We start from the raw sequence: 57671 nt of genomic DNA on the forward strand, positions 1-57671 counted from the left end.
AAGACCTGACGGGGGAATATATGTCCGACAAATCGCCGAAAACCAGTGAGCTTGATCAGGCTGCCTGTTTCTATCACCAGTATCCCAAAGCCGGTAAACTGGAGATTTCAGCCACAAAGCCCCTTGGTAACCAGCGCGATCTGGCTTTGGCTTATTCCCCTGGCGTCGCAGCTCCCTGTCTGGCCATTGCCGAAGATAACCTGCAGGCTCTTGATTATACGGCTCGCGGCAATCTTGTTGCAGTGATTTCAAACGGAACGGCAGTTCTGGGACTTGGTTCCATCGGCCCGCTCGCATCCAAGCCGGTGATGGAAGGTAAGGCGGTTCTGTTCAAGAAGTTCGCGGGTGTCGACGTGTTCGACATCGAAGTCGATGAGACAGAGATCGACCGGTTCGTTGATGTTGTCGCAGCGCTCGAGCCGACATTTGGCGGGATCAATCTTGAAGATATCAAGGCACCTGAATGCTTTGAGATTGAGCGCAAGCTGCGTGAGAGGATGAATATCCCGGTTTTCCATGATGACCAGCACGGTACGGCCATCATCGTCGGGGCTGCTGTGATGAACGGCCTTGAACTTGCGGGCAAGGCAATCGGAGATGTGAAAATTGCGGCGTCCGGTGCTGGCGCGGCGTCAATTGCCTGTCTCAACCTGCTGGTCTCTCTCGGCGCGAAGCGGGAAAATATCTGGGTCACTGATATTGATGGTGTGGTGCATACAGGCCGCACAGAAAACATGGATCAGTGGAAGGGCGTGTTTGCCAAGGATACGGACAAACGCACCCTGGAAGAGGTTATCGAGGGCGCTGATATCTTCCTGGGCCTGTCGGCAGGCGGTGTGCTGAAGCCGCATATGGTCGAGAAGATGGCAGACAAGCCCATCATCATGGCGTTAGCCAACCCTAATCCGGAAATCATGCCGGAAGACGCCAAAGCAGTTCGGCCTGATGCCATGATCTGTACAGGCCGCTCAGATTTCCCCAATCAGGTCAACAATGTCCTGTGCTTCCCCTACATCTTCAGAGGTGCACTGGATGTGGGCGCAACGACCATCAATGAAGAGATGAAGCGTGCCGCCGTGATGGCTATTGCCGAACTGGCGCGGGAAGAGCCGTCAGATGTGGCGGCCAAGGCCTATGGTGGTGCCAGTGACACGTTTGGGGCCAACTATCTGATTCCGTCGCCATTTGATCAGAGGCTCATCCTGCGTATTGCGCCTGCTGTTGCCAAAGTGGCTATGGAAACCGGTGTCGCGGCGCGTCCGATCGAGGACTTCAATGCCTATCTGGACCGGCTGAACCGGTTTGTTTTCAAGTCCGGCCTGATCATGAAGCCCATTGTGGCGCAGGCGAAATCCGATCCCAAGCGGGTTATTTATGCGGATGGTGAGGATGAACGGGTTCTGCGGGCAGCTCAGGTTGCCATTGAGGACAGGATTGCTCAGCCCATTCTGATCGGGCGTCCATCTGTCATTGAGCGCCGCGTTCAGAAATATGGTCTCAAGATCCGGCCGGGAGAGGATTTTGAGTTCATCAATCCTGAGGAAGATTCCCGTTATCGGGACTATGTGGACCTCTATTTCGATTGTGTTGGCCGGAATGGCGTCTCGCCTGATGCCGCACGGACCGTGGTCCGAACCAACTCAACGGTTATTGGTGCCCTGGCTGTCAAGCGAGGGGAGGCGGATGCCCTGATCTGCGGTCTGGAAGGCCGCTTCCTCAAGCATCTTGAGCACGTCAAATCGATCATTGGCATGGCAGAAGGGGTACATGATCTCTCAACACTCAGCCTGTTGATCAACAAGAGCGGGGCTTATTTCCTCACCGATTCCTATGTAACGGACAATCCATCAGCACAGGAGCTTGCTGAAACAACTCTGATGGCTGTGGACCATATTCGTCGGTTTGGCCTTGATACGCGTGCGGCCCTGTTGTCGCATTCGAATTTTGGTACCAGAGATTCAAAGTCTGCCCGGAAGATGAAAGAGGCGTTGAACTTGATCTGGGAGCTCGCACCTGATCTGGAAATCGACGGTGAAATGCACGGTGATTCCGCCTTGTCAGAGGCCCTGCGTAACCGGGTCATGCCCACATGCAGACTGAAGGGCGAAGCCAATCTGCTGATTTTCCCCAATCTGGATGCGGCCAACATTGCCCTGAACCTGTTGAAGGTGATGACGGATGCCCTGCATGTGGGACCGATCCTTCTGGGGTCTGCCAGCCCCGCGCATATTCTGACGCCGTCGGTCACCTCCCGAGGCGTGGTCAATATGACGGCTCTGGCCAGTGTCGAGGCGCAGGTGCATGAACGCAGCCTCGCAGAGGGATAGAGGTTGGATATTGGCAGGGGGCTTGATGCCCCCTTACTGAAAGGCCGTCTCTGAGAAACTGCGGAGTTTCCTTGAGTGAAGGCGTTCGCCTGGCATTTCACTCATTTTCCTGAGTGCGAGCAGGCCGATATCCAGATGCTGGTTGACCTGCTGGCGGTAGAAGTCGCTGGCCATCCCCGGCAGTTTCAGCTCTCCATGAAGAGGCTTGTCTGAGACGCAGAGCAGGGTGCCATAAGGCACACGGAAGCGGAACCCGTTTGCGGCAATGGTTGCTGATTCCATATCCAGAGCAACCGCGCGTGATTGGGAAAAGCGGCGTACCGGTTCCCGCTCGTCGCGCAGTTCCCAGTTCCGGTTGTCGATTGTGGCCACCGTGCCGGTCCGCATGATGCTCTTGAGCTCATACCCGGAATACCCGGTTACTTCGGCAACGGCCTGTTCCAGCGCGACCTGAACTTCGGCAAGAGGCGGAATGGGAACCCAGTTCGGCAAGTCAGCGTCGAGCACGTGATCTTCCCGCACATAGCCATGGGCCAGAACGTAATCTCCAAGCTGCTGGGTCTTTCTGAGGCCCGCGCAATGGCCCAGCATCAGCCAGGCATGAGGGCGCAGCACGGCCACGTGATCCGTAATCGTCTTGGCGTTTGACGGGCCAACCCCGATATTGATCAGGGTGATCCCCATATGCTTGTCCACCTTCAGGTGATAGGCGGGCATTTGTGGGAGGCGATCAAGAGGCGTGCCTTCACTTGGTTCCTTGTCACCGGCATGGGTGATGCGGTTTCCGGGCTCCACAAAAGCCTTGTAGCCCTGGCCACCATCGGCCATCAGTTTACGCGCCCGCTCGCAGAATGCGTCCACATAGAACTGATAATTGGTGAACAGCACGAACTTCTGAAAATGCTCCGCCTGTGTTGCCGTGTAATGCTGCAGCCGATGCAGAGAATAGTCCACGCGTGGCGCAGTAAACGGAGCAAGAGGCAGAGGGGCGCCGTCCGTGGCCTCATACTCGCCATTGACGATCGCGTCATCCATGTTGCCGATATCGGGGGCGTCGAAGACATCGCGCAAAGGTCTGTCGAGAAAATCCGACAGGGCACCATCCACATTCATGCCATTGGGGAAGGCAAAGTGTAGTGGCAAGGGCTGGTCGGATGTGCCGATGCCTACGGGCGTGTTGTAGTTTCGGATGAGAAGGCCAATCTGTTCAATCAGATAGGAACGGAACAGATCCGGGCGGGTGACTGTTGTGGAATAGTCTCCGGGGCCGGAGACATGGCCATAGGACAAGCGGCTGTCGATCGCAGCATGACTGGTGGTTGTCAGACGCAGTTCGGGATAATGCGCCCTGATCCGCTCTTGGGGAACAGTCCCTGCAAGCAGGTCCTTAAATCGCGCCTGAAGGAAACCGGCATTGTGGTCGAAGATATGAATGAGGTGGTCTACGGCTTTGACCGGGTCAGTAAATTGAGCAAAGGCAATCGGAGAAGGGGTCGATATGGATTGTGTGTTCAAGAGCTGGTCCTGTTGTCGTGTTGAAACGGAATAATGGATTATAACACAGTTCGGTTGACGGTTTTCTGAAGCCTCTTCACATACAAAAAAGGCGCGCCGTCTGGCGCGCCTTTCTGATGGTCTATCGGTTCGTGCTTTATGAGCAGCCGCTTGTTGAACCACAGGTGTCGCACTTCAGGCAGGTGCCGTTTCGCACCATGGTGAAGTTGCCGCACTCGGCGCAGTTCTCACCTTCATATCCCTTCATGCGGGCAAGGGTGATCTGCTCGGCCCTGTTCTGCTGGGCTACGGCCTCGGTTTTTTCCTCAACCTCGGTCACAGTCACTGTAACAGTCTGGGTCTGCTGCTCGGTTTCCACCTCCCGCTTGAAGGCGGTTACCGTATTGCCCACTGTTGCTGTGGTCTGCTCGGTGGTTGTGGTTCCGACCGGTTCCTGCGCGTCTACAACCCGGAACCGCTCGGTCCGGCCGCGTACGAGGCCCGTGGAAACGATATGAGTTGGCTGTTTGCCCTCATCCTTTCCGGCACCGACAGCGGTTGACCCTATATTTTCGGGGTCCACATGGGCGAGGTCGTGGCGGCTGAGATAGGAGACGGCCAGCTCGCGGAACACATAATCCAGGATGGAGGTGGCGTTCTTGATGGCCTCATTGCCCGTCACAAGACCCGCTGGCTCAAAGCGTGTGAACGTGAATGCATCCACATATTCCTCAAGCGGAACCCCGTACTGAAGACCAAGCGAGATCGCAATCGCGAAGTTGTTCATCAGAGACCGGAACGCAGCCCCTTCCTTGTGCATGTCGATGAAGATCTCACCAAGACGGCCATCGTGATATTCACCCGTCCGGAGATACACCTTGTGACCGCCAACAACAGCCTTCTGCGTATAGCCCTTGCGCCGGTGCGGCATCTTCTCACGATCCCCGAGCGGACGCTCAACGACCTTCTCGACAATCTTCTCAACAATCCGCTCAGCCGCAACGGCAGCACGTGCCTGTGCCGGCTTGTCAGCCTGAAGCTGATCCAGAACCTCGTCCTGCTCATCCTCATCATCAGACAAAAGCTGGGCATTCAGAGGCTGGGACAGTTTCGAGCCATCCCGGTACAGGGCATTGGCCTTCAGACCAAGCTTCCACGACAGCATGTAGGACGCCTTGCAATCCTCAATCGTCGCATCATTCGGCATGTTGATCGTCTTCGAGATCGCACCGGAGATGAACGGCTGGGCCGCAGCCATCATCTGGATGTGGCTCGCGACAGACAGGAACCGCTTGCCCAGACGACCGCACGGATTGGCGCAGTCAAACACCGGCAGATGCTCATCCTTCAGATGCGGCGCACCCTCAAGGGTCATTGCGCCACACACATGGATGTTGGCCACTTCGATCTCGTCTTTCGAGAAGCCGAGCGCCTTCAGCATGTCGAAGTCGGGATCATTCAGCTGCTCGCTGTCAAAGCCCAGCACATCGGTGCAGAAGGCGTCACCAAGAGAGAAGCGGTTGAAGGCGAACTTGATGTCGAACGCGCTGGTCAGCCCGTCTTCCACCGCCTTCAGAGCCTCATCGGTGAAGCCTTTGGCCTTCAGCGCCTCATGGCTGAGGGCATTGCAGCTCTTCAGCGTGCCGCGGCCCACCGCATAAGAGACGATGTCCTCGATCTCCTCAGCCGTGTAGCCAAGGGTTCTGAGGGCTTCCGGCACCGCCCGGTTGATAATCTTGAAGTAGCCGCCACCGGCCAGCTTCTTAAACTTCACCAGCGCAAAGTCCGGCTCGATCCCCGTGGTATCACAGTCCATCACCAGACCGATTGTGCCGGTGGGGGCAATAACCGTGGCCTGGGCGTTGCGATAGCCGTGCTCCTCGCCAAGCTCCAGCGCCTTGTCCCAGGCAGCCCGGGCATGCTCCACCAGCGCCTGATCCGGGCAGTTGGCCGCATCCAGAACCACCGGATTGGTATTCAGAGCCTCATAGCCCCCGGTCTCCCCGTGAGCGGCCCGGCGGTGGTTGCGGATCACTCGCAGCATGCTGTCCGCATTGCGCTCGTAATCCGGGAACGGACCAAGCTCACCCGCCATCTCAGCTGATGTCGCATAGGACACACCCGTCATAACAGCCGTCAAAGCACCACACAACGCACGACCAGCATCTGAATCATAGCTGATGCCTGACGTCATCAGGAGACCGCCAATATTGGCGTAACCGAGGCCAAGTGTGCGGTACTGATAGGAGCGCTCGGCAATGGCGCGAGACGGGAACTGGGCCATCATCACAGAGATTTCGAGAACGATGGTCCAGAGGCGAACGGAATGTTCGTAAGCCTCAATGTCGAAGCTGCCGTCTTTCTTGCGGAACTGAAGCAGGTTCAGAGAGGCAAGGTTACAGGCCGTATCGTCCAGGAACATGTATTCCGAGCATGGGTTGGACGCCCGGATCTCACCTGCTGTCTGGCAGGTATGCCAGTCATTGATGGTGGTGTGATACTGGATGCCCGGATCGGCACAGGCCCAGGCCGCATGGCCAACGGAGTCCCACAATTCCTTCGCGTTCAGCGTCTTGGCCACCTTGCCGGTGGTCCGCTGAACCAGATCCCAGTTGCCGCCATTCTCGACAGCCCGGAGGAAGTCATCGGTAACGCGGATGGAGTTGTTTGAGTTCTGGCCGGAAACCGTCAGATAAGCTTCAGAATCCCAGTCCGTATTATAGGCGTCGAACTGGATATCCTTATAGCCCTGACGTGCGAACTGGATGACCCGGCTGATATAGTTTTCCGGAACATGCAGGCGCCGTGCAGCCTTGATTTCCCGCTTCAGGGCAGGGTTTTTCTGCGGGTCAAAGCAATCGTCGCCAGACCCTGTGCAGTTGACACAGGCTTTCATGATGGCCTGCAGGTGCTTCTGACAGACCTTGGAACCGGTGACCAGGGCGGCAACCTTCTGCTCTTCCTTGACCTTCCAGTTGATGTAGTCCTCGATATCCGGATGGTCCACATCGACGACCACCATCTTGGCAGCGCGACGGGTGGTGCCGCCGGACTTGATCGCGCCCGCTGCACGGTCGCCGATCTTGAGGAAGGACATCAGACCGGATGAACGTCCGCCGCCGGACAGGCTTTCACCTTCAGAGCGCAGGCGGGAGAAGTTGGCACCGGTGCCCGAGCCATATTTGAACAGACGCGCTTCACGCACCCAGAGGTCCATGATGCCGCCGTCATTGACCAGATCGTCATCAACGGTCTGGATGAAGCAGGCATGCGGCTGCGGGTGCTCATAGGAGCTTGTAGAGCGGGTCAGCTCACCGGAGAACGGATCGACGTAATAGTGACCCTGGCCCGGTCCATCAATGCCATAAGCCCAGTGCAGGCCGGTGTTGAACCACTGCGGTGAGTTCGGAGCAACCCGCTGTGTCGCAAGCATATAGCAATGCTCATCAAAGAAAGCGCGGGCGTCAGCTTCGCTGTCGAAATAGCCGCCTTTCCAGCCCCAGTAGGTCCAGGTTCCGGCCAGACGGTCAAAAACCTGGCGGGCATCCATTTCAGAGCTGTAACGCTCGTCTTCAGGCAGGTCCGCCAAAGCCTCTTCGTCGGCAACAGAACGCCACAGCCAGGACGGAACACTGTTCTCCTCAACCTTCTTCAGGCGCGCCGGAACACCGGCTTTGCGGAAATATTTCTGGGCAAGAATGTCACTTGCGACCTGTGACCAGGCTTTTGGAACCTGAATATCTGCAAGCCGGAAAACAACGGATCCATCCGGATTCCGGATCTCGCTGGTCGCTGTGCGGAATTCAAGTTCCGCGTAAGGTGACTGTCCGTCTTGCGTGAAGCGCCGCTCTATGCGCATGGCCTCGGAATCCTCTTCTCACCATCCGACATGCCCCCCTGTATGAGCAGTGGCCGGAAATTGCCTCAATTCTACCCCTGTCCGGTCATCCAGACATGCTGAACGACCAGTTAGCCCTTTGGGGCCACTATGATCTGCTGTGTTTGCCGCCGCTTGTGATGCTGAATGCTAAATCCAAACATTTAGTATACGTCGCAAATCATAGCACTACATATAGTGTTCTGTCTATCGATTGCCACCACAAAACGCCGTAAAAAGAGCGCAGAAAACCAACCCCGCAAGCGGTGTCTTTTTGCGGTTTCTGTCACTCATAATACTTGGTTTGAAAGGGCGCGGGGGTCACCCGCAATGCCGAACTCAGAACACCCCAAAATTAGTCTGAATCGTTTTCTCCGGTCAAGGGCTAGTAGGTTTAATCGATGAGATGGCTAAATCTAGTATGTGGTCTGTGGATTTCGGGGAGAAGCAAAAGACCGTAGAAAAACCAAGGGCTTGCCGGATAGGCGCCTGTTTATGTCAAATTTTAGAAAATTTGCATGCTTGCTTTTCAATCGATCTTAAAACGGGGCTGATACAAGGAAAATGCAAGGTTCAGGACGGGCTTAGCGGCGTAAGGCGTCAAAGATAAAAAAAAGATCGGGTTTGTGGACAATGATTAAGCATGCAGCATACGGACATGCACCATCAGAACTTGATGTTGTGATGATCGATTCATCAAAACAGATGCAGACGCTGATGCGATCGATGCTGTCATCCGCAGGAGTCCGCCGAATTCGGGTCTTTGACAACGCCGATGTCGCGCTGGAAGCGATGCTGAGCGAGCCGCCCACAGTGATTCTCTCGGATTGGTATATGAAGCCCACATCCGGCTATCAGTTGTTGAAAGCGATTCGCCTGAAGCAGATGGAGCCACTGTGTTTCGTACCCGCCATTGTAATCTCCGACAGGGTCACACGACCGATGATCGAAAAGGCGCTTCGGGCCGGCGCACATCACTGTCTGGTAAAGCCGCTCTCGTCATCCACCCTGCACAGGTGCCTGACCTGGCTGGCCAATGATGATCGCGAGTTCATGCTCGAGGGGTCATCCTATGTGATCGGTGGTGTGCAGGACCTCCTGGCTCAGCAGAGACTGCGGCAGGAAGGTCTCGTGAATGCTCGGAAATATTATCAGACACTGACCCAGTCAGGCAGCGCTGTACAGAATACCGTTGATGAGATCCTCCATAGGAAAGAAGAGGAAGAGCGTCCTGTTGTGAATGCCGCGACCATCTATAAGCCGCGCTTTGCGGCGGTCAGCCGTCAGAGACGTTCAGGGTCTTAAATCCGGGCTTCAGATGCTCCGCTTCGGACGTGCAGCCTATCGTTCAATTCACCGACAGGACGTCTCCTAATCCATAGGGCGCTATGGACTTTCCGGCCATGGGGCTGCATAGTCGCGGCAGATTGGCGGTCGGTGATCTGACCTTATTCCTGTATGAGCGAACAACGTCCATGAAACAGCTGCTACTTCAGATTTTCACATGGTGGAATGGCCAGACCATGGGAACGCGCTTCTTCACCTGGCGCAAGGGCGAGTTTGTCGGCAAGGACGAGTTTGGTAATACCTATTACCGTGAGCGTAGCGGCAATCGCCGTTGGGTCATATATAATGGTGAAGCAGATGCCAGTGCCATTCCGGCAGGGTGGCATGGCTGGATGCATCACCGCACGGATATCTCTCCGGCGGATGAAACCTATACAGCGCGTGACTGGGAAACCGGGCATCAGCCCAATCCGACGGGAACAGCCAATGCCTATCGTCCGAAAGGCTCTATTCTGACCTCCGGCGGTGCAGCGTCCACGCCTGACTATGATGCCTGGTCTCCGGAAAACTGATCGGTTCCAGAGGAACACACTCTCATGACACAGCAGGTTTGGTCATCGGAAAGCTATGACCGGAATGCCCGGTTTGTATCCGAGCTTGGCGATGGTGTTGCGGAATGGCTTGCGCCCGTAGCCGGTGAGCGCATTCTGGATATCGGCTGTGGTGATGGCGCTCTGACCGAGGAACTGTCGAAAAGCGGTGCGACCCTTGTAGGCTTCGAACAGGCACCGGATTTTGCAGCATCAGCGCGAGCTCGCGGGCTGACGGTTCACGAAGGGGATGCACACAAGCTGCCATTTTCAGCCGAGTTTGATGCCGTTTTCTCCAACGCAGCCTTGCACTGGATGCTTGATCCGCAAGCTGTGGCAGATGGGATTGCAAAGGCCCTTAAGCCCGGTGGACGTTTCGTCGCCGAATTTGGCGGTCATGGCAATGTGGCGGCAATCGTCACTGCCATGCGGGCTGTATGCCGTTACAGGCAGGGCGATGAGGCGCTGGCCTGTCCCTGGTATTTCCCGAGCCCTGACGCTTACGCGCGTGTTCTTGAAAGGGCAGGGTTTGCCGTCAGACGCATTACGCTCATTCCAAGACCAACGCCGTTGCCCACGGGTATGGCGGCCTGGCTGAGCGTCTTTCGTCAACCGTTCTTTGATCAGTTCGGCGAAGGGCGGGAGGATGCTTTGGCTGACGTGCTGTCCCTGCTGGAACCGAACCTCAAAGATGACGATGGACGCTGGACGGCAGATTATGTCCGGCTTCGGGTTGAGGCGCACAAGAAATAGCGTTATGAGCGACAGCAGGGTTCATATGGGAATCGTTTCAGGTGGCGGATCATAGTATTGCCGTGAATCAATCCTCATAAAGGGTCAGAATCAGCCGGGCTCACGCAAGAATTTGGACATGACAGTGTTGAAGAACCGCATTAACAGCCGATTGCGCATCCTGAATGTCATGATCATGATGATTGTGATAGCCGTGGGTATGGGGTTTCTGAACCCGGTACGGGGGATCAGTCCGGCCCATGCGGAGCCGATTGAAAATCCGGTAGCCGTCTTCAAGGGCCTCGACAAAATCACCGGACGGCTGATTACCTTTGATGTCTATATTGATGAAACCGTACAGTTCGGTGCCTTGCAGATCACGCCGCGTGTCTGCTACTCGCGTCCACCGACAGAACCGTCAAAGATTTCATCTTTCATTGAGGTGGACGAGCTGACGCTCAACAATAAGATCCGCCGGATCTTTTCCGGCTGGATGTTCGCATCAAGCCCAGGTCTCAACGCTGTAGAGCATCCGGTTTATGATGTCTGGCTGGCCAATTGCAAGATGCAGTCAGACGTCGCACCGCCCAGCGAGTGAAAATCGGCAGGTTTGAGAAGAGCCGTTTCCAGCAGAACCTGATATTGGTCCTTCGGGATGGATATTGCGCCGAATTTCTCAAGATGGTCGGTGGTAAACTGGGTGTCGAGCAGCTGGTATCCACCTTTGTTCAGCCGTGCAACCAGATGGACAAGCGCCACTTTTGAGGCATCCGGGACGCGTGAGAACATGCTTTCTCCGAAGAATGCCGCACCCAGGCTGACGCCATAGAGACCTCCCACCAGCCGGTCATCCTGCCAGCACTCGACTGAGTGACAATGCCCCATGTCGAACAGGTCACCATAGAGTGACAGAATGCGCTGATTGATCCAGGTTTCCTGACGCCCGGGTGCAGGCTCCGCGCAAGCCTCCATGACTGCACGGAAAGCCGTATTGATGCGCACCTCAAACCGGCCCTGGCGGATGGTCTTCTTCAGGCTTTTGGGAATGTGAAAGCTGTCCAGAGGGATCAGACCGCGATTGTCCGGTTCAACCCAGAACAGGCCGGGATCATCGACACTTTCGGCCATTGGAAAGACACCGCATGCATAGGCTTTCAGCAAGACATGCGGTGTGACTTCAAAGACCACATCATCGTCACGTGCGCTCAAGATACCCTCTTGCCGGATCCGGGCTTCGAGACGGTTGACCGGTCGGAGTTAAAAGAAACCCCGACCGGTAAGGTTCATCAGTCCAGCTCAAGATATTTTTCGAGCCAGTGAATGTCATAGGCACCATTGGCGATATCCTGATGGTCAATCAGGTCACGGAACAATGGCAGGGTCGAGTTGACACCATCCACCACGAATTCATCCAGACAGCGACGCAGGCGCATCATACAGTCCACACGGCTTCTGCCATGAACGATCAGCTTGCCGATGAGGCTGTCATAATAGGGTGGGATCTTGTAGCCCTGATAAACACCTGAATCGACGCGAACGCCAAGACCGCCCGGTGTATGATAGTGGGTGATCGTGCCCGGTGATGGCATGAAGGTTCTGGGATCTTCCGCATTGATCCGGCATTCGATCGCATGGCCTTCAAACTGGATGTCTTCCTGCTTGACGGACAGCTCTCCACCGGCAGCAATCCGAAGCTGCTCATGCACCAGGTCAATCCCGGTGATAGCCTCTGTAACCGGGTGCTCCACCTGAAGACGGGTGTTCATTTCGATGAAATAGAACTCGCCATTCTCGTACAGGAATTCGATGGTTCCAGCGCCCGAGTAGCCCAGCTTGGCCATGGCATCGGCACAGACTTTGCCGATCTTCTCGCGTGCTTCCACATTCAGAGCAGGTGAGGGAGCCTCCTCCCAGACCTTCTGATGGCGACGCTGAAGGGAACAGTCACGCTCTCCAAGATGGATCGCATTGCCCTTGCCATCACCGAAAACCTGAACCTCGATATGACGCGGCTTGCCAAGATACTTTTCCATATACATGGCATCGTCGCCGAAAGCCGCCTTGGCTTCAGACTTGGCAGTTGACAGTGCTGTTGCCAGTACATCGGCATTTTCGGCCACTTTCATACCGCGACCGCCGCCGCCGGCAGCGGCCTTGATCAGGACAGGATAGCCGATCTCTTCGGCCACTTTGCGGGCCTCTTCAAGAGAACGTACGGCGCCATCTGAGCCGGGAACAACCGGAATGCCGAGGGATTCAGCTGTCTGCTTGGCCTGGATCTTGTCACCCATTACACGGATATGCTCGGATTTGGGCCCGATAAATCCGATATTGTGAGCTTCAAGAATTTCGGCAAAGCGCGCATTCTCGGACAGAAAACCGTAGCCCGGGTGAACCGCATCCGCATTGGTGATCTCGCAGGCAGCAAGGATCTGCGGAATATTCAGATAGCTTTCGCCAGCCGGGGGCGGGCCGATACAGACACTCTCATCTGCCAGGCGCACATGCATGGCATGCGCATCTGCTGTTGAATGCACAGCAACGGTCTCGATACCGAGTTCCTTACAGGCGCGAAGAATGCGCAGGGCAATCTCACCCCGGTTCGCAATCAGAACCTTGGAAAACATGCTGCCCTCTTTCTATTCGATGATGACCAAAGGCTCGTCGAACTCTACCGGATGACCGTTCTCAACCAGGATTTCGACCACTTTACCGGCACGTGGTGAAGGGATCTGGTTCATGGTCTTCATGGCTTCGACGATCAGCAGCGTCTGACCCTGTGCCACGGTATCACCAACCTCGATGAATGACTTCGCGCCCGGCTCCGGTGAACGGTAAGCCGTGCCAACCATAGGAGAGCGGACCGCATTGGTGAGGTCAGGGCCTGATCCGGAAGCTGCAGGAGCTGCGGCGGCTACAGGTGCTGCCTGAGGAGCAGCTGCAACGGGTGCTGCGACAGGCTGCGGGGTTGCGGCCACATGGCTGATTACCTGAGGTGCTGAGCGTGCAACACGAATTTTCAGATCATCCTGCTCAACTTCGATCTCGCTCAGATCCGTGTCGTTCAGGATGTTTGCAAGCGCCCGAACCAGTTCATGGTCGATATTTGTTTTCTTTGACATGTTGTTTTCTGTCATCTCAAATCAGTTGTCCGTTTTGGCCAGAATGGAGGCCAGCGCGTCCAGACCCAACTCATACCCGTGAGCTCCAAAACCACAGATCACCCCTGCCGCGACAGGAGAGATATAGGACTGGTGCCTGAAGGATTCTCGGGCGTGAATGTTTGAAAGATGAACTTCAATCACAGGGCAGGCCAGAGCCCGCACTGCATCATGAAGTGCAACGGATGTGTGTGTGTAGGCAGCAGGATTGATCACGACGCCTGAAGCATTGAGGCGCGCTTCCTGAATCCAGTCGACCAGTTCGCCTTCATGATTTGTCTGGCGAAAATCGATAGTCAGGCCCAGCGTTTCTGCCTTGGCGTTACATTTTTCCTGAATGGAAGACAAAGTCTCAGCGCCGTAAACGCCGGGCTCCCGTTCACCAAGAAGGTTGAGGTTGGGGCCATTCAGTACATAGACGTGTCGTGTCATGTCCTACCATCTGTTAGGGAAGCGGTACAATCAACCCATCCGGCACAAGGCCGAAATAAGCCAACCGTCGCATCAGGCGCTGACAGGGAATCACAATCCACCAGCGCAAGCCGCACCCGCTTAGGGTTCCTTATAGGCATTTAGGATGATAAGGGCAAAGAAAACATCGTTTTCCGACGTCAGAACTGTCGGAAAACGATGTGAAGCGTTAACAGGCGGACGTGCCTGGCTTTACGGGTCTCGGTTGATGGATACCGGAAGCCTACTGGCACTGAGTCGAACCGCACTCCCGATAGGATGCGATACGCTCTTTCAGATAATCATAGCCACGGGCACCGACGACCACTTCATCACCAACAACATAAGACGGGGTGCCGTTGATGCCGAGCGTGTTGGCAATGTTGTAGACTTCCTGAAGGGTAGCCCGAACATCATCATTATCCAGACTTGACTGAAGTGTCGGGATATCCAGGCCCATTTCGGCTGCAACAGCAACAGCACTGGAAAGGTTGGCCTGAACCTCGCTCTCGAGCATCTTGTTGTGGAATTCGAGATATTTCTCAGGTGCCATGCTGTTCACGGCAATGGCGACCCGGGCCGCTTCTAGCGAACCTTCACCCAGAACCGGGAATTCTTTCAGAACCACACGGAGGTTCTTGTCCTCATCCATCAGCCGATGCAGGTCACCGAGAGCCCGGCGACAGTAGTGGCAATTATAGTCGAAGAACTCCACCAGCGTTACATCACCCTGCGGATTGCCCAGAACAACCTGATACTGAGAATTGAAGATGGCGTCCTTGTTGGCGGCCAGGGCATCACGGCGCTGATTGGCCTCCTGCAGTTCACGCTCCCGCTCTAGAGCAATGAGAGCGTCGCGGATGATGCCCGGGTTTTCAAGAATGTAGTCCCGAACGATTTTTTCCACTTCCGATTTGTCCGTATCAGACAGTGAAGCTGCGGACGCAGGCAGGACGAGAGTGGAAAGCACAAGGCCAGCCGCAAAAAACAGGCGAGAGAAGAAAGCCATAAGAGAGAATCCCGATCAGAATTTTGGCGGAGTATAGGAGATGATATCGTCTGCGCGAAGCCATGCCGGGCTGCCACGCTTCAAATTTCGTTGAGCACGTTTGGCATGGACCTTGGCCTGACGCAGAGCACCTGACACAAAACGGGATTGTGCGGTCGCGAGTTCTGCCTGGGCGATCTTGCCTTGCCGGGCATAAGCCTGGGCCAGAAAGCGGTAGCCGAGCGCGGAATTTGGCTCCCGGGTCAGACCCGCATTCAGGTTGCGGATAGCCTCGGGAAGAAGGTTGTTGCGATCCGATGCCACCATGGCCTGACCGAGATAGAGCTGCAGAAGACCGCTTTGGGGTGCCAGAGACACGGCCTTGCGCAACGGTTTGACAGCCTGCCGTGGATTGCCACTCTCAAGATAAGCCTGACCTTTCAGTTCCCAGAAGAAAGGATTACGCGGCTCTGTCTTGATCAGTCCGTCAATCAGAGAAATAGCGCGCTTGGGTTTGCCGAACCTGTGGGCAATAATCGCGCGTGCATATCGCGCAGCCAGTGATTTGTCTGACCGTGGATAACTCCGGTCAACCCGCTTCGGATGCTGTGTGAAGGCAAGAAGCTTGGCGCGCATCAATTCGTGACGGTGGAGAAAGTCGTTGGAATCTTTCTTGTCCACATAACGGGACCGTACCACAAGGCGCTCCAGTTGGCGGATGCGATCATTGGGCAGTGGATGGCTCAGCAGATAGGGGTCCGTGAACCGCGTGCGGAAAATGGCCTGATCTGCAAAGCGGCGGAAGACAGTCAGCATGCCGCGGCTGGACTGACGGGTTCTCTCCATATAAGTGAATCCGGCCCGGTCGGCGGCCAGTTCTTCTCCGCGTGCATATTCAAGGAAGCTTCGCTGGGCGATTGACTGACTGCCACTCAGAACAGCAGCGCCGGCCTGAGTGCCACTATTTCGATTTGATGCGGCCCCCGCTGCGAGTGCACCTGCACCGAGCAAGGCGCCGATAACGGCCAGTGTCTGGGCCTGTGCCAGGGCTTCCCTGCGGCGGGCCAGATGTCCGCCAGCCAGATGCCCGGTTTCATGAGCAAGAACGCCAATAATTTCGTTCGGTGTCTTGGACTGCAGAAGAGCACCGGTATTCACAAAGATACGCCGACCATCTGCGACAAAGGCATTGAAGCTGTTATCACCAACCAGAACAATCTCGATATTCCGCGCACCGATCCCGGCAGCATTCAGAATAGGGGCGACGTAATCCCGGACGAGCTGCTCGGTTTCCGCGTCGCGCACCACGCGTATCCGTCTGCCCTGGGCATCTGCTGCCTGGGGCATGGAGGTGGCCAGAATGACAGCCGAAAGCCCCATGGCAAAGCCGGAGCGGGCTGCCTTCATCAGTCGCTGCGACAGAAATGCTCTTGACCGCTCTTTAAAAGCGGTCAATCTGCGGGACTTCATGGAGCCTGATGCGTGCACGACAGCCATCCTTTCATTGAATGCTGACAAGGTAGGTGCGGGATTGGGGCCGGTCAATGTCAGATGCCGATATCTTCGCGCGAAAATGGTAACAATGTGGCGGCGGTCCTGCGCTGCTGAGGTAATAGCCGAAAGGATCCTAACTTATGCCGATCAAGCCTTCCCTGCGCAGTGCCGTTGAACCGTTTCTGGCCATGGATGTGCTGCAGCGTGCAGGACAGCTGGAACGGGCAGGGCGGTCCATCCTGCATATGGAAGTGGGCCAGCCGGGAGCGCCTGTGCCGCAGCCTGTGCGGGACGCTGCCGCAGCTGCGTTAAGAGATGGCCGTATCGGCTATACGGAAGCGCTGGGCATTCGTCCGTTGAGGGAGCGCATCAGTCGGTATTATCAGGACCGGTTCGGGGTATCTGTATCTCCGGATCGCATTGCCATTACCACAGGCTCGTCAGGCGGGTTCAATCTGGCTTTTCTGGCCGCCCTTAATCCGGGAGACAGGGTTGTGATGCCGACACCGGCCTATCCGGCCTACCGAAATGTACTGAATGCGCTTGGTCTGGTGCCGGTGGAAGTGCCGGTTACAGAAGACACCCGCTGGGCGCTGACGCCCGATCAGCTTCTGGCTCTGCACGACGAGGAACCGGTGCATGCTGTCCTGATAGCGAGCCCGGCCAATCCGAGTGGAACCGTAATGCAATCCGCTGATTTTCAGTTCCTGATCGATGCCTGTTCAGAGAATAATATTCTTTTCATTTCAGATGAAATATATCATGGACTGGTATTTGAAGGGGCTGAGGAAACCGCTCTTGGTCATTCTGATGATGCCCTGATCATCAACAGCTTCTCGAAATATTACTGTATGACCGGCTGGCGCATTGGCTGGATGGTTCTGCCAGAGGTGCTGGTGCGCCCGGTGGAACGGATTGCCCAGAGCCTTTATATCTCCGCGCCGGAACTCTCTCAGAGGGCGGCAATCGCCGCCTTCGATGCCACGGATGAGCTGGAACAGATCAAAGACGGATATCGGCGCAACAGGGCAAGGCTTCTCGATGCCTTCCCGAAGATCGGTATTCCGGATTTTCTTCCCGTTGATGGGGCTTTCTATCTCTATGCGAATGTGGGACATCTGACAGACGATTCCGCCCGATTGTCAGCCGCCTTGCTCGAAGACATCGGCCTTGCGGTGACGCCTGGTGCCGATTTTGACCAGGAGCGCGGTGCCCGCTATCTTCGCTTTTCATTTGCAGGAACAGAAGCAGCTGTCGAGGAAGCCATAGAGCGTCTGGGCGGATGGCTGTCAGCCAAGCGGAATGCGTAAACCGTCTCTGCCGACAAACAGTGGACCATCCCAGTGTGGCTTAATGGCGTCTAACCAGTCCGCTTCTCCATAGTCAGCATCATCTGCGGGTATCAGATGATGCAGTGCCAGGGCTCTTACTCCGGCTTCTGTTGCGATGCGTCCTGCATCTTCCACAGGCGTGTGAGAGCGGAGCAGGTGACGCATCAGGCGACCGTCCGTGTTGCCAACCCGCTTGACCAGCGCATCCAGTGCCGGGGACAGCATGGCCTCGTGGATGAGGAGATCGCAACCGCGCGCGAATGGAGCCAGTGGCGGGAAATAAGCGGTATCACCGGAGAAAACCACATGACGAGCAGCCCATTTGAAGGAAAGAGCAAATGTATCAATCAACGGCGGATGTTCGTTGCGCAGGGCTGAAACTGTCAGCCCATGCTCTTGAAGCACCTGTCCATCATCCAGAACATGAATGTTGACAAGAGTAGCGAGGTCCGGACGGCCTTCATCCTCGATCCGCAAGTCAATGTCCGCCTTCATGGATTGGAGAAACCCGAGCCAGTAGTCTTCAAGTCCTTCAGGGCCATAGATATCAACGGGTGTTTTTAACCCCGCCGTCCATGCCGTATGCAGCAGCGGTCCAAGATCAAGATAATGATCGGAATGAAGATGGGTGATGAAAATCAGCCCCAGATCCTCAAGCTCCACCCCTTGATCAATAAGTCCGCGGGTCACGCCAAGTCCACAATCCACCACCACGGGGCGTCCCTCTGCCATCAGCAGGTTTGCGGTCGGACTGGATGATCCGGGTCGAATAGCCGGTCCACCCTTGGTGCCAAGCAGTGCGACAAAGTTCTGAGCTATGGAGGAGGAATAAGGCATGGAATAAATCCCGCTGCAATCAACGTTGTTTCAGGAGTGTGGAACCTGTGGCAGGCAATGCCGGGTAATCAATATTATTTACTTGATTATCCCGTCGCAGACCAAAAACAGTCTCTGTCGGGGCAGGTATTTACTAGGAGACGCCTTCCAACCAGGTGAAGAACGGCATGCTATGAGAAACGACTATCTTCGATAGCTGATCTCAGATTGCGGTATACACATTTCATTTACCATATACGTCTTACTATTACACCACAATACAATAAATATAAGTTTGGATTATGGTTATGCTAATTCGTACTAAGCTCCTCGGAATAAATGTCGCGATCGCCTGCATTGTGTTGTTGCTTGCAGGGCAGATCATGTTCAAGGAATGGGGTAAGGTGTCGGAGCTGCAGAAGGCCTCGCAGGCTGTGCAGACTGTCGGCGCGCTGTCGAAAGCGACCATTGAGCTGTCTCTGGAGCGATCGCTTTCACAGGTGGCGCTTAACCTGGATGGCCCTGTGTCTGATCAGATCAGTGGCATGTTGCAGACGCAGCGGACACTATCGAAGAGTCTCTTTGCTGAAGCGCGACAGACATTACTCCAATCATCATTAATCACCAATCGGCAGGATCTGGCCCAGCGGCTGGACAAATATCTCGGGCAGATTGATACGTTGAGGCAAGAAGTTGACAAGGCTTTAGCCGGGCCAATTAGTCAACGACGTGCGGATCGTATTGTCGCAATGCCAGTGGAGATCAAGAAAATTGTCTCCAAATTTAATGCTCTTGCTTTTGATGTCCGCGCACTGATGAGTGAAGCATCGCCAGATATCGTCGCAACAGATAGTGTGGTGCAGCGAGCCTGGGCCATTCGAGAGTATGGTGGGCGTGAGCGTACATTATTTGCAATCGCAACTGCACGTCGAGATGCGCTGACACGTGACAATCTCATGTACATGAACGTCAATCATGGCCGTGCGGAGCAGGCTTTTGAAGGGATCACTTTCATCAAGGACAGTCCCCTAATTGCAGCAGATGTCCGGAAGGGAATAACTGTCCTCGAAAGGGAATATTTTGATGTTTACAACAAGTTGAGGGAAGAGTTGTTCCTCGCTTCGCAAACAGGTGATTACTCGATATCCTTTGCCCAGCTGTTTGAGCGGTCTGAATTTGCGCTCCAGAAGGCGATTTCCCTTTTCAATATCGGGCTGGAGGCCAATGCGCGATCCATTGATGCATCACTTCAGGCAGAGTGGACTGCTCTTGCAATAGAAGGCGCGGTAATGCTGGTTGCAATCGGGGTGATCGCGGGAGCGATCTTTGTCTCGATGGGCGGTGTTATCCGGCCTCTCAAAAAGCTGACCCATTCCATGGAAGAGCTGGCCGACGGAAATACTGAAATCGTCATAGAGGGTACAGACCGGCGCGATGAAGTAGGAGCAATGGCAACGGCGCTTGGTGTCTTCCTGAAAAATGCCGTGGAACGCCAGCAACTTGAAGAGAGGCAGGCTTCTGAACAGGAACACAAAGAAGCACGCCAGCGGACTATCGAGGCGGCCATTCAGGAATTTGAAAACTCAGCAAGCCTTGCAATCAAACAGGTCTACGGTGCTGCAGAAGAGATGCGTCATTCAGCAGATTCCCTGACGAATGATGCGCAAACCGGGTTGCGCGAAGCAGAAACGGGCGTCAATGCAGCTTCCAATACATCAGCCAACGTCCAGAATGTCGCGACAGCGACTGAGGAGCTGTCTGCCTCTATCCAGGAAATCCAGACTCAGGCGAAGAATGCCGCCGACCTTTCCGAAGCGTCTGCGAATGAAGCTGAGAGTAGCAGCGATAAAATCCGGAGACTTTCCGAGGCTGCCCAAAAGATTGGTGATGTGGTCAACCTGATTGAAGATATTGCGGAGCAAACTAATCTTCTTGCTCTGAACGCCACGATTGAAGCCGCTCGCGCTGGTGAGGCCGGGAAAGGGTTTGCGGTTGTTGCATCTGAGGTAAAAGAACTGGCGTCGCAGACGGGCAAGGCAACGGAGCAGATCGGTCAGCAAATTGAGGCTGTCCAGACCGGAACTGGTGAAGCCGTCAATGCGATCAATGAAATCCTGTCATCGATCAACGAAGTCCACAGTACGGCAGCAGCAATTGCCAGTGCCGTCGAGCAACAGGGCAATGCCACCCAGGAGATTGCCGAGAGCGCCCAACGCGCTGCAGGTAGTTCGTCTGAGATGTCAGAGACGATGGCAACGGTCAACAGAACAGCAACCGGTACAAATCAGTCCTCGGAACAGGTCTTGAATTCCGCAAATGAACTGTCGGAACAGGCCAGCGTTCTGGGACAGAGCATTGATCAGTTTCTAAAGAATATCAGAGCGGCGTGATCTTCAAGATTAACCGCTCCTGCAATCTGCAAGGGGATGGCAGAATACTGGACTAAGTCTGCTTTAGATGTCATCCCCTGATTTATAAACCAGTAAGGCATACGGAACCCGCAGTGGGTTCTTTTTACTGTTCAGAGTGTGTTTTTATTCATATTGGTGGCGCGTAATTTATAATAGCTCCTTCATGCATAGCTGGATCCGGATTCTATGGCAGAGGATTTTGATCACTATTATCAGAAGGCGCTCGCTCCACTGGTCAAAAGCGCTGAGGATAAGGTTCTCCGCTTGAGAAAATCACGTGGTCTTCTGGCCCTGGTTTTAGCTGCACTTTGGACGGCTACCGCCAGTGCCGGGATACTGGCGCTGAGAGAGACGCAGCCGCTGGGCGTGCTGATCGGGCTCGGGGTTTTTGCCGGATTTGGCGCACTGATTATCTTTGGCGCAACACGCAAGAGCGCCAGTACGGACTATGAGCGTGAGTTTGCCGCTCAGATTGCCGGGCAGATGATCAAGCGAGCCTGTGGCGGTGTGTTCATTCAGGATCCTGCTCAGACTTTTATCGACTATCGAAGCGCTTCGGATCTGGGGTGCGTCCCATTGCCAGGGGCCGGCCTGCTGCACTACGGCATGCGCTGCGCGTTTGAGGGGAGCGCCGTTCGTCTGGCCAGTGCAAAGTTTTCCAGTCGTGGAAAGCATAGCCCGGATGACAGGATGTCCGGGCCGGACCACCACGAGGTTTATTTCGAAGGCCTGCTGGTTGAGGTGGATTTACCCCGAACCGCGCCTGAAATTATCATCCGAAGACAGGGTGACAGAATTGATCAGGCGTTGCGGCCGTCTTTGCCCGATGGGTTTGAGACCATTCCAAGCGGTAATCCGGGTTTTGATAGTCTCTACGAAGCTGCTACTCGCGACCGACAGGGGGCTACTGCATGGGTAACCAAAGAGTTTGCAAGGAAATTCATGGAACTGCACGCGCAGTTCAATATGGAACCGGGTGGTCTGTCAGCTGCCTTTCATGGAGGCGTGTTTTTCCTGTCGATCTATAGACGGGAACGCAACGGCGAGATCTCAACTGAGAATCTGCTTTCCCTGCTGAACCCGGCACCCGGTCGCAGGTTTTCTTATCAGGATCGTGCGACAGAAGCCTGGAGAGAGGTGCGGATTCCGCTTACTGTTGCCCAGGTTTTCAATCTGTAAAAATAAGGCCACACCCATCTGCGGCAGTTTTGCAATACAGGATAATCAAAGACCATGTCTGAAGACGATATCTTTCTGCTGGTTTTGCTGGCTGCTCCGGTCATCGCTGTGCTGGCAACACGTCGGGCAGGGCCGCTCTGGTATCGCCAGACGACCGTGGGGATTGCTGCTTTCTGGATTGCGACGGTTATTCTGATCCTGAGCATGGATGATCGGTGCAGTGGCTCGCTGATTTTCGGCTATCGTAGCTGCGGTCTGCTTGACGATGAGACAGCCCAGTTTATTTCTCTGAGTTCTGTTGGTCTGGCAGGCCTTCTGGGAACCTTATGGGTCCTGATGACCCTGGCCGTTGCAGGCCGGGCACTTTGGCGCGTTCTGACGCGCAGAGCTTGAAACATCAAGCACGACCATCATCGGTTCCTTACATGTCTTGTTCCATCACTATGCCATGCTGAGCTTGATCGGGACGACAGGGAGAGGGTGTTGTGGGGGGTAGAGAGTTGCCACACCCTCATTGTCATCCCGGCCCCCGAGCCGGGATCCAGCCGGAAAGAGATAGCTTACTCTGAACCTGTCGCCTCTGGTTCCCGGATCTGCGCTTTGCTTGTCCGGGATGACAGACTGTGGGTGGGATGGAGGCAAACAGAAGAAGGGCAGAGTGTTTGCTCTGCCCTTCGCTGTTGGTTGATGCACCAGAGATGCATTCTGTTTTTGCTGAGATGCGCTGTTTGTCGTCAACCCGCGCAATTCTCCTTAGAAAAACGACCGTCGCTGCCACCAGCCAGAACGTTTGGGGCCAGCTGGAGCCTCAGGCTCCTGGGGGGGGGCTTCCGGTTCCGGTGTTGCTGCCTTTGGCTCAGCCTCAGCCTCTGCCTTTGGCGCTCCATTGACTGGGGCGTCAGCGTCCTGCTCGGCTTCAGATACAGGATCAGCAGCAACTGGCGCAGCATCGGAAACAGCTTCCGCTTCCGCCTCAGTCTGCTCTGCCGCAGCGTCTACCGGAGCTTCTTCAGAAGATTTTTCGCCCTCTGCAGCATGCTCATCCGGGTTCCCAACGGTGCTTTCCGGTTCGTCTGAACTGGCTGCTGTGTCCGGCTCTGAGGAGCGAAATGTGGCATCGGAACTGTCTGCGCCCTCCGCTGCTCCATCAGCATCCGCTGAGGTGGTCTCGGCTGGGGCTGTTTCTTCAGAAGCAACTGTGTCGGTGCTTGTGTCTGCACCGGCATCCGTATTGGTACCGGAGTCAGATCCGTTCTCAGTCTCGCCATCTGCATCAGAGGCTGCAACTGAATCCTCGGAATCCTTCTTGCGATTGCGCCGTCCACCGCGTCGACCACGCCGCCGGGGTTTCTTGCCGCGATTGCCGTCTTCATCCTCATCATCGGATTTGGCGGACTGATCCTCAGTCGAAGCAGAGGCATCGCTGGATTCAGCGGATTCCTCGCCATCAGTTTCAGCATTCAGGGACTGCTCGGATTGATCACCGGACGAAGACTTCCTGCGCCGACGACGTCTGCGGCGCTTCTTGCCACCACCTTCGGACGCCTGTTTCTGTTCGTCGTCCTGGCTGTCATCCTGAGCAATGTCATCAATGAAGGTATCAGGCTGAACAACAGTTGCAGCTGGTGGCACGGGTTCTTCAAGCGGTGTGCCTTTTTCAAGGGCGCAATGATTGTTCCCGACACTGTCATCAGCAACGATATCAACAGTGAGGCCAAAGCGATCCTCAATCTCCATCAGATGACGACGCTTCTGATTGAGAATGTAAAGCGCAACAGCGGTTGGAGTTCTCACCACCATGTTGGCGGTGACACCACGGAGAAGAGTATCTTCGATTGTCCGCAGAACATGCAGAGCCACGGAAGAAGATGCACGGATATGGCCGTTGCCCTCACAATGCGGGCAGACTTCCGTGCTGCTTTCCAGAACGCCGGTGCGAATACGCTGGCGGGACATTTCCAGAAGGCCGAAATGAGAGATCCGGCCAACCTGAATGCGGGCCCGGTCTGATTTCAGGCATTCTTTGAGTTTGCGCTCAACCGCACGGTTATTGCGCTTCTCTTCCATATCGATGAAATCGATCACCACAAGACCGGCAAGATCGCGGAGGCGGAGCTGACGCGCAACTTCCTCAGCCGCTTCAAGATTGGTCTTCAGCGCCGTGTCTTCGATAGAATGTTCTTTTGTGGCCTTGCCGGAGTTCACGTCGATGGCAACCAGAGCTTCCGTCTGGTTGATGACCAGATAACCACCGGAGGGCAGGGTGACCTGTGGCGAGAACATCGCATCAAGCTGCGGCTCAACCCGGTATCGGGTGAAAATCGGCTGCTCATCCCGGTATGGCTGGACATTCTTGGCATGGCTCGGCATCAGCATGCGCATGAAGGACTTGGCTTCCTTGTAGCCTTCATCCCCGGCCACCAGAACTTCCGAGATATCCTTGTTATAGAGATCCCGGATGGAGCGCTTGATGAGGCTGCCTTCCTCATAGACAAGAAGAGGCGCCGTTGACTTGAGCGTCAGGTCGCGCACGGTCTCCCAGAGCCGCATCAGATACTCGAAATCGCGTTTGATTTCGGCTTTGGTACGCGCGGCACCGGCCGTCCGCAGAATAACGCCCATGCCTTCGACCACATCCAGCTCGGAGGCGATCTTCTTCAGGCGCTTGCGATCTGTCGGGTTGGTGATCTTGCGGGAAATGCCGCCGCCTCGGGCTGTGTTTGGCATCAGAACGGAATAGCGGCCGGCAAGAGACAGATAGGTTGTCAGCGCCGCACCCTTGTTGCCGCGCTCTTCCTTGACCACCTGCACCAGAAGGATCTGGCGGCGGCGGATGACTTCCTGAATCTTGTACTGCTTCGGCTTGCGGGACCGACGCTCCGGCACTTCTTCAAGTGCGTCCTCGGCACCGACCATCTCGACGTCATCGCCATCTGCATCGTCATCATCGTCAGATGACGCTTTTGCAGGCGTTGCATCCTGTTCGGCGGTGTCGTCCGTATCGTCGTTCTCGTCATCGCCGGACTCGTCATCGCCGGACTCGTCATCATCCATCAGCGCCTGACGGTCCGCCATGGGGATCTGGTAATAGTCCGGATGAATCTCGCTGAAGGCCAGGAAACCATGACGGTTTCCACCGTAATCGACGAAAGCAGCTTGTAGCGATGGTTCTACCCGGGTCACTTTCGCCAGGTAGATGTTGCCCCTCAGTTGCTTCTTGTTTTCCGCCTCAAAGTCGAATTCTTCAACTCTGTTGCCCCGTACGACGACGACCCGGGTCTCTTCCGGGTGGGCGGCGTCGATAAGCATCTTATTCGCCATAGAAAAAAGTCTCCGGGACGGTCGCAGCCCTCTGTTGCGGGGCGTCCCTCAGGAGCCCGGCGCGCGGCTGATAAACCGTCCGTGTTTGTCTGACTTACGTCATGATTTGATAAAAAACTCGTCGCGAGCGGCAGCATCGGCCCGGGCAGACTTGCTGCGGGCCGTTTCGGATGTCGTGTCAGACTATCCTGCTTGAAATCCACTCGACGAAACCTCTCTATTCGCTTTCGCGCGTGATCGGATCGGTGCTTTGAAGCTGTCCTGATCCGCCAATCACGGAAATCATCCTTGACCATGACCGCCAGTCTCTTTTGAAACCAAGACCTCAGCTGACCATGTTCAAACCTGTCTTAAGCCTTGCGCGTTACTCGAAGGTTTCCGGGACGCCTTTCTTGAAGGCATTGCCGCATTTACGCCGGACCGGTCGAATCGTCACAAATGCTCTTTTACAAGCTCTCTACTAATATGTGTCCAATTGCTGAAAAACAAGCAGATAAACCGGCTCAGGACACAAGACCGGAACAAAATGGCGTTTATGCCTTGATTTGACCGAAACGGACTGGCCATAAAGGACAGGAATGGTTCAAGCGGCAACCCGCACACGAGGCCTGATGTGCAATTGAGATCTTCTGTCTTCCAGTCATTGAAGGGATTGGTCTGCGTCTTTTTGATGGTCATGTCTGTAAGTGTGGCGGAGGCGCAGACTGCTGCGACCGGCGCGCGTATTGCCGGAGATGACAAACGGACGCGGTTTGTGGTCGACCTCACATCAGAAGTTCCAGCTCAGATAAAAACCCTGGCCAACCCGTATAGAGTGGTGGTTGATCTGCCACAGCTACGGTTCGCCATTCCAGTGGAAGAGAGCCGGGAGGGGCGCGGGTTGATCGGGTCGTTCCGGTTCGGCGCTTTTGTCCTCGGCAGTTCCCGTATCGTGCTGGACGTAAAAGCGCCGGTTCTTGTTGAGAAGTCCTTTGTCCTGCCACCAACCGAGAACCAGCCGGCACGGCTTGTACTCGATCTGGTGAAAACGGACCGGGAGACGTTCCTGAAATCTGTCAATGACCTACGGACTGTCTCTGTCGATGGTGAACCGGCACCTCTGACAAAAGCTGATCGTCTGGACACAGCGGATATCAAGCCGCGTACGGGCAAATACCTGATCGTTCTTGATCCGGGGCATGGCGGCATTGATACAGGTGCGGCCTCTTCAACAGGAGCCGTTGAGAAGACCGTGGTGCTCAGCTTCGCCAAGCTCCTGAAGGAAAAGCTGTCAGAATCGAAATATTTTGACGTGATGATGACCCGCGAATCCGATGTCTTTGTCTCTCTCAGCCAGCGGGTCAAATTCGCCCGGGATCATAAGGCCGATCTCTTTCTCTCGATCCACGCAGACAGTGTTTCGCAGAGTTACGTGAGGGGCGCATCCGTCTACAGACTGTCGGAACGGGCATCAGACGCCACGGCCCAGGAACTCGCCGATCAGGAGGCTCTGTCCGAGATTCTTGCGGGGATTGAGCTTGATGAAAGCACAGATGAAGTTGCGGACATTCTGATTGACCTTGCCCGCCGAGAAACACGGAATTTCTCTATCGCCTTCGCCCAGACACTGGTTGGAGAGCTGAAGACAACAGCGCGGCTAAACAAGAATCCGATTCGCTCAGCCGGATTCCGTGTCCTGCGCGCTCATGACATTCCGTCCGTTCTGCTGGAACTCGGCTATATGTCGAACAACAAAGACGCCAAACTGCTGGTCAGTAAAGGGTGGAAGGATCGCACCGCGGACGCTGTTCAGAATGCGATTACGTCCTTCTTTGGACCACGTTTGCTGAATGCAAACTGAGCAGATAGTCCATATGCTGCAAAGTATACAACAACGTGACAGCAAAAATGGCAGAATCGCCTTACAATTGCCGCCTTGTCGGTGAACGTGACCAATGAGTGGCTTGCAAGCTGCCCCTCTGCGTGACATAGAGCGCGACAAGCTGATCCTGCTAAGATTGCAGCAGGTTGACTAAACAGACTGACGGATGACCGCCGGGCGAGATCGGAGCCTGATTGAATAATGGGTGTTCTTAGACTTCTGGGTTTCTTTTTCACACTGGGTACGGTTCTGGCCATTGTTGGTGCCGGTGCCGTGGGAATTTTCCTCTACCAGTACACCAAGGATCTGCCCGACTACGAAGTGCTGCGCAATTATGAGCCGCCAGTCACCACCCGCGTGCACGCTGATGACGGGCAGCTGATCGCTGAATATGCCCACGAGCGTCGGCTTTATCTTCCGGCCCAGGCTATTCCCGAGCGCGTCAAACAGGCTTTCCTGTCAGCAGAAGACAAGAATTTCTATGAGCACCCGGGCATTGATGTCTTTGGTATCATGCGTGCGGTCGTGACCAACTTCCAGAATTTGGGAACAGGCCGCAGACTGGTCGGTGCGTCCACAATTACCCAGCAGGTGGCGAAGAACTTTCTTCTGACCAATGAACGCAGCTACGAGCGCAAGATCAAGGAAGCCATCCTGTCCATGCGCATTGAGCAGGCGTTTAACAAGGAACAGATTCTCGAACTCTATCTGAACGAGATTTTCCTTGGGGCCGGATCCTACGGGGTTGCGGGTGCCGCACTCAATTATTTCGACAAGTCCGTGCATGAACTGACCGTGGCTGAAGCGGCCTATCTGGGTGCTCTGCCCAAAGCTCCGTCAAACTATCATCCGTTCCGTCAGACAGAACGAGCCATAGAGCGGCGGAACTGGGTTATCGACCGGATGCTTGAAAACGGTCATATCTCCGTTGAAGAGGCAGATGCAGCCAAGGCAACTCAGCTGGGTGTAACATTGCGTGCGCGCGGTGCGCGGCTGTTTGCTTCTGAATATTTCGCCGAGGAAGTGCGCCGGACTCTGATCGACATGTATAGCGAGGATCGCCTCTACAAGGGCGGTCTGTCGGTCAGGACAACACTTGATCCCAATCTTCAGGTGATGGCGCGCCGTGCCCTGATTGACGGCCTGATTGCTTTTGACCGTCGCCGCGGCTGGCGCGGACCGGTTAAAACCGTTGCTGTGGAGACTGACTGGGCACAGGCGCTCAAGGATATCAAACGGCACTCTGATGTTCCGGAATGGAAAACGGCCATTGTCCTGAAAGTGGATGATGCCCAGGCAACCGTCGGTATCAGGCCGGAGACACTTGCATCTGGTGAGCTGTCTGATCAGAGGCCGCTTGGTGTTATCGGTCTTGCTGATCTGAAATGGGCCAAATGGGCCACGGGAGACCGCAAGGGCCGCGCTATCCGCCGCCCGGGAGATGTTCTCTCTGTGGGTGATATCATCTACGTTTCGGTGAAAGGTGGCGAAGCAGGTGCATCTGCGTTCGAGCTGCAGCAGATCCCGAAAATCTCCGGCGCTCTGGTTGCCATGGATCCTTATACCGGTCGCGTCAAGGCGATGGTGGGCGGCTTCTCTTTCGATCAGAGCCAGTTCAATCGCGCAACGCAGGCTTACAGACAGCCAGGATCGTCCTTCAAACCGTTTGTCTATGCGGCGGCACTCGACAATGGTTATTCGCCGTCAAGTGTTGTGATGGATGCCCCAATCGAGATCGAACAGGGTGGTCGTAACGATGTCTGGCGACCGCAGAACTATGGTGGCAAGTTCTATGGACCATCAACGCTGCGCCTCGGTATCGAACGGTCCCGTAACGTGATGACTGTGCGATTGGCCAAGGATATGGGCATGCCGCTTGTGGCGGAATATGCAAGGCGCTTCGGTATCTACGACAATATGCAGCCGGTTCTGTCCATGTCGCTGGGTGCTGGCGAGACCACTGTTCTGCGGATGACGACCGCTTACTCCATCCTGGCCAATGGTGGTCGTAAGGTGAAGGCGACCCTGATTGACCGTATTCAGGATCGTTACGGTCGTACCATCTATCGGCATGATGAACGCACATGTGATGCCTGCAGCACAGAAGGCTGGGCTGACCAGGCTGAGCCGGAGATTGTCGACGAGCGTGAGCAGATCCTTGATCCGATGACCGCCTATCAGATCACTTCCATGATGGAAGGTGTGGTGCTGCGTGGAACCGCTCCGGTCGTCAAGGAAGTTGGAAAGCCGATTGCAGGCAAGACAGGAACGACCAACGATGAGAAAGACGCCTGGTTCGTCGGCTTCTCTCCCGACATGGCTGTTGGTGTCTTTATTGGCTATGACCAGCCGCGCGCAATGGGACGTGGTTCAACGGGTGGGCAGCTTGCGGCTCCTATTTTCACCAAGTTCATGCAGGATGCGCTCAAGGAACAGCCTGCTGTACCATTTGCTGTGCCGGAAGGCCTGTCACTGATCCCGATCAACCGCCGTACGGGGCTTAAAGCGTCTCCGGGCGAAGGCGGTGTGATTATGGAAGCGTTCAAGCCTGGAACAACCCCGCCGGACTCCTATTCCGTCATAGGGTTCACTGACGAGATGGGCCGTCCGCTTGTGGTCGATCCGGAATCAGACAGAGCGCTCGGGTCCGGAACTGGCGGTTTGTACTAAAGCGTGTTGCGCCAAAGTGGGAACCGGTTTGGCGAAAACAACTCGCTTCAGCAAAATATGGAGCGTGTTGTGTGAAGTCCGCTCAACGCAACTTGCTCCAGGGTCAAGACTCCATACTCACAGCTGGCGAAACACTCCTTTACAGAGATGAAGCAGGGGGATAGGTTGCCCAACCTACCTTGGGAGAATCTGATATTCATCAGGTTCCAATATCAAGAAACAGAACGAGGATGCAGGCGCAATGCGTGCTGAAACACAGTCCTATATCGACGAAATCAAGCAGGCCCTATCCCTGCTGAGGAGGCATCTTTGACTGGGATCAGTCACTGAAGCGCCTTGATGAACTGAATGCCCGTGCAGAAGACCCGGACCTGTGGAACAATCCCACAGAGGCTCAGAAGATGATGCGCGAACGCCAGCGGCTCGAAAGTCAGATCAGCACGATCAAATCAATCGAACAGGATCTGGCTGACAATATCGATCTCATTGAGCTTGGCGAAATGGAAGATGACAAGGAAGTCATCGAGGACGCCGAGAAGGCTCTGACCCAACTCAAGGAAGATCTGGCCCGCAGGCAGATTGATACGCTTCTCTCTGGCGAAGCGGATGAGAACGATACCTATCTTGAGATTCATGCCGGTGCTGGTGGAACAGAGAGCCAGGACTGGGCATCCATGATGCTGCGCATGTACACGCGCTGGGCGGAAAAACGTGGCTTCAAGGTTGAAGTCATGGAAGTCAGTGATGGCGAAGAAGCGGGTATCAAGTCGGCAACCTTGCTGATCAAGGGTGAGAATGCCTATGGCTGGAGCAAGACCGAATCCGGTGTGCACCGGCTGGTCCGGATCTCGCCGTTTGACAGCCAGGCGCGCCGCCATACATCGTTTTCCTCTGTCTGGGTTTACCCGGTGATTGATGATTCAATCGATATTGAAATCAATGAATCAGATTGCCGGATTGATACCTACCGGGCATCTGGTGCCGGTGGTCAGCACGTCAATACGACAGATTCTGCTGTCCGTATTACCCATCAGCCTACCGGTATTGTAGTGCAGTGTCAGAACGAGCGCTCACAGCATAAGAACCGCGCCTCTGCGTGGTCGATGCTGAAAGCCCGTCTTTATGAACTCGAGCTGCAGAAGCGGGAAGATCAGGCCAATGCAGAAGCGGCTGCCAAAACCGATATCGGTTGGGGGCATCAGATCCGCTCATATGTTCTGCAGCCTTATCAGCTCGTGAAAGACCTTCGAACCGGGGTTGAGAGCACCAGCCCGGGTGACGTTCTGGATGGCGCACTAGATCCGTATATGGAAGCGGCTCTGGCCCACCGGGTCTTCGGTGGCGATGAAGTGACAGACGATATGGAATAGGAAAAGGCCGGGATTTCCCGGCCTTTTTCATCTGAATCAGGGTTTCTTTAAAGCTTCAGCTTGCGACCAACTTCAATGAAGGTTGAAGGGTTTCGGGCCTTGCCCTGCAATCTGGTTTCATAGTGAAGATGAGGCCCGGTTGACCGCCCGCTTGAGCCGACCTTGCCAATGACATCCCCGGCTTCAACTGATTGTCCCAATTTCACCTTGATCAGACTCATATGAGCATAACGGGTAGACAGTCCGTGACCGTGGCTGACCTCAACCACCAGGCCATAACCACCCATTCGCTCCGCTTTTGTAACCACGCCGCTACCTGTTGTGCGGATAGGGGTCCCATAGGACGATCTGTAGTCGATGCCTGAATGCATGGCTGGACGCTTCAGGAAAGGATCAATACGGGGGCCAAAACGGCTGGTAACCTGTCCATTCTTGAGTGGCGCACGAAACGGCATCCGCGCAACTTCCCGGCGGGATATATCCAGCTTGTTCAATGTGTCCTGCAGGATGGCCAGCCGATCCTGGAACGGCAGGTCATTCATACGAAGAGGCTCATAGGGCCCACCCACATTACCGGTACCGGTCGAAATCTTGGGTAACGAAGACATCAGGGATGAAACCCCGGCGGCGGCAACCGTCCGCTGCAGGGTTTTCATCTCACTGGTCGCGCCGCGCATTAGAGCATCAATTGTTGAGTTCTGGCGGCTTTCCATTGTCTCGAGCGATTGGTAAAGAGTGCCGATTGATGCCAGCTCTCTGTTCCGTCTCAGGTCAACCCCGGCGAGGGGAGACGGCTGGTCATCCAGAAACAGAGAGGAGGACCGGCGCAGGCCAATGGTCTCATCAGAGGATGGAAGCTCCGGACGCGTTTCCGGAAGCGGTGGGAAAACAAGTGTCACATCCTGCTGGCTGGCCTTGTTGACCAATGCATCAACTTCAGACTGGCGGCTCATCAGCTTGTTCTGGCGGTCTTGGAGACCCTCGATGCGCGTTTCCAGTGTCCTTCTCTGGACCATTTGACGGCTGGTGATCTGGTCGATCTCACGTCTCAGATCAGCAATGCGGTCTTCATAAGCCTGGCGCAGCTGGTTCTTTTCAAGAACAGAACCAGACAGGATCTGATCCCGGTAAACCAGGTAGCCTGTTGCGGAAATGTAGCCAAAGGAAAACAGCAAAACTGCGCTGACAAGTGTCGAGGCCAGCCACGGTCTGACCGTGTAACTGCGCACATGATCACCTTTCGCAATGATAATTCGATGAGGCTCTTTCCGCCGCCCGAATTCACGACGCTGTTGCTTGTGCTGATTAACCATCACGCCTAACACTTAATCTACTGAACACGGTGCAAATCCAGAGAATCTGCATCATTATTAGGCGGTGATTAGGGTTAATAATTCTTAAAAATCGCTCTTTTGATCAGGCACGGTTTGTCAGGATAACCAAGGGTTTATAGAATCCGGGCGTCAAACCTGCCTCTGAGCGGGCCCGATCATTGAAAGGTGGTTTCAGGCCACCTCGAAAATGCTTTTTGACAAGGTCATGAAACAGAGGTTCAGGGCGTAGGCGGGCGCGATCACACATGAAACGGAACCATTTCGCTCCAAAAGCGACGTGCTTCTTCTCATCCTCATAGATGACAGAAAGGCAATTGGCGGTCTCATGGTCACCGGCCTGCTGCATCTTCTCAAGAAGGGGTGGGGTGATATCCAGGCCCCGGGCTTCAAGAACAAGCGGGATAATGGCCAGGCGGGCTATGAGTGATCCTTCGGTACTCTGCGCTGCTTCCCAGAGACCATCATGAGCAGGCATGGCCCCATAGTGAGAGCCCAGCTCATTCAGGCGGTTCTCAATCATCAGGAAATGCCGGGCTTCCTCCCAACCCACCTGTACAAAGTCATCATAAAAGGACCGGGGCATCGGTGTGCCGTTAAAACGCCCGATCATGTCCCAGGTGAGATCAACAGCGTTGAGTTCAATATGGGCAAGCGAGTGGATAAGCGCCAGTTTCCCCGATGCACCCGTCGATCGTTTCGGCATATCGCGAGGCGGAAGGAGGACCGGTTGATCCGGTCGTCCGGGGCGGGAAGGCATGCCCATGGAGATAGAACGGCCCCCGAGAGACAGTTTTCCATTGAACCAGGCCTCCGCCGTGCGGATTGCCAGGGCGCATTTGCGACCGGTATCAGCTTCCCTGACAATTGCGGCAGATGCCTCATAGAGGTTGGAAAAGGCAGGGTTCGTTGCGGAGGACGTATTTTCAGACTGCATGCGACGGGTCACAATTCAGGACAGCTCTTCTGCGGCGCTTAAAACAGCCTCTACATGACCGGGGACTTTTACTTTTCGCCAGATTCGAGCCAGTTTGCCCGTACTGTCGATGAGAAAGGTAGACCGCTCTATGCCCATATAGGTGCGACCGTACATCTTTTTCTCCACCCAGACGCCATATGCCATCGCTACGGCTTTGTCTTCATCAGAGGCAAGACTGATCCCTAAGTCATACTTGTCTCTGAACTTGTCATGTTTCTTGACGGTATCGGGAGAAATGCCGACGATCTTGACGCCCAGCTTGTCGAAAGCAGCCTTATGCTCGGTGAAGGCAATTGCTTCCTTTGTGCAGCCCGGCGTGTCATCTTTCGGGTAAAAATACACCACAATCGGTTTGCCGAAATGGTCGTTCAGAGATAGGATTTCTCCGCGATCTGCAGGTAATTCGAACAATGGGGCTTCACTACCTTCAGTCAAAATATCAGACATTGATCAATTCAGCCTTTTTTCGCCTTATTTTGAGAGTTGAACCATATGCAGCACAGGTGTGCAATCGTCTTGAACAGACCTTGCTGTTTGCTACGAGGCTGTGTTCAAAACGGATGAGTCCCATCCTATTCTACTGCATCAAATGCTGTGCTGAGGCATACTGCAGAAGAGTATTTGGGCGAATCGAAACCCGCATGCCCGGTCACAGTCCGGAACCATTGGAGCGACAGTGGAACAATCAGGTCAAGCACCAAGGAAAGCCTGGTTGAAAGCCCTCAAGATTACGGGTCTTTGCCTGCTGGTCCTGTCGTTAATCGGCGGTGGCATTGTTATCAGTGCCAGAGTTTCTCCGATTGAGATTGATGATATTCAGGACAATCTGGCCGGATTGGCAAAGGGCTATCTGCCGGATGGTTATTCTATAGAAATAGATAAAGCTGACTTCCTCTGGAACGGAAGGCTGACAGGTGATTTGTCTATACGAGGACTGATCATTCGAAGTGAGACAGGTGACTGGCTGAAAGTTCCGAGTTTTGCGACATCGCTCAGTATGCCGGACATTCTGACACGCAAGATCCGGATCGACAGTGCTGTTGTTGAAGCCGGACATTTGTCCCTGGATCTGGCGCAGTTTGACAAAGACAACCAGCCGAACACAGAAACGATCAGCAAACCGCTCCCTGTTCGTCCGGATCATCTCGTTACGATGCTCTTTGATGCTCTGGAAGGTGCGGAAAGAGACGGCCGTGAATTGGGGATAGAGGCGCTGGAACTTGAGCGTTGGACCTTTGATCTGTCGAACAGCAAAAGCGGTTGGAAAAACCGGTTTTCCGAAGTGGATTCCAGCCTGCTCCTGTCAGAAGCAGAGACGCGTTTCTCTGTCATGGCAAATGGCTTTGTAGGGCGCTGGCGTATCGCGGCCCAGATGTCTGATGGTGGAGGCGAGGGAGCAGGTTTTCGGAACCTGCGCGCGTCAGTGAGTGATCTGACAGCTATTGATATTCTGGGGAACCATGAGAAATTTGCGGTTTCTGTTTCGCCGGAAATGGCGGCTCCGGTCTATCTGCGTCTGAATACCAGGCGTAAGAGAGATGAACCGGTCAGGCACTTTGCGGTCCGCACCAGCGCTGCAACCAGTCATGTCATCGTCAAAGACAATGAAATTACCTTCCGTGACGGGTTGGCGGGTCAGTTTGAATGGGACGAAAAACGCAGAGCCCTGATTATCCAACATGCTGATATTCGAGCCGGGCGCAATCTGGCCCGATTTCGTGGATCAATTGTCTGGCCTGAAGAGATGCACGAACCTGTCAGGTTTGCATTGGGCGCGCGGCAGGCTTCTGTGGGGCCGCAGGATGTAAAGCTGCCGCCATTGTGGATTCCGGATGTTGCTATTGAGGGGCAGGTTGATCCGGTGAACGGTCAGGTTGATTTCAATTCAGTTCGGGTCAAGACAGTCAATGCGCAGATTGATGCAGCAGGATCGGTCACCTTTTCAGGAGATTTACCAGCTATTTCGCTTGCAACGACTATTCGAGATGCAGATATCAGTGCCGTCAAACAGATGTGGCCAGCCTTTATTGCTCCGAACACGCGGCGCTGGATTATACAGCGTATGGAGCGCGGAAAGGTAACCGAAGCCCGTTTGCAGGCTGTGATCCCGCTGGAAAACCTCAAGAATGCCAAGAAGGGCAAGGTTATCATTCCAGATGAAGCGCTGGATGGGCGCTTTGATATTATCAACGCGAGCCTTACACCATTGACCGGCATGCCTGTTATCCGGGAGGTTGATGGCACGATTGATGTGACCGGCAAGACAGCAAGCATCGTGGTCCGTAGTGGGATAAGTGGCGAAGGACGGCATACCCTGAATGTCAATGGCGCGACCTTCACAATTCCTGATCTGGATGCCCAGCCGATCATGGGCAGTCTCGGTCTTGAGGCCACAGGAAGCGCGCAGGCTCTTGCTCAGATCCTTGACTCAGAGGCCCTCAAAATCCTGCGTCGACACGATATTGACCCCGAAGGGATTGATGGTGCTGTAACCGGGTTTTTTGAGGCCGAATTGCCTCTTGCCAAGGACGCTGCTCTTGAAGATGTCCGTTATTCGCTGCGTTTGAAGCTTGATCAGTTCTCAAGTGAATCGAAAATCAACGGTCATGCGGTCAGGAATGGTGCTCTCAATGTGGAGGTCGACAATTCAGAACTGTCCGTGCAAGGGCAGGCGAGTGTTGATGGCCTGGCGGCGAATGTTGATGTGGTTCAGGAATTTGGAGAACTGGCCTCGAACGTTGCCAAGTCGCAGCTCGAAGTGCGACTCACAGATGCAGAACGCCGTAAGGCTGGTCTTTATTTCGGTGATCGTGTTCAGGGTCCGATCACGATGAAGGTAGTGAACGACTCTTCAAGGTCTGGCGATGTCCAGCAGATAGATGTTGATCTCTCTTCATCTGTTCTGAGCATTCCCGAGCTTGGTTGGTCAAAAGGGGCAGGTGTACCAGCCAGAGCCAGCTTCGAACTGGTGAAGCGGTCAAAAATATCTGAGATAAACAAACTGGTTCTACAGGGGGATGGATTTCGCATTGCTGGCCATGCGGAACTGGACAAACAAAACCGCTTGAGAAAACTCACTTTGAAGAACGTGCGGCTTAGAAAGGGAGATAAATTCGATATCGATCTGACCGCAACAGCAGGTGGGCAATACAAAGTTTCGATCCGAGGTGATCAGCTCGATATACGGGGGCTTTTGAGAAAGAGTTCCCAATCCGAAGATGCTGACCGGCAAAGCAGCAAGACGGATGAGTTCGAATTCATAGATCTTGCCATTGATCTGAACCGGGTCATTGGTCAGAAAGGCCGGGTGGCACGCGATGTAAAGGGCAAATCCCGTCTCCGTCCATTTGGTCTGTCATCCATCGAGATGTCAGCTCTCATTGGCGATAGTACCCCGTTGAATATCAGCACTTCCAAGAACGGTCCCGAGCGTCAGCTTGACATCACAACGCGGGATGCAGGCGCTTTGCTGCGTTATATGGGTATCTATGACGATCTGTCCGGTGGTGTTCTGAGCTTTAATTCCGTGCGAAACTCTCAATCAGCACAAGAACAGGGTGGCTTTGAGATCAGAGACTTTCTTCTCAGAGACAGCGTTGCGGCTTCCAAACTGGCTGAAACGACAAAGTCATTACAGAATGCGGATCAGCGTCGCGTCGTACAGGCTGCTCGCGAGCTTGAAAATAGCGGTGCAATTGAATTCAAGCGGATGACAGCCACCTTTACCAAGGATGGTGACAGGGTCGCGGTCCGTAAAGGACGGGTTTCGGGACCGGTCGTGGGTGCGACACTTTCCGGGCAGATCAATCTGGCTGAACGAAACCTCAATCTGACCGGCACCTATGTGCCGATCTTCGGGCTGAACAATCTCTTTCAGCAGGTCCCGATCGTCGGGCGCCTTCTGGGAAACAGAAAGGGCGAAGGCTTGGTTGGTGTCACGTATCGCCTGGCGGGACCGTTCGATGAACCGCAGCTGGCGATTAATCCGGTCTCGGCCGTAGCGCCTGGCATCTTCCGATCCATCTTTGAGTTCAGCAACAACTCTGAGATCACGAGCCCCCGGACTGTCAAGCCAAACTCGACTGTCCGTAACCGATAGGTCCGTTTCTTACAAGGCTTAGCAAAGAATAGCCCTCGTCTGAATGGTCAGGCGAGGGCATTGCTTTATCGGTATATTTCTACAGCGCGTCGCAATGGACGATCGCTGCACAGTGCATTCAGACCGGCTTCAGAAGAACATGTTTCTTCTTGCCGAAAGACAGCTTGACCACGCCTTCTTCCGTCAGACTGCCATTATCAACCATTGTCCGTTCATCAGAAACAGACTGATCGTTGATACGGATAGCGCCGCCCTTGATGTGACGACGGGCCTCTCCGTTGGATGACGCCAGACCAGCCGAGACCAGAGCCGCCAGAAGACCCATGCCGGTAGACAGATCACCTGCAGCAATCTCCACAGTTGGAAGGTTGTCAGACAATGCGCCTTCCTCAAAGGTCTTGCGTGCTGTCTCTTCCGCTTCCTGTGCAGCCGCATCGCCATGGAGAAGACGGGTGACTTCTGAAGCCAGGACTTTCTTGGCCTCATTGATATCCGAGCCTTGCAGAGCCTCCAGCTTGGCGATCTCATCAAGAGGAAGCAGCGTGAAGAGACGCAGGAACCGCCCGACATCAGCATCTTCTGTGTTACGCCAGAACTGCCAGTAATTGTATGGGGACAGCATGTCCGGGTTCAGCCAGATGGCTCCGGAGGCAGTCTTGCCCATTTTTGCACCTGACGATGTGGTCAGAAGTGGCGAGGTGACCGCGAAAAGCTCTTCTTCCAGAATGCGACGCCCCAGATCGACACCAGAGACAATATTGCCCCACTGGTCAGACCCGCCCATCTGCAGCCGCGCACCAAAGCGCCGGTTCAGCTCGACGAAATCATAGGACTGAAGGATCATGTAATTGAACTCGAGGAAGGACAGGTGCTGTTCCCGTTCCAGGCGCAGGCGGACTGAATCCCGCTGCATCATCTGGTTGACAGAGAAATGCCGTCCGACATCGCGCAGGAAGTCGATATATTTGAGTGACATCAGCCAGTCGGCATTATCCACCATAACCGCATCCGTCGGGCCATCACCGAAGGTGAGAAACTGGTCAAAGACCTTGCGGATGCCGGCCTTGTTTTCCTCAATGTCTTCTGCAGTCAGAATTTTGCGGCTTTCATCTTTGCCGGTCGGATCACCCACGCGCGTGGTGCCGCCACCCATCAGAACAATGGGTTTGTGACCGGTCTTTTGCAGCCAGTGCAGAATCATGATCTGAATAAGGGAACCGACATGCAGGCTCGTTGCCGTGCAGTCGAAGCCGATATAGGCGGGCACAGTTTCCGAATAGAGCAGCTTGTCCAGTTGTTCGAAGTCAGAACACTGGTGAATGTATCCGCGTTCCTGAAGAACACGCAGAAAATCGGATTTTGGTTCGGTCATTGTCCGAATTGCTCCATAATCAGTCAACATATACGCCCTATCATGAAAGGCAGGGCGGTGATGTAGCAGAGATTGCGCAGAAATTCACGGGGGCTGTGCAAAAATGGCAAAATCTTTTTTGGCAATTGGTCTGATGAGTGGCACGAGCATGGATGGTATCGATGTCGCCCTCATTGAAACAGACGGATTGCGGCATGTGAAACCGCTCTGTGGCACCACCATGGCTTACACAGACAGTGAGCGTCAGGTCCTGAAGCAGGCTCTTGTGGACGGTGCGCATCTGTCCCGTGCCGATGAACGCCCCGGCAGTCTGGCAGAAGCAGAAATGCTGAGTACAGATTTGCATGTTCGGGCGATTGAAATGTTGTTGACCCAGGAGCATCTCGACCGCTCGGCTGTCGATGTGGTCGGTTATCATGGCCAGACCGTCTGGCATGACCCGGCACGAGCGCTGACGGTACAGCTGGGCCTGGGGCAGACAATGGCTGACCAGCTTGCCATGACCGTGGTTGATGATTTCCGCAGCAATGACATGGCGCATGGGGGGCAGGGAGCCCCACTTGCGCCGGTTTATCATCGGGCATTGGCCCGGGCGTCGTCTGTCCCGTTTCCTGTCGGGTTTCTCAATATAGGCGGTGTGTCCAACCTGACCCTGGTTGAAGAGAACGGCAGGGTCAGTGCTTTTGATACGGGGCCGGGCAATGCCCTGATCGATGACTTCATCTTCCGTCGCCTCGGAAAGGACTATGATGAAGATGGAGCGCTAGCCGCTCAGGGGCGGCGGTTTGATAATCTGGTCGAAGACTGGCTGACTGATCCCTATTTCACGGAAACCGGCCCCAAGTCTCTTGACCGGAATGCCTTTGCAACGCCCGGACTGGATAATCTTCAGACTGTCGATGGCGTGGCAACACTGACTGCTTTCACGGTCGGAAGCATTGCCCAGGCCCTGGAGCGGTGTAATCCAGAACCTCTTTCCGTTATCGTTTCCGGTGGTGGTGCTCATAATCACACCATGACCCGCTGGCTGGAAGGTCAGAGTGGCATTTCAGTCAGGCGTGCGTCGGATTTCGGATTTAACGACGATCTGATGGAGGCCGAGGCCTTTGCTTATATGGCCGTCAGACGCCTGCTGATGCTGCCAATCAGTTTTCCCGGCACGACTGGTGCGCCTTTTGACCTGATCGGCGGTATGATCCGGCAGCCGGGCGGCCGGTCGTAATCCTCCGGATAGATAAGAAAAAAAGGGGCCATCTGGCCCCTTTGAACTCATTCTATGAAGAATGCGCTTATTCCGGCGTATTGGCCTCGCCACGCATACGGCGATCCAGATAATCGGCGCAGGAATCGATGAGCACTTCCTGATGCTCTTCAAAGAAGTGGTTGCCGCCTTCCAGAATCTGCTGCTCGATCACGATGCCTTTCTGGGTCTTCAGCTTGTCCACCAGACTCTGGACATCCTTTGACGGAACCACACGGTCCGCATCGCCATGAATGATCAGGCCGGAGGACGGGCAGGGGGCCAGGAATGAGAAATCATGCAGGTTAGCTGGCGGCGCGATAGAAATGAAGCCTTCCACTTCCGGACGGCGCATCAGAAGCTGCATGCCAATCCAGGCACCAAAGGAGAAGCCGGCGATCCAGCATCCCCGGGAATCAGGGTTCATCAATTGCAGCCAGTCGAGTGCCGCTGCCGCGTCTGACAGTTCGCCAACACCATGGTCGAACGATCCCTGACTGCGACCGATTCCACGGAAGTTGAAACGCAGAACGGAGAAGCCGCGATCTGCGAACATGTAATGCAGGTTATAGACGATCTGGTTGTTCATCGTGCCGCCGAATTGCGGGTGAGGATGAAGAACAATCGCAATGGGTGCAGAGCGCTGCTTGGCGGGGTGATAACGGCCCTCAAGACGCCCGGACGGACCGTTGAAAATAACCTCTGGCATGAAGTCTCCACATACCTGTTTGACTGTTGAAGGGGCTTGGAAAAGCGTCCATGAATAAAAACCTGAAAAAAAAGTTCAGGAATAGGGGTGGACGCCTTGACTCGCTCTGGGGGGACACCTACAACAGTTTAGAATAGTTCGAAACTGGTATCTTGACGGATATCAAGATGCCGATTGCGGGTCCTTTTATTGTGGAGGACGGCGCAGATTGCAAGAGAACTTGTTGCAAATGGTTATCGGACTTGCGGTTTTTGGCGTTTATGGACTGTCTGGGAGCATGATTGAGTGACACGCGCTGCTGTTTATCTCGATTATAATGCAACGGCCCCGCTGCGGCCGGAGGCACGAGACGCCATGCTTGCGGCGTTTTCAGCTCCGGCAAATGCCTCATCCGTTCATCAGACCGGACGTCGTGCGCGCGGCCTGATTGAGCGAGCCCGGCAGTCTCTTGCCCGGCTTGTGGGCTGTGAAGCCAAGGATGTCACGTTTACAAGCGGCGGTTCTGAGGCCAATGCAACAGTTCTGACGCCTCATTGGCAGATTGGCCGGGATGACGTGCTGGTCGAGCACCTTCTGCTTGGGGCGACAGAGCATCCGTCTGTGCTGTCCGGTGGTCGATTTGCACAAGACAGGATCGGGATTATCCCTGTCGACAGCAATGGCTGTATCCGTGAGGATGCCTTGGCCGATGCTCTTGAAAAGGTGTCAGGCCCCACCATCTTGTCGATAATGGCAGCCAATAATGAAACGGGTGCTGTTCAGGATCTGTCTGCGGTCAGGCGGATTATCCGTCAGTCGGGCAAGGACGTGATCTTTCATGTTGATGCGGTTCAGGCGCTAGGGAAATGCGACCTCGACGATCTGACCTTGTCGGCGGATGTGATCAGTGTCTCGGCCCATAAGGCTGGAGGGCCGGTTGGTGTTGGCGCAATTGTCCGTCTGCGATCCGACATCCTGTTCGCGCCTCTTGTGAAAGGTGGTGGTCAGGAGCTTGGGCGTCGGGCGGGTACTGAAAATACAGCCGCGATTGCAGGATTTGGCGCAGCTTGTGAAAGCCTCTGCGACAATCCGTCGGAGCGGAGTGAACTGGCGCGATTGCGGGATTCGTGTGAAGAGGGCATGAAGTCGACCACCCCGGATCTTGTGATTTTTTCCGGTCTTGCAGATCGTCTTCCCAATACGATCTGTTGTGCGTTGCCGGGCGTAAAAGCAGAGACAGCGATGATTGCGCTGGATCTGGAAGGAATTTGTATTTCATCCGGTTCTGCCTGTTCATCAGGCAAGGTCGGACAATCCCATGTGCTTGCTGCTATGGGAGTCGAGGCTGAACTGGCGCAGGGCGCGCTTCGCATCAGTCTCGGATGGCAGACAAGTGAAGAGGATATCGAACGCTTTCTTGCGGCCTGGCGTTCGGTATCGACACGACTTCTGAAGAAGTCGGAAAAGGCAGCATAACCCACGGTCCTTGAAACCGATGCGGATGGAGTGAACATATGCCTGCGGTCCAGGAAACGATCGATCAGGTCCGTCAGATCGACGTTGATCAATACAAGTACGGATTTGTTACGGATATTGAGTCGGAAAAAGCCCCTAAAGGCCTGAACGAAGATATCGTCCGATTCATTTCTCAGAAAAAAGATGAGCCGGAGTGGCTTCTGGAATGGCGCCTTGATGCTTTCAAGCGCTGGCAGACCATGACAGAGCCGAAATGGGCCAAGGTCGAGTATCCGCCCATCGATTTCCAGGACATCTACTACTATTCGGCCCCGAAGCAGATGGACGGACCGAAAAGCCTGGATGAAGTGGATCCGGAGCTCCTGGAAACCTATGAGAAGCTGGGTATCCCTCTGCGTGAGCAGGAAATCCTGGCGGGTGTCGCGCCTGAAAACCGGGTGGCTGTTGATGCAGTGTTCGATTCCGTCTCTGTCGTCACGACCTTCAAGGAAGAGCTGGCAAAAGCCGGTGTGATCTTCTGCCCGCTGTCTGAGGCTGTGAAAGAGCATCCTGAGCTGGTGAAGAAATATCTTGGCTCGGTCGTGCCGGTGACAGACAATTTCTATGCTACGCTGAATTCGGCTGTGTTCTCTGAAGGCTCCTTTGTCTACATTCCCGAAGGCGTCCGCTGCCCGATGGAACTGAGCACCTATTTCCGGATCAATGAGCAGAATACCGGTCAGTTTGAGCGGACCCTGATCATTGCCGACAAGGGCTCTTACGTCTCCTATCTGGAAGGCTGTACAGCACCGCAGCGTGATGAAAACCAGCTTCATGCGGCTGTTGTTGAACTGGTGGCCCTGGATGACGCTGAAATCAAATATTCCACCGTTCAGAACTGGTTCCCGGGCGACAAGGACGGCAAGGGCGGTATCTATAACTTTGTCACCAAGCGTGGTGATTGCCGCGGCACCAACTCCAAAATCTCATGGACCCAGGTTGAGACCGGTTCCGCCATTACCTGGAAATATCCAAGCTGCATCCTGCGTGGCGATAATTCCGTTGGTGAGTTCTACTCGATCGCTGTTTCCAACGGTCACCAGCAGGTCGATTCCGGGACCAAGATGATCCATCTGGGCAAGAACACCAGAAGCCGGATTATCTCCAAGGGTATTTCCGCCGGTGTGTCGCAGAACACCTACCGCGGTGTGGTCTCAGCGCACAAGAAAGCCAAGAATGCCCGGAACTTCACCCAGTGTGATTCCCTGCTGATTGGCGATCAGTGCGGTGCCCATACAGTTCCGTATGTGGATTCAAAAAGCGCGTCTGCCGTCTTTGAGCACGAGGCGACCACATCCAAGATTTCTGACGACCAGATGTTCTACTGCCAGCAGCGCGGCCTCTCTGATGAGGAAGCGGTGGCGCTTATCGTCAATGGTTTCGTCAAGGATGTGATCCAGCAGCTCCCGATGGAGTTTGCGGTCGAATCCCAGAAACTGATCAGTATCAGCCTTGAAGGCTCCGTTGGATAAACGCGCGACTGTCTCAGATCAGCGCGACCGAAATTGGAATTAAAGATAATGCTCGAGATTAAAAATCTTCACGTCGAAGTCGACGGCAACAAAATCCTGCGCGGTATTGACCTCAAGATCAATGCTGGCGAAGTCCACGCCATTATGGGCCCGAACGGCTCTGGCAAGTCCACCCTGTCTTATGTTCTTGCCGGTAAGGAAGATTATGAGATCACCGAGGGTGAGATCCTGTTCCATGGCGAGAACCTGTTGGAAATGGGCGCAGATGAGCGTGCCGCTGCAGGCGTATTCCTCGCTTTCCAGTACCCGATTGAAATTCCGGGTGTGGCAACGATGACCTTCCTCAAGACGGCCATCAACTCCCAGCGCAAGGCGCGCGGCCAGGATGAACTGACCACACCGGAATTCATGAAGCTGGTGAAGGAAAAGTCTGCAGAGCTCAATGTGACCTCAGAAATGCTGAAGCGTCCGCTCAATGTGGGCTTCTCCGGCGGTGAGAAGAAACGCAACGAAATCCTGCAGATGGCTCTGCTTGAGCCAAGTCTCTGTGTGCTTGATGAAACCGATTCCGGCCTCGATATCGATGCGCTGCGGATTGTATCGGAAGGTGTGAATACCCTGCGGTCCCCAGAGCGGGCCATGGTGGTCATTACCCACTATCAGCGTCTGCTGGATCATATTGTTCCGGATGTTGTTCACGTGCTCTCCAAGGGCCGTATCGTTGAGACCGGCGATAAGGAACTTGCGCTTCAGCTCGAAGCCAAGGGCTATGCCGACTACGTGGACAACGCAGCCTGAGCTGCCAACAGAGAGGAGTTCTCTCATGAGTGCTGATCTCAGTGTTGTCCGGACGGACGCGGAAGCGCAGATCCTGGACCACTACAAGAGTGCCGAAGCCGCTCTGCCGGCTGTTGGCACGGATCGTCCGGCGGCTATTGCCCGATTTGAGGCAACCGGTCTGCCGCATCGTCGTATCGAAAGCTGGAAGTATACCGATCTTCGCAAACGAGTGACCACAGCCTTCGCTCCAGCAGGAGACGCGGACAGCGCCTCTGCCAGAGCCCTTCTGAGTGAGGATGCTCTGGACGCGCTTAACCCGGTTCGTCTGGTCATTGCCAATGGTCGCTTTGCCGCTGACCTTTCAGACCTGTCTGATCTTGGCGAAGGGGTGAGCGTCGCTGACCTGACAGAAGCATCTGATGCACAGGGGCTAAGCCTGGCTGTTGCTGAAGGAGATGTCGGTCTTGATCTGAACCTGGCCTTCCGCACCGGTGGTGTGGTTCTGACGATTGCTGATGGTGTCTCTGTCGAGCGCCCGATTGAAATCGTCACCGTCGTTACGGCTGATGCCCCGGTCTCCAGTGCATCTCACGTGGGTGTACGGGCCGGAAAGGGTGCGTCAGCCCTCATCATTGAGCGCTATGCAGGCATGGATGCTGCCTACCAGAGCAATGTCTCCGCCAGCTATGACCTTGCTGAAGAGGCTGAAATCGCTGTGGTGCGGATGCAGACAGAAAGCGAAGCGGCTCTCCACGTCGGCTCGACACAGGCTGAACTGGCCGAGAATGCCAGGTTTAATCACCTGTCAGTTCTGGTGGGTTCCGAGATTGCCCGCGATCAGACCTTTGTGCGGTTCAGCGGAGAGCATGCTCATGCTGGCCTGCGGGGCATCAATCTGTCTGGCAAGAAGCAGCATATCGACAAGACGCTGGTTGTTGACCATGCCGTGCCGAACTGCGACAGCCGTGAGCTTTACAAGACGGTGGTATCCGGTGAAGCAACCGGTATCTTCCAGGGCAAGATTGTTGTGCGTCAGCATGCCCAGAAGACCGATGCCGAAATGATGAGCCAGGCGCTTCTTCTGTCTGAAGACGCGGGTTTCTCAAACAAGCCGGAACTTGAGATCTACGCTGATGACGTGGTGTGTGCCCATGGCGCCACCTGTGGTGAGCTTGATGAGGACCTGTTGTTCTATCTCCTGTCTCGCGGTATCCCGAAAGCAGAAGCGGAACTGATGCTGGTTCAGGCATTCCTGGCTGAAGCTGTGGAAGAGTTCGACAATCGTGCCGTTGCAGATGCGCTTGGAACTCTGGTAGAGCAGTGGCTGAGTGCACGCGAATCCATGCAGATCGGAGGATAGGCTGATGCAGGGCGAACAGCTCGCAAGCACGGCAGGGGCCTATGATGTTGAGGCAATCCGTGCGGATTTCCCCATTCTGTCGAGAGAAGTCTATGGCAAGCCATTGGTTTATCTGGACAATGGCGCTTCAGCACAAAAGCCTCAGGCTGTCATAGACGCCATTACAAAGGCTTATTCCGAGGAATATGCCAATGTGCATCGCGGGCTGCATTATCTGTCCAATACAGCGACCGAAAATTATGAGAATGCGCGTGAGACAGTCAGGCGTTTTCTCAATGCCGCTCATGTGGATGAGGTGATTTTCACACGCTCATCCACAGAGGCTATCAATCTGGTCGCCCATGCCTTTGGTGCGAAACATATCGGAGAGGGCGATGAGATCGTTCTCTCGATCATGGAGCATCACTCCAACATCGTGCCATGGCACTATCACCGTGAACACAAGGGTGCTGTCCTGAAATGGGCGCCCGTTGATGACCATGGCGAGTTCCATCTGGACGAGCTGGAAAAGCTGCTGACCGATCGGACGAAGATCATCGCCATCACGCATATGTCCAATGCTCTTGGTACAATCGTGCCGATCAAGGACATCGTGAAGCTGGCACACAGTCGGGGTATCAAGGTTCTGGTTGATGGCAGCCAGAGTGCTGTGCATATGCCGATTGACGTGCAGGATCTGGGTGCGGATTTCTATGTCTTCACCGGCCACAAGGTCTACGGCCCGTCAGGTATCGGTGTGCTCTATGGGACCCGGGAGGCCCTTGCCGATCTGCCGCCTTTCATGGGCGGCGGTGAAATGATCGGCGATGTAACCGAAGACTGGGTGACCTATGCCGAGCCACCACATCGGTTTGAGGCTGGAACACCGCCGATTGTCCAGGCCATTGGCCTTGGTGCTGCGCTTGACTATATGGATTCCATCGGCAGAGACCGGATTGCAGCTCACGAAGCCGAGCTCAATGCCTATGCCCATGAGCGCCTGTCACGGATCAATGCCTTGCGCATTTTTGGTCAGGCCCGTAACAAGGGGGCGATTGTCTCTTTCGAGCTGGAAGGCGTGCATGCGCACGACATTTCCATGCTGATTGACCGATCAGGTGTTGCTGTCCGGGCGGGTACCCATTGTGCTCAGCCCTTGCTGAACCGTTTTGGTGTAACATCAACCTGCCGTGCATCATTCGGTATGTACAATACACTTGCAGAAGTGGATATACTGGCCGAAGCGTTGGAAAAGGCTCAGACCTTCTTTGGGTGAGCCAGAAAAATGGAACAAGATCTGTGACACAGGATGTGAGTGAAACAGAACAGCATCAGGCTGCAATTGAACCGGGAAGTGATATCCCGGCTGAAGAGCTTGAGCGTTTGACCGACGATATCGTATCGGCCATCAAAACCGTTTATGACCCTGAAATCCCTGTCGATATCTATGAACTCGGCCTGATTTACCGGGTTGAGATTGATGATGATCGCAATATCGAAGTCGATATGACCCTGACGGCACCCGGTTGCCCTGTGGCCGGTGAAATGCCGATCTGGGTGGACAATGCGGTGTCATCAGTCATGGGTGTTGGCGCGGTCAAGGTGAACATGGTCTTTGATCCGCCCTGGACACCGGAACGGATGTCTGAAGAGGCCAAGGTTGCCCTTAACTGGTATTGACCCTCGCAACAGGAGTGGTGAATGACTGGATTGAAAATGCCATTTCAGGTGATGTCTCTGACAGACGCCGCCGTAGAACGCATTCAAGCCTTGCTTGCGTCTGCGGATCCTGATGTTCAGGGTCTGCGCGTCGGCTTGAAGAATGCTGGCTGTGCGGGCATGGAATATACCGTCGATTATGTACGGGATCCGGACCCGAAGGACGATGTGGTCAGCGAAAAAGGCGTCACGGTCTATGTGGATCCCAAGGCTGTGCTGTTCATGCTTGGAACGCAGATGGATTATGAGGTGACCAAGCTGAGAAGCGGCTTTGTCTTCAATAATCCGAACCAGACCGGAGCATGCGGCTGTGGTGAGTCGGTTTCACTTCAGGCCGCTGACCTTGAAGCTCTTGCCAAGGAACAGGCTGCTCAACAATAGCCAAACCGCATAAGCATCTGGGAATTTGGATAATAAAAAAGGTCGGCTATAAAAGCCGACCTTTTTGCGTTTCAACAGTCTGCTGATGATCAGGCGACATACTTGTCGAAATTGACCCGGTCATCCGTCTCAGTGATGACCACATTACGACCATTCTCTTTAGCCGCGTAGAGGCAGGCGTCTGCCCGCTCGATCATCGTGCTTGGATTGTCGCCTGTGCGGAACTGGGAGATACCGATAGAGATGGTCACACGACCAAGGTTCTCGCCGGTTGATCGCTTTACCAGCTCCTTGCCCTGAACAGCCGCGCGAATGTTTTCAGCGACAACTTCAGCCTGCTCCATAGAGGTGTCCGGAAGAATGACAGTGAATTCCTCACCACCATAACGGCACGGGATATCCTGGCCCTTGACGTTCTGTTTTACCGACAGAGCAACAAGGCGCAACACCTGGTCACCGGTCTGGTGGCCATAAGTATCGTTGAATTTCTTGAAGTGATCGATATCCGTGACCAGAAGGGTCAGAGGCTTGCCGCTTTGCTCGGCATCTGTCAGCGCCCGTTCCATGGACTGGTCAAAATGCTTGCGGTTGGCAAGCGTCGTCAGCTCATCGGTTAGCGATTCGAACATGATCGTCTCAAGGTTCTCCTGAAGATCGGAGATCTGCCCTTGAGCTTCCGTCAACTGGACGTGCAGCTTGTTGTTGTTGTCGATAATGCCTTTGGTCGCCGTAATCAGGTTTTTGATGACCTTGGTGGCTTCAGAACTCGATTTTGATGTGGCAAGTTCGGTTGCGGCAACTGCGAGTGACTCACCATATTCCGATGTGGAACCCTGGCTCTTGACCAGCATTTCCAGAACATCACCGATCTCATCAGTCAGCTTGCCGCCGACTTCTTCGATTCGATCGCCGAGACGATTCGGAGAGAGAAACTCATCATAGATCGACTCCACTTCTTCCATGGACAGTCGACCGCGCGCACGCAGAATTTCATTGATTGCCTTGTTTAGCGTATGGTTGAAACCAACCGCATACGTATAAAAAAGCTCATAATTCCTAGGGTATGCAGGTACTTCGCTTTTTTTGATGTGCCCCAGAGCAGACGTACCGTAGGAGTAGGTCCGCTCGAAGTTTTCACCTTTTCCGCCCATTATTTTCAGCCCTTGATACCAACCCAGTCAGCCCTCCTGGCTCGACCGTAGCTTCGGTATCAGATTAGGCAATGAAGCTTAAAGTGACGTTAAATTGGCGATTTTTGCCAATTTCAACTACTTCGTGTCGGTGGATTTGGATGCAGTCTTTCCTTGCGGTCTGATAGGACGCAGAAGGAAAGCGGGAACATGATCGCCAAGACCGACTGGTGTTGGCTCATCGCGCTCCCTCCGACGGGAGGCATTACGATTCTTGCGACCGGTCTTCTGGGGCTGCTCATCACGGACTGGCTGGGCGCTGGTCTCTGCAACAGGAGCCTGCTCGGCACTGGCTGCCTGTTCAGGTGCCTTGCGCTTGCCACCCTTGCGGGATCCTTTACCGCGTTTGGGTTTGTCATCAGCCTCTGCTTGGGCGGGCTGACCCTCTGCCCAGTCGATGTCATCGCCAGTCAGCTTCTGGATAGCGTCGACATATTTCTTCTCGGCAGGCGTTACGAGCGTGAAGGCAGCGCCTGAGCGACCCGCACGACCTGTTCTGCCAATACGGTGGACATAATCGTCTGCATGAGTTGGCACATCAAAGTTGAACACATGGCTGACGGCCGGGATATCGAGCCCGCGGGCCGCAACGTCACTGGCAACCAGAATGGACAATTCGCCGGACTTGAACTTGTCCAGCATGGCCATGCGCTGATGCTGATCCATGTCGCCATGCAGGGTGGCGACCGGAAAGCCGTGCTTCTCAAGTGAACGGAAGACAATACCCACATCGCGTTTGCGGTTACAGAAGACAATTGCGTTCTTCAACTCTTCAGCAGAGTGCAGAAGGGAGCGAAGCTGTTCGCGCTTTTCATGGGCTGTTGCAGAGCAGCTCACGAACTTCTGTGTCACATTCTTGGATGTGGAGGCAGGCGGGGCCACTTCCACCTTCACCGGGTTCTGCAGGAACTGTTCGGTCAGGCGCTGGATTTCACCTGGCATGGTTGCTGAGAAAAACAGTGTCTGACGGGTAAACGGAACCAGTTTGCAGATCCGCTCGATGTCCGGGATGAAACCCATATCCAGCATGCGGTCTGCTTCATCAATGACCAGAAGCTCAACACCGGTCAGTAGCAGTTTGCCACGCTCGAAATGATCCAGAAGCCGTCCCGGTGTTGCAATCAGCACATCGGCACCGCGCATCAGTTTGCGCTCCTGCTCATCAAAAGAGACGCCGCCGATCAACAGGGCTACGGTGAGCTTGTGGTTGATGCCGTACTGATCGAAATTCTGTTCAACCTGGGCAGCAAGTTCGCGGGTTGGCTCAAGAATGAGCGTCCGCGGCATGCGGGCCCGGGCGCGGCCTTTCTCCAGCAGGGTAAGCATCGGCAAGGTGAAGGAAGCCGTTTTCCCGGTTCCTGTCTGGGCTACCCCCAGAACATCCCGACGCGAAAGCACATGCGGAATGGCTTCTGCCTGAATGGGCGTGGGGGTTTCGTAACCGGCTTTTTCGACGGCGTTCAGGACCTTGTCGCTCAGACCAAGTGAAGTAAAGCTCATGAGGTTTTCTATCAGATCTCTTTATCGCGAGCTGAATTTCGTAAATTTCAAACCGAAATTCCAGAATTTGTAGCGGACCATAAAGATGATGGCGCTCTTGTCAATCTTTCCTTTTGTTTCAACCGCGGAAAAGCGGGGTTTTCAGAAGTTAAGGTAAAGGATCGCGCGACAACGCGCTGCAAATGGAAATCCGCACTTGACCATAAGGGTGAAAAGTCGCATCCCCAAGGTCTGGTATTTAATGGAGAAAAGCGATGTCCCAGACCTTTGATACACTTCTGAAAGCAGGCACTGTCGTCAACCAGGATGGTATCGGGCAACGGGACATCGGGCTTGTAGGTGGGCGGATCGCCGGAATTGGCTCTTTCTCTGATGACCAGGCCGGAGAGGTGATTGACTGCACCGGGCTGCACATCCTGCCGGGCGTTATCGACACCCAGGTTCATTTCCGTGAGCCAGGCAATGAACACAAGGAAGATCTGGAAAGCGGATCACGCGCCGCTGTTATGGGCGGTGTCACGGGTGTGTTCGAAATGCCGAATACATCGCCGCTGACAACGTCGGCTGAAACCTTTCAGGACAAGATCAGCCGTGCGACACATCGCATGCATTGCGATTTTGCATTTTTTATGGGGGGAACCCGTGAGAATACTGCAGACTTGCCGGAGCTGGAGCGTATTCCAGGCTGCGCGGGTGTCAAAGTGTTCATGGGGTCATCTACCGGCAATCTGCTTGTGGACGATGATGATGGTGTGCGCGGCATCCTGAAAGTGATCAACCGTCGGGCGGCATTCCATTCAGAAGACGAGGCGCGTCTTGAATCCCGCAAAGGAGAACGGGTCGAGGGCGACCCTTCCAGCCACCCCGTATGGCGGGATCCGGAAGCCGCTCTGAAATGCACCAGGCGCCTTGTGTCTCTTGCGCGGGAAACCGGCAAGCGGATCCATGTTCTGCACATCTCAACCGGCGATGAAATCCTCTATCTGAAGGATCACAAGGATGTAGCGTCTGTAGAAGTGACGCCCCATCATCTGACCCTCACGGATGAAGCCTATAAAACACTCGGAACCTATATCCAGATGAACCCTCCTGTGCGTTCCAAAGAGCATCAGGATATTATCTGGTGGGGTGTGGAGCAGGGGATCGCCGATATTCTGGGGTCCGATCACGCTCCGCACACGCGAGAGGAAAAGGACAAGCCTTACCCTCAGTCTCCATCCGGCATGACAGGTGTGCAGACGCTGGTGCCGACCATGCTGAACCACGTGAACAACGGCCGCCTGAGCCTTGAGCGCTTCGTCGACATGACCAGCGCAGGACCAGCACGCCTGTTCCAGCTTTCCGGAAAAGGGCGGATTGCGGTTGGCTATGATGCGGATTTCACGATTGTGGATCTGAAGCGTCAGCAGACAATCACCAATGACTGGATTGCCTCACGCGCAGGCTGGACGCCCTATGATGGGGTAACGGTTACGGGCTGGCCGATTGGTACCATGATCCGTGGTCGTCGAATCATGTGGGATGATGAACTGGTCACAGAAGCTCAGGGCGAGGCTATCCGGTTTCAGGAATGCCTCTCAACGTGAGAACAGAGCGCGCGGTAAATCCCTAAAGCAGAAATACAGCAGATCATAAATTGACCTGACGACAGGCATCCTGGACGTCACAAAAGTGCCGTCAGGAAAGACCTCTGTATTGCCGGAAAACCTTGAAACCGCATCCTGCCAGTTTGATGCCTCAACATCAAGAATACAGGACTCACAACCCTTGTTACCCTGAACAAGAAAACTCTCGCGAACCATTATACGCTCCACAAAATATGCACGGGGAAATGCTGCGCTAATCATGGTTAAAAAATGGTTAATTTACGTTAATATTCCCTTAATCCACACCTTTGTGGAGGGGAAGGCAAAGACTGTCCTGGAGCGGACAGGCTCAATCACCGGCGACAAAGAAATGCCAGGTTCCGTCAGGGCCAATGCCCACGCGGTAGAAGATATAGGCGCCAAACTGCTTCATATCCTCATAATCGCCGTAGGTCACAACCTTGAACAGGTCCACCCGCTGCGGCGGTGTAAGGTCATCAAGTGGCACTGAGAAGAAATAAGGCCACACATACATTTCCTGCGGCTGGCCGGGGTCGAGATGAACATATCCGATCTCAAGAATTTCGATCAGGATTGCCAGCAGTTCATGGCCCTCCGGATCGCCGGAGCTTTCCTTGAGAAAATCTATCGGATCGGTATAGCCGCCAAAAGACAGGGTAGGTGGCACCTCATTGGCTTCGAGAACCGGGCGGAGCTTTTCTATGTCACCACTGCGTGCTGCTTCCAGAATAGCGTCTCGTGTGGACCTGACAGGTTCCGGCAGGCGGCTAAGATCTGTCTGAACCTGGGGTGTTGAAATGACATTTTCAGATGGACCTGTACCGGTGTCCGGAGCCGTATTCTTGGGGACGACCTGATCAACTGTGCCTGTTGGCTTGAGCGGCGTCGGATTGGCATCCTGGCTTTCACCATCTGCAGGGACAACCCGGATTGTCTCAGTGGTAACCTTCTTGGCCACTGCACCAGTCGGCTGAAGCCCTGCAATCACACAGGCCGTGGCGACACAGAACATTAACCGTGCGACACTATATTTCCTGAAATGGTTTGGTTGCACAGTGATTCCTCCCGAGGCTTTGCCTCTTATAGCCGCTAAGCCAGGGCCAGAAAACGAACCTGTGGGTCGATAAGGACAAAATGATTGCCCTCAGCCCGTTCATCATCGGAATTCCCATAGGCATTGTCATGACCGCTCCTGTTGGGCCGGTCAATATCATGTGCCTTCAAAAAGTTTTACGACATGGTTTTGTCACAGGTGTGATTGTCGCAACCGGTGCCGTGATTGCCGATCTGGTCTATGCACTGATGGCGGTTCTCGGTGTAACGGCCATCATTCATTCCATTGAGCACTATGCCACTTTCCTGGAATGGGGTGGGGGCCTGCTACTGCTTGTCTATGGCATCCATACCTGGCGAAAGGTCCCGCACTTTTCTAGGGAACGTGATGAGGGGACAGCCAAACCGATTACCTGCCTGATGACGTCCTTCATGCTGACGGTGACCAATCCCGGCACCATCTTTGGCTTCCTGGCAATTTTCGGCAGTCTTGGAGATATGATTCCAGAACAGGGAGACTGGAACGGAATTGTGCTGCTGCTGGCAGGTGTTGTGACCGGCGCTTTTGGCTGGTGGTTTATTCTGATCTCGGTGACGAACCGGGTACGTACGCGACTGGACGAGACCTGGTTGCGTCGGATCAGTCGCCTGGGCAGTGCTCTGATTTTGAGTTTTGCCGCCGTTCTGCTCGGCCGCGCAATTGCAGCCAGCGCCAAAGCACTGGCCATGCTGTAACATAAAGTGGACAGGCTTCAGCCTGAAAATCAGTGGATTATTGCAAAGTCCGGTCGACGGTATATTCACCGTTGCGGATTTTCTCCGGCAGGGACTGAGTCATCTTCGCGACGGCTTCCTCACCATAGACATTGATGAGCCGGGCGAGGGCAAGAAACAGGGACGCCTGACAGAGAACATCAAACTCGATGCCTTCGCTCAGGCCTTCCGACCAGGCATCTCCAATCAGCTCGCAGGCAAGCTGTTTCTGCTGCGCGAGTTCTTCAATCTCGCTGTACTCTTCAATATGCTCTGACATCCTGCGCGCTTTCTGTTCTGTACAGGGGCATGATGACACCCTGACACAGTCACCTTAGCACGCCGAAAAGACACGCCGCGTCTATTTTGTGAAGAAATGGTTAATATCGCTGTGCAGATTTGAATGAAATGCGGTAAGTCTTTGATTTAAAATACTTATCTTCCATATCGGTTGTTGATATCCTTTGCCAGTTCCTGACCGGTCAGGAGCTCGCGTTGATAGGATTGCTCGGCATTATTTGTGCAGCTCTGATAAGCCTCCGAATAACCGCGATAGCCCTGGTTGAATGAGGCGGTCAGCCGTTTCTTGCGCAGCTCATTGGGTTGTTCTGCCTGAAGCAGTGAGGACATACGCTGTCGCCAGAGCTGATTGTCATCCGGTTTGCAGAGGGTCGAGAGGAAGTGCAGCCTTCCCAGAACAACCGCCAGATTACTGAGCTTCTGATCATATGGTGCTGCCTGGTCGAGGCTCTGCGCGGAAGCCTCTCCGGTCATCCAGAGAGACGCAGATGTGAGCAGGCCGACGCCGAGCAGTCTTGCAATTTTCATCAGAACTCTATCCCGGTCCCGGTCTGCGCGTCAGATGTCCAGATCTTCGGCAAATTCCGCGTTTTCCTGAATGAACTCAAACCGGGCTTCCGGCTTGTTGCCCATCAAACGTTCGACAGTCAGCTTGGTCTGCTGCTCTTCCTCATCCCCGACATCCACCCGCAGAAGGGTTCTGTTTTTCGGGTCCATCGTTGTTTCCTTGAGCTGGGCAGGCAGCATTTCGCCAAGGCCCTTGAAGCGGCCGATGTCGATTTTGCCACGACCCTTGAACTCCGCCTCAAGCAGCTCGTCCTTGTGCAGGTCATCCCGTGCATAGAGCGTTTTTCCGCCCTGGCTGATCCGGTAAAGTGGCGGAACAGCGAGGAACAGGTGGCCGTTGTCAACAAGCTCCGGCATCTCCCGGTAGAAGAAGGTAATCAGCAGCGAAGCAATATGGGCACCGTCAACGTCAGCATCCGTCATGATGATGACCTTTTCATAGCGGAGGTCGTCATCTCGATACTGACTGCGCGTTCCGCAACCAAGCGCCTGGATCAGGTCGGCAAGCTGCTGGTTGGCTGCAAGCTTTTCCCGCCCGGCATTGGCGACATTGAGGATCTTGCCGCGGAGGGGAAGGATGGCCTGATTGGCCCGGTTGCGGGCCTGTTTGGCAGAACCGCCAGCGGAATCACCCTCAACGATGAAGATTTCAGAGCCTTGGGCGGCTGTCTGTGAGCAATCGGCGAGCTTGCCCGGCAGGCGCAGCTTGCGCACAGCCGTCTTGCGGTTGACTTCTTTTTCCTTGCGGCGACGCAGGCGTTCTTCCGCCCGTTCAATCACCCAGTCCAGAAGCTTGTTGGCCTGTTGAGGGGAGGCGGCCAGCCAGTGATCAAATGCGTCCCGCAGGGCGTTCTCAACAATGCGGGTCGCTTCCGTTGTGGCCAGCTTGTCCTTTGTCTGCCCGACGAACTCCGGCTCGCGGATGAACACAGACAGCATGGCGCCTGCGGACGTCATCACGTCATCGCCTGTAATCACCGAGGCTTTCTTGTTGCCGGTAATATCCGCATAGGTTTTCAGCCCGCGCAGGAGCGCCATCCGAAGGCCGGATTCATGGGTGCCGCCTTCAGGGGTCGGGACCGTATTACAATAGGAATGCACAAAGCCATCACCGCCAAACCAGGAGACGGCCCATTCAACAGAACCATGACCACCCTGGCGTTCCGTCTTGCCGGAAAAGACCGTGTCGGTGACAAAGTTCTGCTTGCCGAGTGATGAGCTCAGATAGTCCTTCAGGCCGCCAGGGAAGTGGAACACGGCCTTTTCCTGAGCTTCCGATTTTTCATCGAGAAGGGCCGGGTCACAGGACCAGCGAATTTCGACGCCGCCAAAGAGATAGGCTTTTGAACGGGCCATCTTGAACAGGCGGTCAGGACGGAAGCGGGCGGATTTGCCAAAAATTTCAGGATCCGGATGGAAGCGAACTCTGGTGCCGCGCCGATTATGGACATCGCCAAGGGATTCGAGTCCGCCTTGCGCAATGCCCCGAGAAAAGCTCTGCCGGTAGAGCTTGCGACCACGGGCCACTTCAACGACGAGATCATCGGAGAGGGCGTTGACCACCGATACACCGACACCGTGGAGCCCGCCAGAAGTCTCGTAGACCTTTGAATCGAACTTGCCGCCAGCGTGCAGGGTGGTCATGATCACTTCAAGAGCCGACCTGTCCTTGAATTTGGGATGCGGGTCGACCGGAATGCCGCGACCATTATCCGTAACGGTCAGATAGCCGTCTGCATCCAGAGCAACTTCAATCCAGGACGCATGACCTGCAACGGCCTCGTCCATGGAATTGTCGATAACTTCGGCAAACAGATGATGCAGCGCCTTTTCATCGGTGCCGCCAATATACATGCCCGGTCTGCGGCGAACCGGCTCCAGCCCTTCCAGCACCTCGATTGCGGATGCGTCATAATCTTCACCTGCAACGGCCGCCGGGATTGCGTCTGACTTGCGCGGGGACGGTTTCTTTGACTGAGCGGGTGCTGGGGGCGGGGCTTCTGCAGTCTTCACGGGCTGGCCGTCTTCCTTGGCGTTCAAGGCCTGCGGTTTGGTCTTGCGTCCGGTTTTTGCCTGCGATGCCTTCAGCGCTGAAACGCTGGCCTCAAGTTCCGCAAAGAGGTCGTTATCGTTACTCATTCTGTCTTTCCGCCAAATCCGCCCGCATATATGGTGTCGCATCTATAGCGACGACAGGGCCGAATCAATCACGCATCTGACACAAGAATACACGAACCGGGAAGATTGTCGTTCCGTCTATGTTCCGTCCGGTCTGGACATGTCTGAGCAGACCTCGGAATGGTCAGAAAAGAGGCGTGGCCATCCGTCCGGCTGTATGGTCGGTCGCCATCTTGCCGATATATGATTCAGGCAAGGGAAACCCTGAGTTTTTTGAACTGTTTTAAGTTTGGCATATTTGGTCTTTAT

44 protein-coding genes are annotated in these 57671 nt (G+C 54.7%); 23 read left to right on the forward strand and 21 right to left on the reverse strand.

The annotated features are described in order from the left end of the window. Positions 1-20 precede the first annotated feature (20 nt). Entirely contained in the window at positions 21-2327 is a 2307-nt protein-coding gene (locus RA157_RS14545; RefSeq protein WP_350333852.1) for an NADP-dependent malic enzyme, read from the forward strand. A gap of 33 nt (positions 2328-2360) precedes the next feature. Here the strand turns inward: RA157_RS14545 and RA157_RS14550 are convergent, their stop codons facing one another. Next, positions 2361-3842, reverse strand: coding sequence for an AMP nucleosidase (locus RA157_RS14550; protein WP_350333853.1), 1482 nt, complete (start codon positions 3840-3842; stop codon positions 2361-2363). Between the two features lie 136 nt (positions 3843-3978). Next, complete coding sequence (locus RA157_RS14555) at positions 3979-7680, reverse strand: vitamin B12-dependent ribonucleotide reductase (protein ID WP_350333854.1); 3702 nt, start codon at positions 7678-7680, stop codon at positions 3979-3981. Between the two features lie 651 nt (positions 7681-8331). Here RA157_RS14555 and RA157_RS14560 point away from each other — a divergent pair. The 4 genes from RA157_RS14560 to RA157_RS14575 all read left to right on the forward strand — a co-directional run bounded on the left by RA157_RS14560 (position 8332) and on the right by RA157_RS14575 (position 10905). After that, positions 8332-9003 carry a response regulator gene (locus tag RA157_RS14560; RefSeq protein ID WP_350333855.1) on the forward strand — a complete coding sequence of 224 codons (672 nt, stop codon included), beginning with the start codon at positions 8332-8334 and terminating at the stop codon, positions 9001-9003. Between the two features lie 170 nt (positions 9004-9173). After that, entirely contained in the window at positions 9174-9557 is a 384-nt protein-coding gene (locus RA157_RS14565; protein ID WP_350333856.1) for an NADH:ubiquinone oxidoreductase subunit NDUFA12, read from the forward strand. A gap of 24 nt (positions 9558-9581) precedes the next feature. Then, entirely contained in the window at positions 9582-10328 is a 747-nt protein-coding gene (locus RA157_RS14570) for a methyltransferase domain-containing protein (RefSeq protein WP_350333857.1), read from the forward strand. Between the two features lie 175 nt (positions 10329-10503). After that, positions 10504-10905, forward strand: coding sequence for a DUF2155 domain-containing protein (locus tag RA157_RS14575; RefSeq protein WP_434058507.1), 402 nt, complete (start codon positions 10504-10506; stop codon positions 10903-10905). Here RA157_RS14575 and aat read toward each other — a convergent pair. From aat to RA157_RS14605, 6 genes are all read right to left on the reverse strand, one after another. After that, positions 10845-11516, reverse strand: a complete 672-nt coding sequence (gene aat / locus RA157_RS14580) for a leucyl/phenylalanyl-tRNA--protein transferase (protein ID WP_350333858.1) — start codon at positions 11514-11516, stop codon at positions 10845-10847. The two genes, RA157_RS14575 and aat, sit on opposite strands and share 61 nt — an antisense overlap. A 77-nt stretch (positions 11517-11593) precedes the next feature. After that, positions 11594-12934, reverse strand: coding sequence for an acetyl-CoA carboxylase biotin carboxylase subunit (gene accC, locus RA157_RS14585; RefSeq protein ID WP_350333859.1), 1341 nt, complete (start codon positions 12932-12934; stop codon positions 11594-11596). Between the two features lie 12 nt (positions 12935-12946). After that, on the reverse strand, positions 12947-13429 hold the full coding sequence (gene accB / locus RA157_RS14590; RefSeq protein WP_350333860.1) for an acetyl-CoA carboxylase biotin carboxyl carrier protein: 483 nt from the start codon (positions 13427-13429) through the stop codon (positions 12947-12949). 21 nt (positions 13430-13450) lie between these two features. Beyond that, on the reverse strand, positions 13451-13900 hold the full coding sequence (aroQ, locus tag RA157_RS14595; RefSeq protein ID WP_350333861.1) for a type II 3-dehydroquinate dehydratase: 450 nt from the start codon (positions 13898-13900) through the stop codon (positions 13451-13453). 262 nt (positions 13901-14162) lie between these two features. Beyond that, entirely contained in the window at positions 14163-14927 is a 765-nt protein-coding gene (locus RA157_RS14600; protein ID WP_350333862.1) for a DsbA family protein, read from the reverse strand. 15 nt (positions 14928-14942) lie between these two features. Further along, positions 14943-16313, reverse strand: a complete 1371-nt coding sequence (locus RA157_RS14605) for a M48 family metalloprotease (protein ID WP_350333863.1) — start codon at positions 16311-16313, stop codon at positions 14943-14945. A 227-nt stretch (positions 16314-16540) separates the two neighbouring features. Between RA157_RS14605 and RA157_RS14610 the strand changes: the two genes are divergently transcribed. Continuing rightward, complete coding sequence (locus RA157_RS14610) at positions 16541-17710, forward strand: pyridoxal phosphate-dependent aminotransferase (RefSeq protein ID WP_350333864.1); 1170 nt, start codon at positions 16541-16543, stop codon at positions 17708-17710. Here the strand turns inward: RA157_RS14610 and RA157_RS14615 are convergent. After that, positions 17690-18568: an MBL fold metallo-hydrolase gene (locus RA157_RS14615; protein ID WP_350333865.1), complete on the reverse strand. Its 879-nt coding sequence runs from the start codon at positions 18566-18568 to the stop codon at positions 17690-17692. The genes RA157_RS14610 and RA157_RS14615 overlap by 21 nt on opposite strands. A gap of 287 nt (positions 18569-18855) precedes the next feature. Here RA157_RS14615 and RA157_RS14620 point away from each other — a divergent pair, with 287 nt between their 5' ends. From RA157_RS14620 to RA157_RS14630, 3 genes are all read left to right on the forward strand, one after another. Then, positions 18856-20937 (forward strand): methyl-accepting chemotaxis protein, encoded by a 2082-nt coding sequence (locus RA157_RS14620; protein WP_350333866.1) that lies wholly within the window; start codon positions 18856-18858, stop codon positions 20935-20937. Positions 20938-21144: 207 nt separating this feature from the next. Next, on the forward strand, positions 21145-22137 hold the full coding sequence (locus tag RA157_RS14625; protein WP_350333867.1) for a hypothetical protein: 993 nt from the start codon (positions 21145-21147) through the stop codon (positions 22135-22137). Between the two features lie 54 nt (positions 22138-22191). Then, positions 22192-22530, forward strand: coding sequence for a hypothetical protein (locus RA157_RS14630; RefSeq protein WP_350333868.1), 339 nt, complete (start codon positions 22192-22194; stop codon positions 22528-22530). 360 nt (positions 22531-22890) lie between these two features. On the opposite strand, the gene RA157_RS14635 is transcribed toward RA157_RS14630, so the two are convergent. Next, complete coding sequence (locus tag RA157_RS14635) at positions 22891-25458, reverse strand: Rne/Rng family ribonuclease (protein WP_350333869.1); 2568 nt, start codon at positions 25456-25458, stop codon at positions 22891-22893. 676 nt (positions 25459-26134) lie between these two features. Here RA157_RS14635 and RA157_RS14640 point away from each other — a divergent pair. From RA157_RS14640 to prfB, 3 genes are all read left to right on the forward strand, one after another. Continuing rightward, positions 26135-27298 (forward strand): N-acetylmuramoyl-L-alanine amidase, encoded by a 1164-nt coding sequence (locus tag RA157_RS14640; protein ID WP_350333870.1) that lies wholly within the window; start codon positions 26135-26137, stop codon positions 27296-27298. A 222-nt stretch (positions 27299-27520) separates the two neighbouring features. Further along, on the forward strand, positions 27521-29989 hold the full coding sequence (locus tag RA157_RS14645; protein ID WP_350333871.1) for a penicillin-binding protein 1A: 2469 nt from the start codon (positions 27521-27523) through the stop codon (positions 29987-29989). A gap of 241 nt (positions 29990-30230) precedes the next feature. Further along, positions 30231-31359 (forward strand): peptide chain release factor 2 gene (prfB, locus tag RA157_RS14650; RefSeq protein ID WP_350333872.1). Its coding sequence is split into 2 segments (ribosomal slippage): positions 30231-30299 and positions 30301-31359, totalling 1128 coding nucleotides; the frame shifts between segments, so codons are not numbered across the junction. A gap of 47 nt (positions 31360-31406) precedes the next feature. On the opposite strand, the gene RA157_RS14655 is transcribed toward prfB, so the two are convergent. The 3 genes from RA157_RS14655 to bcp form a co-directional block, all read right to left on the reverse strand. Further along, a complete protein-coding gene (locus RA157_RS14655; RefSeq protein WP_350333873.1) occupies positions 31407-32672 on the reverse strand; it encodes a peptidoglycan DD-metalloendopeptidase family protein in 1266 nt (421 codons plus the stop codon). Between the two features lie 103 nt (positions 32673-32775). Beyond that, on the reverse strand, positions 32776-33627 hold the full coding sequence (locus RA157_RS14660) for a ferritin-like domain-containing protein (RefSeq protein WP_350333874.1): 852 nt from the start codon (positions 33625-33627) through the stop codon (positions 32776-32778). A gap of 15 nt (positions 33628-33642) precedes the next feature. After that, the gene (gene bcp / locus RA157_RS14665) at positions 33643-34116 is read right to left on the reverse strand and encodes a thioredoxin-dependent thiol peroxidase (protein ID WP_350333875.1); all 474 of its coding nucleotides are present in this window, start codon (positions 34114-34116) and stop codon (positions 33643-33645) included. Between the two features lie 229 nt (positions 34117-34345). Here bcp and RA157_RS14670 point away from each other — a divergent pair, with 229 nt between their 5' ends. Beyond that, entirely contained in the window at positions 34346-37768 is a 3423-nt protein-coding gene (locus RA157_RS14670; RefSeq protein WP_350333876.1) for a YhdP family protein, read from the forward strand. A gap of 118 nt (positions 37769-37886) precedes the next feature. On the opposite strand, the gene tyrS is transcribed toward RA157_RS14670, so the two are convergent. Continuing rightward, positions 37887-39140 (reverse strand): tyrosine--tRNA ligase, encoded by a 1254-nt coding sequence (gene tyrS, locus RA157_RS14675; RefSeq protein WP_350333877.1) that lies wholly within the window; start codon positions 39138-39140, stop codon positions 37887-37889. A 103-nt stretch (positions 39141-39243) separates the two neighbouring features. Here tyrS and RA157_RS14680 point away from each other — a divergent pair, with 103 nt between their 5' ends. Next, on the forward strand, positions 39244-40362 hold the full coding sequence (locus tag RA157_RS14680; protein ID WP_350333878.1) for an anhydro-N-acetylmuramic acid kinase: 1119 nt from the start codon (positions 39244-39246) through the stop codon (positions 40360-40362). Between the two features lie 67 nt (positions 40363-40429). On the opposite strand, the gene RA157_RS14685 is transcribed toward RA157_RS14680, so the two are convergent. After that, positions 40430-41089, reverse strand: coding sequence for an alpha/beta hydrolase (locus RA157_RS14685; protein WP_350333879.1), 660 nt, complete (start codon positions 41087-41089; stop codon positions 40430-40432). 285 nt (positions 41090-41374) lie between these two features. Between RA157_RS14685 and RA157_RS14690 the strand changes: the two genes are divergently transcribed. Genes RA157_RS14690 through sufA form a run of 7 tightly spaced genes read left to right on the forward strand, consistent with a single transcriptional unit; the run spans position 41375 to position 48274 of the window. Continuing rightward, entirely contained in the window at positions 41375-42544 is a 1170-nt protein-coding gene (locus RA157_RS14690) for a cysteine desulfurase family protein (RefSeq protein WP_350333880.1), read from the forward strand. A gap of 38 nt (positions 42545-42582) precedes the next feature. Beyond that, complete coding sequence (sufB, locus tag RA157_RS14695) at positions 42583-44055, forward strand: Fe-S cluster assembly protein SufB (protein ID WP_350333881.1); 1473 nt, start codon at positions 42583-42585, stop codon at positions 44053-44055. 48 nt (positions 44056-44103) lie between these two features. Next, a complete protein-coding gene (sufC, locus tag RA157_RS14700; RefSeq protein WP_350333882.1) occupies positions 44104-44853 on the forward strand; it encodes a Fe-S cluster assembly ATPase SufC in 750 nt (249 codons plus the stop codon). A 25-nt stretch (positions 44854-44878) separates the two neighbouring features. Beyond that, complete coding sequence (sufD, locus tag RA157_RS14705; protein WP_350333883.1) at positions 44879-46195, forward strand: Fe-S cluster assembly protein SufD; 1317 nt, start codon at positions 44879-44881, stop codon at positions 46193-46195. Positions 46196-46199: 4 nt separating this feature from the next. After that, positions 46200-47450, forward strand: a complete 1251-nt coding sequence (locus RA157_RS14710; protein WP_350333884.1) for a cysteine desulfurase — start codon at positions 46200-46202, stop codon at positions 47448-47450. Between the two features lie 35 nt (positions 47451-47485). Then, on the forward strand, positions 47486-47854 hold the full coding sequence (locus RA157_RS14715; protein ID WP_350333885.1) for an SUF system Fe-S cluster assembly protein: 369 nt from the start codon (positions 47486-47488) through the stop codon (positions 47852-47854). A 36-nt stretch (positions 47855-47890) separates the two neighbouring features. Next, complete coding sequence (gene sufA / locus RA157_RS14720; RefSeq protein ID WP_350336212.1) at positions 47891-48274, forward strand: Fe-S cluster assembly scaffold SufA; 384 nt, start codon at positions 47891-47893, stop codon at positions 48272-48274. A gap of 89 nt (positions 48275-48363) precedes the next feature. On the opposite strand, the gene RA157_RS14725 is transcribed toward sufA, so the two are convergent. Next, the gene (locus tag RA157_RS14725) at positions 48364-49425 is read right to left on the reverse strand and encodes a GGDEF domain-containing protein (protein WP_350333886.1); all 1062 of its coding nucleotides are present in this window, start codon (positions 49423-49425) and stop codon (positions 48364-48366) included. 117 nt (positions 49426-49542) lie between these two features. Then, positions 49543-50964, reverse strand: a complete 1422-nt coding sequence (locus RA157_RS14730; protein ID WP_350333887.1) for a DEAD/DEAH box helicase — start codon at positions 50962-50964, stop codon at positions 49543-49545. Positions 50965-51218: 254 nt separating this feature from the next. Between RA157_RS14730 and RA157_RS14735 the strand changes: the two genes are divergently transcribed. Then, on the forward strand, positions 51219-52550 hold the full coding sequence (locus tag RA157_RS14735; RefSeq protein ID WP_350333888.1) for a dihydroorotase: 1332 nt from the start codon (positions 51219-51221) through the stop codon (positions 52548-52550). A gap of 349 nt (positions 52551-52899) precedes the next feature. On the opposite strand, the gene RA157_RS14740 is transcribed toward RA157_RS14735, so the two are convergent. Then, on the reverse strand, positions 52900-53583 hold the full coding sequence (locus RA157_RS14740) for a hypothetical protein (protein WP_350333889.1): 684 nt from the start codon (positions 53581-53583) through the stop codon (positions 52900-52902). A gap of 122 nt (positions 53584-53705) precedes the next feature. Here RA157_RS14740 and RA157_RS14745 point away from each other — a divergent pair, with 122 nt between their 5' ends. Continuing rightward, on the forward strand, positions 53706-54359 hold the full coding sequence (locus tag RA157_RS14745) for a LysE family translocator (protein ID WP_350333890.1): 654 nt from the start codon (positions 53706-53708) through the stop codon (positions 54357-54359). A 37-nt stretch (positions 54360-54396) separates the two neighbouring features. Here RA157_RS14745 and RA157_RS14750 read toward each other — a convergent pair whose 3' ends face one another. The 3 genes from RA157_RS14750 to parE all read right to left on the reverse strand — a co-directional run bounded on the left by RA157_RS14750 (position 54397) and on the right by parE (position 57425). Then, positions 54397-54657: a hypothetical protein gene (locus RA157_RS14750; RefSeq protein ID WP_350333891.1), complete on the reverse strand. Its 261-nt coding sequence runs from the start codon at positions 54655-54657 to the stop codon at positions 54397-54399. A gap of 155 nt (positions 54658-54812) precedes the next feature. Continuing rightward, entirely contained in the window at positions 54813-55205 is a 393-nt protein-coding gene (locus RA157_RS14755; RefSeq protein WP_350333892.1) for a TIGR02301 family protein, read from the reverse strand. Between the two features lie 30 nt (positions 55206-55235). Further along, complete coding sequence (parE, locus tag RA157_RS14760) at positions 55236-57425, reverse strand: DNA topoisomerase IV subunit B (protein WP_434058448.1); 2190 nt, start codon at positions 57423-57425, stop codon at positions 55236-55238. Positions 57426-57671: the final 246 nt, after the last annotated feature.

Origin of the sequence: Coralliovum pocilloporae, from assembly GCF_030845175.1 — a bacterium.
GTDB lineage: Bacteria > Pseudomonadota > Alphaproteobacteria > Rhizobiales > Cohaesibacteraceae > Coralliovum > Coralliovum pocilloporae.

What these genes read in the sequence shown, in the direction of transcription:
- tyrS (WP_350333877.1), bottom strand. Translation starts at nt 39,140, where the DNA reads ATGACCGAACCAAAATCCGATTTTCTGCGTGTTCTTCAGGAACGCGGA.
- RA157_RS14545 (WP_350333852.1), top strand. Translation starts at nt 21, where the DNA reads ATGTCCGACAAATCGCCGAAAACCAGTGAGCTTGATCAGGCTGCCTGT.
- accB (WP_350333860.1), bottom strand. Translation starts at nt 13,429, where the DNA reads ATGTCAAAGAAAACAAATATCGACCATGAACTGGTTCGGGCGCTTGCA.
- RA157_RS14560 (WP_350333855.1), top strand. Translation starts at nt 8,332, where the DNA reads ATGATTAAGCATGCAGCATACGGACATGCACCATCAGAACTTGATGTT.
- bcp (WP_350333875.1), bottom strand. Translation starts at nt 34,116, where the DNA reads ATGTCTGATATTTTGACTGAAGGTAGTGAAGCCCCATTGTTCGAATTA.
- RA157_RS14565 (WP_350333856.1), top strand. Translation starts at nt 9,174, where the DNA reads ATGAAACAGCTGCTACTTCAGATTTTCACATGGTGGAATGGCCAGACC.
- RA157_RS14575 (WP_434058507.1), top strand. Translation starts at nt 10,504, where the DNA reads ATGATGATTGTGATAGCCGTGGGTATGGGGTTTCTGAACCCGGTACGG.
- RA157_RS14725 (WP_350333886.1), bottom strand. Translation starts at nt 49,425, where the DNA reads ATGGGCGGAAAAGGTGAAAACTTCGAGCGGACCTACTCCTACGGTACG.
- RA157_RS14555 (WP_350333854.1), bottom strand. Translation starts at nt 7,680, where the DNA reads ATGCGCATAGAGCGGCGCTTCACGCAAGACGGACAGTCACCTTACGCG.
- RA157_RS14735 (WP_350333888.1), top strand. Translation starts at nt 51,219, where the DNA reads ATGTCCCAGACCTTTGATACACTTCTGAAAGCAGGCACTGTCGTCAAC.
- sufD (WP_350333883.1), top strand. Translation starts at nt 44,879, where the DNA reads ATGAGTGCTGATCTCAGTGTTGTCCGGACGGACGCGGAAGCGCAGATC.
- RA157_RS14625 (WP_350333867.1), top strand. Translation starts at nt 21,145, where the DNA reads ATGGCAGAGGATTTTGATCACTATTATCAGAAGGCGCTCGCTCCACTG.
- RA157_RS14620 (WP_350333866.1), top strand. Translation starts at nt 18,856, where the DNA reads ATGCTAATTCGTACTAAGCTCCTCGGAATAAATGTCGCGATCGCCTGC.
- RA157_RS14750 (WP_350333891.1), bottom strand. Translation starts at nt 54,657, where the DNA reads ATGTCAGAGCATATTGAAGAGTACAGCGAGATTGAAGAACTCGCGCAG.
- RA157_RS14660 (WP_350333874.1), bottom strand. Translation starts at nt 33,627, where the DNA reads ATGCAGTCTGAAAATACGTCCTCCGCAACGAACCCTGCCTTTTCCAAC.
- sufC (WP_350333882.1), top strand. Translation starts at nt 44,104, where the DNA reads ATGCTCGAGATTAAAAATCTTCACGTCGAAGTCGACGGCAACAAAATC.
- RA157_RS14685 (WP_350333879.1), bottom strand. Translation starts at nt 41,089, where the DNA reads ATGCCAGAGGTTATTTTCAACGGTCCGTCCGGGCGTCTTGAGGGCCGT.
- RA157_RS14755 (WP_350333892.1), bottom strand. Translation starts at nt 55,205, where the DNA reads ATGAAAATTGCAAGACTGCTCGGCGTCGGCCTGCTCACATCTGCGTCT.
- RA157_RS14640 (WP_350333870.1), top strand. Translation starts at nt 26,135, where the DNA reads ATGTCTGTAAGTGTGGCGGAGGCGCAGACTGCTGCGACCGGCGCGCGT.
- RA157_RS14645 (WP_350333871.1), top strand. Translation starts at nt 27,521, where the DNA reads ATGGGTGTTCTTAGACTTCTGGGTTTCTTTTTCACACTGGGTACGGTT.
- RA157_RS14710 (WP_350333884.1), top strand. Translation starts at nt 46,200, where the DNA reads ATGCAGGGCGAACAGCTCGCAAGCACGGCAGGGGCCTATGATGTTGAG.
- accC (WP_350333859.1), bottom strand. Translation starts at nt 12,934, where the DNA reads ATGTTTTCCAAGGTTCTGATTGCGAACCGGGGTGAGATTGCCCTGCGC.
- aroQ (WP_350333861.1), bottom strand. Translation starts at nt 13,900, where the DNA reads ATGACACGACACGTCTATGTACTGAATGGCCCCAACCTCAACCTTCTT.
- RA157_RS14570 (WP_350333857.1), top strand. Translation starts at nt 9,582, where the DNA reads ATGACACAGCAGGTTTGGTCATCGGAAAGCTATGACCGGAATGCCCGG.
- RA157_RS14610 (WP_350333864.1), top strand. Translation starts at nt 16,541, where the DNA reads ATGCCGATCAAGCCTTCCCTGCGCAGTGCCGTTGAACCGTTTCTGGCC.
- RA157_RS14635 (WP_350333869.1), bottom strand. Translation starts at nt 25,458, where the DNA reads ATGGCGAATAAGATGCTTATCGACGCCGCCCACCCGGAAGAGACCCGG.
- RA157_RS14745 (WP_350333890.1), top strand. Translation starts at nt 53,706, where the DNA reads ATGATTGCCCTCAGCCCGTTCATCATCGGAATTCCCATAGGCATTGTC.
- RA157_RS14600 (WP_350333862.1), bottom strand. Translation starts at nt 14,927, where the DNA reads ATGGCTTTCTTCTCTCGCCTGTTTTTTGCGGCTGGCCTTGTGCTTTCC.
- sufB (WP_350333881.1), top strand. Translation starts at nt 42,583, where the DNA reads ATGCCTGCGGTCCAGGAAACGATCGATCAGGTCCGTCAGATCGACGTT.
- RA157_RS14680 (WP_350333878.1), top strand. Translation starts at nt 39,244, where the DNA reads ATGGCAAAATCTTTTTTGGCAATTGGTCTGATGAGTGGCACGAGCATG.
- RA157_RS14730 (WP_350333887.1), bottom strand. Translation starts at nt 50,964, where the DNA reads ATGAGCTTTACTTCACTTGGTCTGAGCGACAAGGTCCTGAACGCCGTC.
- RA157_RS14630 (WP_350333868.1), top strand. Translation starts at nt 22,192, where the DNA reads ATGTCTGAAGACGATATCTTTCTGCTGGTTTTGCTGGCTGCTCCGGTC.
- RA157_RS14615 (WP_350333865.1), bottom strand. Translation starts at nt 18,568, where the DNA reads ATGCCTTATTCCTCCTCCATAGCTCAGAACTTTGTCGCACTGCTTGGC.
- sufA (WP_350336212.1), top strand. Translation starts at nt 47,891, where the DNA reads ATGCCATTTCAGGTGATGTCTCTGACAGACGCCGCCGTAGAACGCATT.
- RA157_RS14740 (WP_350333889.1), bottom strand. Translation starts at nt 53,583, where the DNA reads ATGTTCTGTGTCGCCACGGCCTGTGTGATTGCAGGGCTTCAGCCGACT.
- parE (WP_434058448.1), bottom strand. Translation starts at nt 57,425, where the DNA reads ATGCGACACCATATATGCGGGCGGATTTGGCGGAAAGACAGAATGAGT.
- RA157_RS14655 (WP_350333873.1), bottom strand. Translation starts at nt 32,672, where the DNA reads ATGGTTAATCAGCACAAGCAACAGCGTCGTGAATTCGGGCGGCGGAAA.
- RA157_RS14605 (WP_350333863.1), bottom strand. Translation starts at nt 16,313, where the DNA reads ATGAAGGCAGCCCGCTCCGGCTTTGCCATGGGGCTTTCGGCTGTCATT.